The sequence below is a fragment of the Nocardia fodinahabitans genome (genome assembly GCF_052983615.1).
The window spans coordinates 2,799,159-2,856,056 of record NZ_JBRJJC010000001.1 but is presented as its reverse complement, the minus strand read 5'-3'; the positions used below and the strand labels follow the sequence as shown (position 1 = coordinate 2,856,056).

Genomic DNA, 56,898 nt, shown 5'->3' with positions numbered 1-56,898 from the left:
TAGTCCATCGAGGCGCCGAAGGCCAGGCTGAACATGAGGATCGGCATGGCCAGGTTGAGCGTGCCGGTGGCGGTGAAGCCGAGCAGCCCCGACAGGTGTCCCTCCTGGAAGATCCACACCATCGCGCCGAACGTCGCCGCCAGCGACAGGATGTTCAGCGCCAGCGCCTTCACCGGGAGCACCACGCTGCCGGTGAACAGGAACAGCAGCACCAGAGTGGTGATCGCGATCAGCGCGCCGGCCAGCGGCAGCTTGCCGGTGATCGCGGTGACGGAGTCCTGGTTCAGCGCGGCGGGCCCGGTGATCAGGGCATTCGACGGTGCCGGGACGGCCCGCAGCGCGTCGAGCTGGGTCCGGCCCGCATCGGAGTAGGGGTCGAGAGTGGTCGCGACCGAGAGATACGTGCCCGCCGCCGGGTCCGACATCTCCGGTACGCCCGCGGCCACTCGCCATCCATTGCGGTAGACGGCGGCGCTGCTGAGCACGGCGGGCACGTCCGGCACCTTGGACAGGGCGAGGGCGTAACCGTCCAGCTCGGCGGGGGTGCCACGGAACTCCGGCAGCACGATGGTCGCGCTCGAGGCCATATCGGCGTCGAACTCGGTGCGCAGCACATCGCCGACCTCGCGACTGGCCACCCCGGTGGGCAGCGAGCGGTCGTCGGGGTAGCCGAACTGGACGCCGAGGAACGGCGACCCGAGCAGCAGCAGGAACGCGGTGGTCGCGAGCGCGATCGGCAGTGGCCGTTTCATCACCGCGGTGACCAGGCGGTACCAGAACGTGTGCTGGGGCTGCTTGTCCGCGCGCGGCGCCCGCCGGAACATTCTGCGCAGCGGTGCGCGCAGGTCGACGGCGTCGATCCGGGTGCCGACCAGGATGAGCAGCGCGGGCAGCACGATCACCGCGGCGGCGGTGGCCGCGGCGACCACCGCGATACCGGCGTAGGCGAACGACTTGAAGAAGTACTGCGGGAACACCAGCAGCGCCGACAGCGACAGCGCGACGACCAGCGCCGAGTAGACCACCGTGCGGCCCGCGGTCTGGATCGACCGGAGCACCGCGGCGGCCGGTGTCGCGCCCGCCGTCAGCTCCTCGCGGTACCGGCTGACGATGAACAGGCTGTAGTCGATCGCCAGCGCCAGCCCGAGCGCGGTGGTCATGTTCAGCGCGAAGATCGACACGTCGGTGACCGCGGTCAGCACCCGCAGGATGCCCAGCGCCGCCGCGATGGCGAACAGGCCGATCGCGATGGGCAGCGCCGCGGCGACGACACTGCCGAACACCAGCGCCAGCAGCAGGCCTGTCACCGGGATGGCGATGGCCTCGGCGATCACCAGATCCTCGCTGATCTGGGTGTTGATATCGGAGAACGACGCGGCCAGACCGCCTGCCTCGATCGTCACCGGCCCGCCCTCGACCTGTACTTCCTCGCTGAGCTTGCCCGCGCGGATCGGCAGCTCGGCGTCGTCGCCCTCGATGCTGGCCAGGATCAGCGCCCGCTTGCCGTCCTTGCTGCGCAGGGCTTGCTTCAGGTCGGGGCGCGAGGTCCAGTACGACTGCACACCGCTGACGATGCCGGGATCTTTCCGCAGCTGGGCGATCGCGGTATCGGCGGCGGCGCGCGCGGCCGCCGAATCCGCGCCGTCCTCGGCGGTGACCAGCAGGACGTAGTTCGGCTCGGAGCCGGGGAAGTGCTCGCTCAGGTACTGGCTCGCCTGCACCGAGTCGAGATCTTCGGTGACGAATCCGCCCGATTTCATGTGCGAATGCACGGTGGCGCCGATCGCGCCGCTCAGAATCATCAACAGCAACGCGACCGCGACCACCAGTCGGGGCCTACCCACGGCGGCGCGGGCGATTCTCGTCAACATCGTCGGGGGGCTCTCTCTCGGGAACGTCGACCGTCACCGTAGCCCGCTAGGAATTCTGGTCGATACCACCCCAAGGTGGAAGTTGTACCACTATCATCTCCGCCCCTGGGTGGTTGCCGCCGGTGCTACCGCTACCGATCTACTGCGTAGCCGATCCGCTGGTCGGGCGGGCGGCCAGGATTCGTCCACTGACCTGGCCGAGGCCGATGCGGCGGCCCGCGGTGCCGGGGGCGGTGGCGGTGATCGTCACCTCGTCACCGTCGGTCAGGAAGGTACGGGATTCGCCGCGCACGGTGACGGGTTGCGTTCCGCCCCAGGACAGTTCGATGAACGAACCGCGCTGGTCGGTGTCGGGGCCGGAGATCGTGCCGGAGGCGTAGAGGTCGCCGGGCCGGACCGAGGCACCGTTGGCGGTGAGGTGGGCGAGCATCTGCGCGGGCGACCAGTACATCCGCGAATAGGGCGGGCGCGCGACCACTTCGCCGTTCCAGCTGACGGTCAGGTCGATATCGAGGCCGTAGTCGTCGGTGCCGCGCAGGTAGGGGAGCGGTTCCGGCGACTGCGCGGCCAGGGGGATCCGGGCGTCGGCCAGCGCGGCGAGCGGCGTGATCCACGCCGAGAGCGACGTGCTGAACGACTTGCCGAGGAACGGCCCGAGCGGCTGGTACTCCCAGGCCTGGATATCGCGGGCCGACCAGTCGTTGACCAGGGCCACGCCGAAGACGTGCTCGGCGAATTCGTCGACGCTCACCGGGACACCGAGCGGCGACCCGGTGCCGACCACGAAACCCAGCTCGGCCTCGATATCCAGCCGCCGCGACGGCCCGAAATCCGGTGTGGTCGAATCGGTCCGGCGCTGACCCTGCGGGCGGATGATCGGGGTTCCCGACACGACGACAGTCCCGGCCCGGCCGTGGTAGCCCACCGGCAGATGCCGCCAGTTCGGCAGCAGCGGTTCACTGTCCGGCCGGAACAGCCTGCCGAGGTTGGTGGCGTGGTCGATGCTCGCGTAGAAGTCGACGTAGTCGCCGATCCGCACCGGCAGCGCCAGCTCCACACCATTGACCGGGTGCACCGCCTCGATCGGCAGCTCGGTGTCCGCCAGCTCCCGCAGCCGGTCACGGACTGTTCGCCAGTGGTCGGGCCCGGAGGCCAGGAAGGCGTTCAGCGACGGCTGGGCGAAGACCGGGTCACCGAGCAGCGCGACGAGATCGAGCACGGTATCGCCCAGCCGGGCACCGACCCGGAAGCCGCCACCGGGCGGCGCGAAGACGCCGTAGGGCAGGTTCTCCGGTCCGAACAGCGAGTCCGGCCCCACCTCGACCCGCAGCAGGCGCCCGCTCATCGCAGCCCCGGTCCGCGGCCCGACCAGGTCCAGGCGTAGGCCGGATCCTCGCAGGCCAGCGCCCCTTCGCCGAGCTGCAACGGCCGGAAGGTATCGACCATCACCGCCAGTTCGTCGAAGAACTCGGCGCCGATACTGCGTTCGTAGGCACCGGGCTGCGGGCCGTGCGCGTAGCCGCCGGGATGCACCGAGACCGAACCCTGGGTGATCCCGGAACCCTTGCGCGCCTCGTAGTTTCCGCCGCAATAGAACATGATCTCGTCGGAGTCGACATTGGAGTGGTAGTACGGCACCGGAATCGACAGTGGGTGATAGTCCACCTTGCGCGGCACGAAATTGCAGACCACGAAGTTGATTCCCTCGAACACCTGGTGCACCGGCGGCGGTTGATGCACCCGGCCGGTGATCGGTTCGAAGTCGGAGATGTTGAAGGTGTACGGGTACAGGCAGCCGTCCCAGCCGACAACGTCGAACGGGTGCGTCGCGTAGATCATCCTGGTGCCGACCACCTCCGCGCCCGGCCGATGCTTGACCAGCACCTCCACCTCCTCGCCCGTGGCGAGCAGCGGTTCGGTGGGGCCGTGCAGGTCGCGCTCGCAGTACGGCGAATTCTCCAGTAGCTGACCGAATTTCGACAGATACCGCTTGGGCGGGGTGAGGTGGCTGGACGCTTCGATCACATACGCGCGCACTGGTTCCTCGCCCGTGGGCAGCCAGCGATGGGTGGTCGCGCGCGGCATGATCAGCTGATCGCCCTGCCGGACCGAGATCGCGCCGAACACGCTCTCCACCACGGCCGCACCGGATTCCACGTACACCAGCTCGTCGCCGATGGCATTGCGGTACAGCGGGGACGCGCCCTTGGCGACTACGTACGAGATGCGCACATCGGCATTGGCCAGCAGCAGCCTGCGGCCGGTCACCGGGTCGGTCCTGGCCGGGGTGTCGCCGGGGAACAGGTCCGGCAGGCGTAGATGCCGATGGCGCAATGGGTGATTCGGGGTCAGCGACTGGTCGGGGAGTTTCCAGACGGCCGCGTCGACGATCGCGGGCGGTAGGCCGCGGTGATAGAGCAGCGAGGAGTCACCGGAGAAGCCCTCCTCGCCCATCAGCTCCTCGTAGTAGAGGTTGCCCCGCTCGTCCCGATGCTGCGTATGCCGCTTCGGGGGAACATCGCCCAGCTGCCGATAGAACGCCACCAGTGCTCGCCCGCCTCTCCGAGACTCTTGGCCAGACCTAGCAGCGGTGCCAGTCGCGACGCGGCCGCCGGTAGGCAGCACTCATTTTAGCCCGTTCCCGGCGAGTTACCCATGTTCTCGCTCGTGTCGCGGTGTCAGTCGCTCCCGAACTCCGCGATGACCGGGGCGTGGTCGCTGGCGCCCTTGCCCTTGCGCTCCTCCCGGTCGACCGAGGCCTCCTTCACCTGGTCGGCGAGGGCGGCGGAGGCCAGGATGAAGTCGATGCGCATGCCCTCCTTGCGGGGGAAACGCAGCTGGGTGTAGTCCCAGTAGGTGTAGACGCCGGGGCCGGGGGCGAACGGGCGCATGACATCGCGGAAGCCGCTGTCGAGCATGGACTGGAAGGCGGCGCGCTCGGGTGCGGAGGTGTGGGTCTTGCCCTCGAAGAGCTCCGGGGCCCAGACATCATCGTCGGTGGGGGCGATGTTCCAGTCGCCGACCAGCGCGATCTTCGCCGCCGGGTCCTCGGCCAGCCAGTCGGTGGCCCGCTCGCGCAGGGTCGACAGCCAGTTCAGTTTGTACTGGTAGTGCGGGTCGGCGAGGGCGCGGCCGTTGGGCACGTACAGGCTCCACACCCGGACCCCGCCGCAGGTCGCGCCGATCGCCCTGGCCTCCACCACCGGCGACTCGAGCAGCGAGTCACCGGCGTTCTTGTCGAAACCGGGCTGGCCGGAGAACGCGGTCTCGACGTCGGTGAGCCCGACCCTGGACACGATCGCGACACCGTTCCACTGGTTCAGCCCGACATGGGCGACCTCGTAGCCCGCCTGGTCGAACTGCTCGTAGGGGAACTGGTCGTCGCGGCACTTGGTCTCCTGGATCGCCAGCACATCGATGTCGTGGCGGTCCAGGAAGGCCGTCACCCGATCGACGCGGGAGCGGATCGAGTTGACGTTCCAGGTGGCGAGGCGCACGGGTCGCGGTCCTTTCCTACGGCGCACTCGGCGGCGCGGCGTAGCGGTAGCTGTGGTGTTCCAGGAAACCGAGCTCGCGGTAGAGCGCGAGCCCGGCAGCGTTGCCTACCTCCACCTGCACGTAGGCGTGGGTGGCGCCGTGCTCGGCGCCCCAGCGGATCAGCTCGGCGCACAGCAGCGAGGCCAGGCCGTTGCGGCGGTGCGCGGTCGCCACCGCGACGCAGGTCAGACCGACCCAGCGCCTGCCGTCGGGCGCGGTGGTCACCGCGCCGCGGCCGATCGCCAGCGCCTCCGGCAGGCCGAGCGAGGCGAAGCCGAGGGTGCCGTCGATGACCGAGGTGAGTACCGCGCGGTCCGGTTCCCGGACGGCGGGGTCGAGCGGGATCTCGCCGCGGTAGCGGTGTGTCGTCAGCCAGCCCTCGTCCGGCGCGTCGGTGATCTTGACCATCGACGGGCCTTGCGGCAGCACGAAATTCGCGATGTCGAGCCCGAGGACGACGGTCTCGCTCCAGGTGTTCCAGCCCGGCGGCACCGGGGCCAGCCGATCGGGCAGCTGCAACAGCAGCGGCAGTCCCTGCGTGGTGTACCAGTCCGCGATCTTGTGCATCGTGTCGATCGACAGCACCGCAGGCACGCCGGACTCACCCAGCGGCACAGCGGAATTCGCGCGCCCGGTGTAGCCGTTGCCCGCCCGCGCGAGCCAGCCGTCGATCCACAGATGACCGCTGCCCGGCCAGGCGGCGGCCGCGGCGGTCTCCAGCGAGCGAATCTCCTTGGTGCGAATCGGCCTCGGCCCCAAGGCTTTCAGCGCCACGACCCGATCGGGCGCCACCGAGACCAGCTCGCCCTCGGCGGTCCGCACCGACGGCGGACTCAGCGACACCAGCTCGCCGATCACATCGGTGAGCGGCTGCGGATATCCCTCGGGCAGCTGGTACCGCATGACGACGCGGCGACCGAGCGGGATCACAGTTCTCGGCCGCCTCGATCTGGACTGACCAGAGGGCGCGACGAAGGAGTGCCCGGCGGGAGGGAAGATCGAGGGCACAGGCCGAGAACTCGCGGCGCCAGCCGCTGTGTTTCAGTCGTCATGGCCGAACGGGTCGGGCACGGTGCCCGGGATCCAGCTCAGACCCGGTGTGCCCCAGCCGTTGCGCTTGATCGCCTTCTTCGCCGCGCGGGCGTTGCGGCCGATCAGTACGTCGACGTAGAGGAAGCCGTCGAGGTGGCCCACCTCGTGCTGGAGCATCCTGGCGAAGAAGCCGGTGCCCTCGATGTCGACCGGCTCGCCCTTCTCGTCGGTGCCGGTGACCCGGGCCCAGTCGGCGCGGCCGGTGGGGAACTGCTCGCCCGGCACGGACAGGCAGCCCTCCTCGTCGTCGTCGGGATCGGGCATGGTCTCCGGGATCTCGGAGGTCTCCAGCACCGGGTTGACCACCACGCCCTTGCGGCGGATCGGCTGGCCCGCGGCGTCGAAGTCGGGGCAGTCGTAGACGAACAGCCGCTTGCCGACCCCGACCTGGTTGGCCGCCAGGCCGACACCCTTGGACTCCTCCAGGGTGTCGTACATGTCCGCGATCAGGTCGGCCAGCTCGGCCGGCGTCTCCGTCACCGGTGCGGTGGGGTTGTGGAGGACGGGGTCACCGACGATCACGATCGGGAGAATTGCCATGAGCGCCATTATCGCGGGTCGGGCGCGGTGGTGAGCGGCGACCCCTGTGGGGTGCGCCACCCCTACTGGCCCGTAGTCAACACGCCGGGACATCGGTCGAAGGATCCGGCTCCTGCGTGGTTGAATGATCCGCGACGTGCAAGCGTCATTTTCATCTCGTGATACTCGGCGAGGGAGCAAGATGGACGGCGCAGCGGCTCGCAACATCGAGGCTGGAACCACACAGGACACGGCCCCCGACGAAGGCAGCGGGCTGAGTCGCCGTGAGCTCGACATCCTCGACTTCGAACGCAAATGGTGGAAGTACGCGGGCGCCAAGGAGGACGCGATCCGCGAGCTGTTCGCCATGTCGGCCACCAGGTATTACCAGGTGCTCAACGCGGTCGTCGACAAGGACGAAGCGCTGGCGGCGGACCCGATGCTGGTCAAGCGCCTGCGCAGGCTGCGGGCCAGCAGGCAGAAAGCGCGAGCAGCGCGCCGACTCGGTTTCCAGGTCTGACATGACGACAGCCACACAGCACTCGTTGCGACTAGGGTTGCGCGGGTGAGCAACCCGAATCCCACCCCCGGCGGCCCACCGCTGCGCGCGCTGGCGATGGTGTTGATCGCCCTGGCCATCGTCTTCGCCGGTCTGGGTGCGATGTCGCTATCGAACTCCGGGGCCGACTCCGCCGATTCGGCCGAGCAAACCGAGACGACGACGTCGAGCGTGGTCGCGCAGGCGCCGGCCACCACGGCCGCCGCGACGACCACCAGCGCGGCCGCCGCCCCGACCACCGCCAAGACCACCACCACGACGGTCGCGCCGACCACCACGGCTCCGCCGACCACCGCGCCCGCGGCCACGGTCGATCAGAGTGTGCCCGTGCGGGTGCTGAACAACAGCCTGGTCGCCGGTCTGGCCGCGCGCACCGCGGGCGAGCTGACCTCGTCGGGCTGGAGCAATGTCAGCACCGGCAACTACAGCGGCGAGAACCTCACCACCACCACGGTCTTCTACGGCGGGGGCGCGGGCGACAAGGCCGCGGCCGCCGAGATCGCCGCGGAAATCGGCGGGACCGTCGCGCCGAAGACCGGCGACACGTCGCCGGGTGTGATCGTCGTACTGACCGGTCGCTGAACGAGGCTCGGCACGCGGTGCCGAGTGGGGTACTTGCGCTGTGGCATCATCTTGAGCGGTACAGCCCCTGTCCACCCAGCTTTACTCGTTAAACTCGGTACTCGTAAAGGAGTTCCCTGATGGTCACGTCGACAACTCGTCGCCCGTCCTGGCGCATTGTGACCCCGGTGCTGGCGGTTGCCGCGTTCGGGCTCGCTGCTTGCACCAACAGCCAGGAGTCGAGTGACGTCAAGGGGACCACGCCGCCGGTGTGGACCAGCTCGCCCGCGCCCGCGGGTTCCGGCACCGAACACGGCGCGCCGACCACCGCGAACCAGGGTGGCGACGATCACGGCACCCCCGCCGCGGGCGGTCTGAAGACCGAGCTCAAGTCCGGTTCCGGCGCGAGCGTCGGCACCGCGACCTTCGTCACCGAGGGCAACCACCTGGTGGTCACCGTCGAGGCGCAGGGGCTCACCCCGGGTTTCCACGGCCTGCACTTCCACCAGAACGGCACCTGTGAGGGCGACTTCACCTCGGCGGGCGGTCATCTGCAGGTCGGCGCGGCCAACGCGCACCCGGCCAGCGGCGACCTGACCTCGCTGCAGGTCGGCGCCGACGGCTCGGCGAAGCTGGTCACCCGCACCGACACCGTCACCATGGACAACATCAAGGGCAAGGCGCTGATCGTGCACTCCGGCGCCGACAACTTCGGCAACATCCCGTCCCGGTACACCCGCGAGGGTGGCACGGGCCCCGACGAGACCACACTGTCCACCGGTGATGCGGGCTCCCGGGTCGCCTGCGGCGTGGTCGGTTAGCGAGACGCAGATGGCCGGGGCAGTCCAGTCGGTACCTTTCCCTGGTTCGCCCCGGCCGACCATCGGCATCGAATGGGAGATCGCGCTCGTCGACAAGATGACGCGCGATCTGTCCAACACCGCCTCGGCGGTGTTCGATGCCGTCGGTGACCGGCGTGCTCACGACGGCACACCCCAGGTCACCAAGGAATTGCTGCGCAACACCGTCGAATTGGTGACCGGCGTGCACGACACGGTCGGCAGCGCGGTCGAGGACCTGCGCGGCACCATGGACGCGGTGCGCCGCGCGGCCGATCCGCTCGGTGTCGACCTGTTCTGCGCGGGAACTCATCCGTTCGCCCAGTGGTCGGCCCAGCAGCTCACCCGCTCACCGCATTACGACGAGCTGATCGAGCGCACCCAGTGGTGGGGGCGCCAGATGCTGATCTGGGGCGTGCACGTGCATGTGGGAGTCTCGCACCGGGACAAGGTCTTTCCGATCCTGAACTCGCTGCTGCTGTCCTACCCGCACCTGCTCGCGCTCTCGGCGTCCTCGCCGATGTGGTCCGGGGACGACACCGGCTACGCCAGCAACCGCGCGCTGATGTTCCAGCAGCTGCCGACCGCCGGACTGCCGTTCCAGTTCGAGAACTGGCTGCAGTTCGAGCGTTTCGTGCACGACCAGCTCAAAACCGGTGTGTTCGAACAGCTCGGCGGCATGCACTGGGACATCCGGCCCGCGCCCAAGTGGGGCACCATCGAGATCCGGGTGTGTGACGGGCTGTCCAGCAGGGCCGAACTGGCCTCGGTGGCCGCGCTGATCCACTGCCTCGTCGTCGATCTGGAGCGCAGGCTCGACGACGGCGAGGACCTGCCGACGCTGCCGCCGTGGCACGTGCAGGAGAACAAGTGGCGCGCCGCGCGGTACGGGCTCGACGCGATCGTGATCGTCGACGACGCCAGCAATGAGCGTTTGGTCACAGACGATCTGATGGATCTGCTGGACAAACTCGAGCCGACCGCCAAGCGGCTCGGCTGCTCCGACGAGCTGGCCGCGGTCGCCGACATTCCCCGTCACGGTGCCTCCTACCAGCGGCAACGCCGAGTCGCGGCGCAGTCGCAGGGTGATCTTGTCGCCGTCGTGGATTCGCTGGTGCGAGAGCTGGATCAGTAGCGTTCAGCTACACGGCGGGGTGGCGTTAACCCGCCGTTTACGATGTTTGGATGCTTGTCGAACATCCGCGCACCGATGCGGGGGGTGCCACCCTTCGGAACCGTCTGCGTGAGCCACGTACCCTCGCTGTCGTCGCGGTGTCGGCGGTGCTCGCGCTGCTGGTCGGATTGCAGATCGCCGCCTGGGTCAGTGGGTTCGACGGCCCGCTCGCGAGCCTGGCCCGCGACTACCTCGGGACGCCGAAATCGATGTCGGTGCCGTGGGCCGGGCTGCTGCTCGCCCTCGTCGGGGTGAACGCGCGCAGGCGGTTGTCCGCGGTGTGCGCCGCGATCGGGATCGACGCGATCTACGCCGCGCTGCGACTGCTCGACGGCAAACCGTTCACGGTCGGTAATGGGCCGACCATCGTGCTGACCGGGCTGGCGATCGTGGCGGCCGTGCGCTGGCGCGGCCGGGAACGCACCGACGCGCTGAAGGCGGCGGCCCTCGGCGCGCTGCTGGTGCTCGCCACCAAGGTGGGTGACGTGTGGTTGCACGTCACCTCGGCGGTGCGGCCATCGGTGCTCGACGAATATCTGGTCCTCGCCGATCACGCGCTCGGTGATCCGTCCTGGGTCCTCGGCCGGGTGCTCGAGGTGCTCGGGCCCGAGGTGTACGGCGTGCTGCACTGGGTCTACATCGAGCTGCCGGTCGCGGCGATCGTCGTCGCGGTGTGGCAGTTGCGCCGGGTGGTCCCGACGGGGGAGTGGCCGACGCACTATCTGGTCCGGACGTTCCTGGTGCTCGGGCTGGTCGGGCCGGTGTTCTACGTGCTGTTCCCGGTCGTGGGGCCGATGTTCGCGTTCGGCGTGGACGGGCACGGCTTCCAGGTGGGCAACTTCTGGCCCTCGATGCTGCCGCCGATCGATCACAACCCGGCCGCGCTGCCGTTCGACGCGTTCACCCCGCGCAACTGCATGCCCTCGATGCACACCGCCTGGGCGCTGTCGCTGTTCATCCACACCCGCCGCGATGTCGACGGCTCGCGGGCGCCGGCCTGGCTGCGCTGGGGCGGCGCGTTCTGGCTGACCGCGACCGTGGCCGCCACGCTCGGGTTCGGGTACCACTACGGCGTGGACCTGGTGGCGGGCGTGGTGCTGTGCCTGACCGTCGAGTCGGCACTGCGGGCGCCCGAACGCGGCTGGGGTGCGTTCCGGGTGCGGATGGTCGGCTTCGGCGCGGTGGTGTTCGCCGGGTTGCTGGTGTCCTTCCGGTATCTCGCGGTGCCGATGGCCGAGTACCCGGTGCTCGCGGGCGCCGTGGTCCTCGGGCTGCTGGCCGCGGTGGCCGCCGCGTTCCACGCGACCTGGTTCGCGGCGGCGCCGCGGCGGGAGCTCGTGCCGGTGGGTTAGTCGTCGGCGTCGCGGCCGAGCTCGTTGATCCGCAGCAGGCCGTCGCGGTGCCGCTGTTCGCGGTAGGCGGTGCGGCCGAGCAGGTGGGCGATGACGGGCGCGGTGAGGATGGTGAACAGGCCGGTCAGCACCAGCATCCAGACGTTGGCGTCGCCCCTGATGTCGATGCCGGTGCCGGTCAGTACCAGGACCAGCCCGACCACCTGCGGTTTGGTCGCCGCGTGCATGCGGGTGAGGGTGTCGGGGAAGCGCACGATGCCGATGGCCGCGGTGAACGCGAGCGTGCAGCCGGTCAGGATCAGCACGGCCGAGACCCACTCCCACGCCGTCATCGGTCGTCCCTGACGCGGAAACGCGTGACCGCGGCCGAGCCGAGGAAGCCGACCAGGGCCAGCGCGACGATCGCGGGGATCGCCGTGGTGTTGTCGCTGTAGGCGGCCCAGACCGCCAGCCCGGAGGCGGCGATCGCCATCAGGGAGTCGATCCCGACGACCCGGTCCAGGGTGCTCGGCCCGGCCAGCACCCGGTAACTGGTGATCACCGCGGCGGCGGTGAGCAGGATGCCCGCGAGCACGGCGACGACCATCATGACGGCACCTGGGAGCCGGGATCGATCCGGCGGCGTTCGCTCGGTCGTTCGAAGGCGTTGATCAGCAGATGCTCCAATCGCCGGGTGGTGCGGTAGAACTTCACCACCGATTTCTCGCTGCCCACGTCGAGCACGTGGACGTAGACAACGCACCGTGGCCGGTCCAGCTCGAGCACCATGGTGCCGGGGATCAGGTTGAGCAGGTCGGTGGCCATCACCAGGACCAGATCGGACTGGATGCCCAGGTGCACGCGCAGCACGCCCGAGACCGGCGGTCCGGCGGGCCGGATCGCGAACCAGGCGACCTGGAGGCTCGACTCGAGCGCGTAGTAGGCGCTGACCACGATCAATTCGACGAACGACAGCGGATGGAACCGGCCGGTCACCGGAACCAGCGGCAGCGGCAGCGCGAAGACCACGATCAGTGCGACGACGAAGCCGGCCGCGACGTTGGCCGCGCTCAGATCACCCCAGAGCGCGACCCAGACCGCGGTCAGCCACACCAGCACCCCGATCCGCAGCACGTTGTCACGGTTGACCAGCCGCCGCAGCGTCATCGCGGCTCCGATCCGAGCACCGAGCCGATGTAGACCGACGGATCGTCCAGATCGGCGGCCGCGCGTTCGGCGATGCCGAGGACCGGCCCGGCGAGCACGGTCAGCGCCAGTCCGGCGGTGACCAGGCCCGCGGTCGCCAGCACCATCAGCACCGGCATCCGGCCGGGGTCGGTGCGGTCCTCGTAGTACACATCGGTCGAATCCTCCACCAGGGTGGGCGGTTTCGCCGCCGTGAGGTGGCCTTCCGGAGCTTCCTCGCGTGGCCGCCAGAACGCCTTGCTCCACACCCGCGCCACCGCGTAAAGCGTCAGCAGGCTGGTGACGACCGAGCCGGCCACCAGCACCCAGGCCAGCACGCTGCCGTCGGCCGCACCCGCTTCCAGCAGCGCGACCTTGCCGATGAACCCCGAGAACGGCGGAATACCGCCGAGATTCAGCGCGGGTATCAGGAACAGCACGGCCAGCAGCGGGCTCGCGGTGGCCAGTCCGCCGATCCGGCGCAGCGAGACCGACCCCGCCTGCCGTTCGATCAGACCGACGGCCAGGAACAGCGCGGTCTGCACCAGGATGTGGTGGGCGACGTAGAAGACCGCGCCGGTCAGGCCCGCCCTGGTAGCCAGGCCGATGCCGAAGACCATGTAGCCGATGTGGCTGACCAGGGTGAACGAGAGCAGTCGCCGGATATCGGTCTGCGCGATGGCGCCGAGGATGCCGACCAGCATCGTCGCCAGTCCGCACACCAGCAGGATGTCGTCGAACGCGCCGTCGGGGAACCACAGGGTGTGAGTGCGGATGATCGCGTACACACCGACTTTGGTGAGCAGACCGGCGAAGACGGCGGTCACCGGCGCGGGCGCGGTGGGGTAGGAGTCGGGCAGCCAGCTCGACAGCGGGAACACCGCCGCCTTGATCCCGAACGCCACCAGCAGCACCGCGTAGCAGGCGGTCCGCACCCCGCTCGGGATGGCTTCCAGGCGCACGGCCAGCTGCGCGAGATTCAGTGTGCCCGTGGCGGCGTAGGTGATACCGATGCCGATCAGGAAGATCAGCGACGACACCATCGACACCATCACATAGGCGATGCCGGTACGGATGCGCTCCTCGGTCGCGCCGACGGTGAGCAGCACGAACGAGGCGACGAGCAGGACCTCGAAGCCGACGAACAGGTTGAACAGGTCACCGGCGAGGAACGCGGTCGACACCCCCGCGGTCAGCACCAGGTAGGTGGGCCGGTAGATCGAGGTCGGCTGGTGCTCGTCGCCGTCGGAGATGTTCTGCCCCGCACCGTAGATCGACACCACCAGCAGCACGAACGACGACACCAGCAGCATCGCCGCCGAGAGCCGGTCCACCACCAGCGTGATCCCGATCGGTGTGGCCCAGCCGCCCACCTGGACGGCGGTGGTGCCGTCGCGGTCGGCCAGGTACAGCAGCAGCGCGCTGATCACCAGCACACACGACAGCGCGCTCAGCGAGATCATCGCCTGGAGCCGCGGGCGACGGCCGAACACCAGCGTCGCCGCGGCGCCGAGCAGCGGGACGAGCACCGGCAGCGCGGCGAGGGTGGGGAGCAGATCCGGGGCCAGGGTCACTGTTCGGGATCCTCCCGTTCCCGCCGGGCGGCGATCTGGGCGTCCTCGGGGTCGTTGTCGACGTCCTCGGTGGTGGTCAGCATGTAGGCGCGGTAGGCCAGGGCGAGCACGAACGCGGCCAGCCCCATGGTGATGACGATGGCGGTGAGCACCATGGCCTGGGCCAGCGGGTCGGCCATGCCGTCGTGCGCGGTGTCGGAACTGCCCAGGACCGGTGGCCGCCCGTCGGGGCCGCCCATGGTGAGGATCAGCAGGTTCACCGCGTTGCCGAGCAGGATCATCCCGAGCAGCATCTTCGAGACCACCCGCTCGAGCAGCAGGTACACCCCGCACGCGGTGAGCGCGCCGATGGTGATCAGCAGAACGAGATTGGCGCTCATGCCAGTTCCTTGTCCAGGCGGGCGCCCAGGCTGCGCAGCACGTCGAGGACCAGCCCGACCACGACCAGGTAGACGCCGAGGTCGAAGAACATCGCGGTGACCAGCTTGACGTGGCCGAGCACCGGCAGCGTCACCTCGACGATCGCCGACGACAGCGGCGGCGCGCCGAGCAGCAGCGAGGCGGTCGCGGTGCCCGCGGCCAGGGTGAGCCCGGCGCCGAGCAGGTGCCCGGCGTCGACCGGCAGCGCCTCGCCCAGTTCGTAGCGCCCGCCCGCCAGGTAGCGCAGCGTCAGCGCGAGCCCGGCGACCAGGCCGCCCGCGAAGCCGCCGCCCGGCGCGTTGTGCCCGGAGAAGAAGAAGTACACCGACAGCACCATGATGGTGGGGAAGATCAGCCGGGTGGTGATCTGCAGGACCATCGAGCGGTCGCGCCGGTCGACCAGCCGGGCGGCGGACAGCCAGCTCACCGCGTCGGGATCGTAGTTGGGTGAGTCCGCCGCACGCGGCGCGCTGCCGAAACGGCGGCTGCGGAACACCAGCGACGCGACGCCGGTCGCGGCGACGACGAGCACCGAGATCTCGCCCAGGGTGTCCCAGGCGCGGATGTCGACGAGTAGCACGTTCACCGCGTTCTTACCGCCGCCGATCCGGTAGGCCGCGTCCGGGATGGCCTGCCAGATCGGTTCGGCGCGCCGGGCGGCGGTGGCGAACGCGGCCAGCACCGCGACGGTGAGGCCGACGCCGATCGCCAGCAGTGCCCGGCGGACCTTGAAGGCCGTCTCCTGGTCCTCGGCGATCTCGGCGGGGAACGCGCGCAACACCAGCACGAAGATCACCAGTGTCAGTGTCTCGACCAGGAATTGGGTCAGCGCCAGGTCGGGCGCGCCGTGCAGGGCGAAGATCACGCCGCAGCCGTATCCGGTGACCCCGACGACGAGCACGCTGGCCAACCGGTTGCGCAGCACCGTCGCCGCCAGCGCCATCGCGATCATGATCGCCCCGATCGCGGCCTGCAGCGGCGAATCCCACAGCCGCAGTTCCACTCCCGTGCGGGTGCCGAGGGCGAGCAGCACCGTCGGCAGCACGATCAGGGTGCCGAGGATGGTGGCTTGGCTGGCGGGCAGCGAGCCGGACTGCACGGTGCCGGTGATCTTCAACGACAGCCGGTCCATCGCCCGCAGGGCCGCGTCGTAGGCGCGGTCGGCGTTGCCGAGGCGCGGATGGATCGGTTCGGCGATCCGGCCACGGCTCAGGAACAGCGCGACACCGGCGGCGATGATGAACAGCGTGAGTACCAGCGGCCAGGTGACGTCGTGCCAGAGCGCGAGATGGGCATCCAGATCGCCGGGCAAGGTCTGGGCGTAGGGGCTCAGCCAGCGGTCGACGTCGGTCGTGTCCAGACCGCCCGCGACGCCTGCCACGGCGAGCACCGCGGGCGGCACGAGCAGCAGCGGACCCGGTGCGTGCCAGGTCATCGGGCGAGCCGGATCCGCGGTCCGGCCGAAGGCGCCCCAGATGAATCGGGTGCTGTAGGCCACGGTGAACGCCGATCCGATCGCGATGCCCGCCAGCTCGGCCAGCTTGACCGGTGTCGTCAGTACCTGCGCCGACCACACCGAGCTCAGCGCCGACTCCTTGCCGACGAAGCCGAGCAGCGGCGCGATCCCGGCCATGCTCAGTGCGGCGATCACCGCGATGGCGCACAGCCACGGCGCGCGCCGCCCGAGCCCGGACAGCTCGCGCAGGTCACGCGTGCCCGCGCCGTGATCGATGATGCCGACCACCATGAACAGGCAGGCCTTGAACAGCGCGTGCGCCACCAGCAGCGTGATCCCGGCCAGGGCCGCGTCCGGCGTGCCGATCGCCATCATCGTCATCAGCAGGCCCAGCTGGCTGACGGTGCCGAAGGCCAGCACCAGTTTGAGGTCGTACACCTGCATCGCCCGCCAGCCCGCCAGCAGAATCGAGACGAGGCCGAGCGGCAGCAGCATGACGTGCCAGGGCGGTGTCTGGGCGAAGGCGGGCGCGAGCCGGGCCACCAGATAGACGCCCGCCTTCACCATCGCGGCCGCGTGCAGATAGGCGCTGACCGGGGTCGGCGCGGCCATCGCGCCGGGGAGCCAGAAGTGCAGCGGGACGATCGCCGATTTACTGATCGCACCGATCAGCACCAGCCCGATGCCGACCGAGACCGCGGTCCCGCCGGGTGGCTCGGTCGCGAGCAGATCGGAGAGCAGGTAGCTGCCGTAGCGGTTCCCGAGGACGATGATCCCGACCAGCATCGCCAGCCCGCCCGCGCCGGTCACCAGCAGCGCCTGGATCGCCGCCCGCCTGCTCACCGCCCGCTCGGCGTAATGGCCGACGAGCAGGAACGACAGCACGGTCGTGATTTCCCAGAACACGTAGAGCAGCAGCATGTTGTCGCTGGTGACCAGGCCGAACATGGCACCGGCGAAACCGGTCAGCTCGGCGGCGAAGACCCCGAGCCTGGTCTCGTCGCGCTCGAAGTAGCGTCCGCAATACGCGAGGATCAGCGCGCCGATGCCGAGTACCAGCGCGCACATCACCGCGGCGAGGGAATCGAAGCGCAGATCGATGTCCATCGAGATCTGCGGGGCCCATCGCACATGCGTGCGTACGGTCGTTCCCCAGTGCGCGATCACCCAGCCGAGACTGCCCAGCGGTACCAGCGCGAGCAGGTAGAAAGCGTTGCGGCCCAGCACTCGTACACACAGCGGGGCCACCAGTGCGGCCAGCGCGTGGGCGAGTAGAACGGCGAGCAACTCCTCCTCCGTCGGGTCGGTGGCGGTCGAGTAGTGCGCCCCGATCCTACGGGCGATCCGATCGCCTATCGCGGCACCGGCGATGTCGCGTCGGCCATGTCGTGCGGTGTTCGGCTATCACCTAGGCACGGATTCCGTTTCGGCGGGACGGATTCGGTAGAGCACGGCCAGCCCGGCCGCGGCGCCGATGGTGATGGTCAGCGCGACCCAGCCCGGGATGCTCTCGTCGACGGCGGTCGTGCCGGTCGGCCAGTGGCGTAGCCGGGTGGGGATGGACCACAGGATCGACGGCAGGTACAGCGCGCCGAGGCCGAGCACGGCGCTGGGCAGGTAGACGACCCGCAGCGAACCGGCGGCGAAGCCCGCGACGCCGGTCAGCGCGAGGACACCGGCCGTCCAGGCGAACGCCCACGGAAACCGCTCGGCCACGGTGGCGAACAGGCAGATCACGGCCGCGCCGAGCAGCACGATCCACGGTCTCGTCCAGCGCAGCCCGGCCAGGATGGCGGCGGTGGCGACGACCAGGACGAGGAGCAGATTCCAGCCGAGGCTCACCGCGTCGGCGAGCGAGTCGGCCGCGGCGCCCAGGCTGACCGCGATCAGCACGCCCGTGCCGTCGCGGCCGGGCAGCAGAGCGGCGGCGGCGTAGGCGGCCGCCAGCGTGGCCACCACGGCGAGGGTGATCTGCCAGGTGTTGCCGTGGCGGTCGTCGAACTCGCGATCGAGCCAGTCGGTGGCGATCAGCAGCGTCAGCGACAGCACGGTGGCGGCCACGATCGGGGTGATCGGCAGGTCGGCGGCCAGCCGGGGTAGGCCGGGCATCATGCCGTGCCGGTGGCGCAAGGTGCTCAGCGTCAGCAGGACGACGGCGGCGACGACCAGCCAGGCCGGCGTGTGTACCGACTTGCTGGCCGTGGCCGAGGTGTTCGAGCTGAACACGGCCACGACCTCGCCGTAGACGAACACCGTCACGACCCCGAGCAGGAATCCGACGGCGGGCCAGCGCAACCGCAGCGCGCAGATGCCGAGCGCGCCGAACAGCACACCGCCGCAGAGCGAATCGATGTAGTTCTGCGTGGTGAGCACGTCGGTCGAGGTCATCGCCCGCCCGACGAAGTAGTTGATCGCCAGCGCGAGCGCCCCGCACGTCGCGGCCAGCCAGATCAGCCCGGGGCGGGTGATCGGCCGGGCCAGCACGGCGACGACGACGGCGACGATGAGCCCCAGCGCCGCCGCGCGCGGCACGCTGTTGATCAGGCTGGTGACGCGGTAGGGCGAGTCGACCGCGGAATCTGCGCCGAAGGTGAACGGCAGGAACAGCGACATCCCCGCCGCCGCGGCCCCGGCGAACGCCGTCACCGCGTCCAGACCATCCCGGATCTTGGGCACCCCTTCGACGATACCTGGCGAAAACCGTCCTACCTGGGATGTCGCGATCGGATCAGCGGGCGGCGCGTTCGCCCGGCGGCGTGCGATCCGGTCGCGGCTACGGCGTCACCGCGGGCGTCGGCTCCGCGGGCCGGATCCGGTACAGCAGCAGCAGCGCCGCCGCGCCGCCGATCGTGATGGCCAGCGCGGCCCGGCCTGCCGTGGCTTCGGACACCTCGTCCGCGCCGGTCGGCCAATTCCGCAGACCGGTGGGAATCGACCACAGGATCGACGGCAGATACACCGCGCCGAGTCCGAGCACGGCACTCGGCCCGTAGCCGACCCGGATCGAACCGAACGCATACCCGGCGACCACGGCCAGCACCAGCGTGCCTGCCGTCCAGACCAGCGTCCACGGCAGGCGTTCGGCGAACGTGACGAACACGCAGATCGCGGCGGCACCGGACAGGACCGCCCACGGCGAGGCCCAGCGCAGACCGGCCAGGATGCCGGTGGCCGCCGCGCCGAGCACGAGCACGATCTTCCAGCCCAGGCTCGGGCCATCGATGACCGAGTCGCCCGCGGCGGCCAGGCTGACGGCGACCAGGACGGCTGTCCCGTCGCGGCCGGGCAGCAGGGTGGCCGCGACGAACGCGGCGACGACCGTGACCACCACCGCCAGCGCGATGGGCCAGAAGCCCGCGTGGCCCACGGTGAACTCGCGCTGGAGCCATTCGGTGGCCAGCAACACCGACAGCGCGACGACCGTCGCGGCCACGATCGGGACGATCGGCAGATCGGTGGTCAGCGGCGGCGCGACGGGCGAGTCGATGGTGTGCCGGTGTCGGACGGCGGTCACGGCGAGCAGCACGACAGCGACGATGATCAGCGCCGACGGACTGTGCACGGCCCGGTCCGTCGTCGTCAATGTGTGCTCGGTGACCAGCGCGATCACCTCGCCATAAACGAACACCACCACCGAGCCGAGGGCGAAACCGACTGCGGTCCACCGCATCCGCAGGGAACACAGGCACAGCGCGCCGAAGATCACGCCGCCGAACAGCGCGTTCGCGTAATTCTGGGTGGTGAGCACCTCGGCCGAGGCCATGGTGTGGCCGACGAAATAGTTGAGCCCCAGCGCCGTGGCGGCGCAGGCGGCGACGAACCAGTCCAGTCCCGGCCGGAGGAGCACGGCCACGACGACCGCGACGATCAGTCCGAGGGTGGTCGCGCGCGGGATGCTGTTGGTGAAGGTGGCCATCTGATACGGGGTGTCGATCACCGAGCTGGAGCGGGAGGTGAACGGCACGAACAGTGCGATTCCCGCGATCGCGGCGCCCGCGAACGCCGTGACCGCATCCACACCATCCCCGAACCTGGGCACAGCTTGACGATACTCGCCGAAATGCCCTTCTAGCTGCGGCGTCGTCGATGCGACGGGGTGCGCTGGTCAGGCCCGGCTCTCGGCGTACCGGCGCAGCGACTCGACCTGATCGTGGTCCAGCGACGGCCGCACACTCGCCCGCGCGGCGGCGACGTCCTCGGCGGTGACATCGGCCGCCGCCATGTCACGGCGCAGGGCCGACAGCGCCGCCTCGCGCAGCAGGGCGGCACAGTCGGCGGCCGAATAGCCGTCGAGGTCCTCGGCCAGGGCGGCCAGGTCGACGTCGGCCGCCAGCGGTACCGAGCGACCGGCGGTGCGCAGGATGTCGAGCCGGGCCGGGCCGTCGGGCGGTGGCACGAACACCAGCCGGTCCAGCCGCCCCGGCCGCAGCAGCGCCGGGTCGATCAGCTCGGGCCGGTTGGTCGCGCCGACGACCACCACATCGCGCAGCGGTTCGACGCCGTCGAGTTCGGTGAGCAGCGCCGCGACCACCCGATCGGAGACCCCGGAGTCGCTGCTCTGCCCGCGCCGCGGCGCCAGCGCGTCCACCTCGTCGAGGAAGATCAGCGACGGCGCCGAATCGCGGGCGCGCTGGAACAGTTCGCGCACGGCCCGCTCGGAGGAACCGACCCATTTGTCCATCAGCTCGGCGCCCTTCACCGCGTGCACGCTGAGCTGACCGGTGCCCGCCAGGGCCCGCACCAGGAAGGTCTTGCCGCAGCCGGGCGGACCGTAGAGCAGCACGCCGCGCGGCGGGTCGATGCCGAGCCGGGCGAACGAATCGGGGTGGCGCAGCGGCCACAGCACGGCCTCGGTCAGCGCCTGTTTGGTCTCCACCATGTCGCCGACATCGTCGAGATGGAGCGAGCCGATCGCCAATTCCTCGGTCCCCGAACGCGACAGCGGCCGGATGACGTCGAGCGCGCCGACGAGATCGTCCTGCGCGAGCTCGGGCTCGGTCTGCTCGCGGCTGGCCCGCCCGGCCGCGCGCACGGCGGCCTCCCGGCACAGCGCTGCCAGATCGGCCACGACGAAACCCGGTGTGCGCGAGGCGATCAGATCCAGGTCGAGGGCGCCCGAGGGCACCTTGCGCAACAGCTGCTCGAGCAGCGCACGGCGGACCACCGCGGTCGGCAGCGGCAGGGCGAGTTCGCGATCGCACAGATCCGGCGCGCGCAATCGCGAATCCACCTGTGCCGGATGGGCGGTGGTGGCCAGCAGGGCGACGGACGGCGCGCGCATCGCGGCGCGCAGCTGATCGAGGATGAGCGTGGCGACCGGCTCGGCCTCGGTGGGCAGCAGCGCGTCGATATCGGTGATCAGCAGGATCCCGCCCTGCCCGGCGGCGACGTCACCGACCGCCTCGGCGACCTCGCGCAGCCTGTTGCCGCTCTCCATCGCGCCGACGCTGGGCCCGTCGAGCTCCACCACCCGGCGCGGCGCGGCCACCGCCCTGGCCAGCGTCGCCTTGCCGACCCCGGCCGGGCCGGTGACGAGCACACCCAGATGTGCCGGTGCGCCCAGGGTTTTCAGCAGCTCGGGCTCGTCGAGCGCCAGGCTCAGCCACTCCGACAGTTTCGCCGCCTGCCCCTGCACCCCGGCCAGCTCCTCGACCTGGATCGGCGCGGTCCCCGAACTCACCGACACCACGTCCGGCGGCAGGCCGTTGAGGCCGGGGTCGGCGTCGCGTTCCATCGCGTGCAGGATCGCGGCCGGGCCACGACCCCAGCCGACGGCCGAATTGGGTTGCACGCTCACCGGTCCCGGCATCGGCTCGATCGCGGTGACGGTGAGCAGCTCGGTGGTCCAGGCGATGCCGAAGGCGCGCGAAAGCGCCTGGGTGGCCGCCGCCGAACTGATGTCGGGCCCGAGATCGCGCGGCAGTAGCGACACCGTGTCGCCGACCGTCACGACCTTGCCGAGCAGGGCCTGGCGCAGCGTGGCCGCGGGGATGCTGGCCGTGGCGTGCGCCGATCCGCTCAGCGAGATCTGCTTGGCGCCGTAGACCGTCACCGGCGCGACCGTCACCGCCGCGTTCTCCCGCAGCCCCACATTCGACAGCGTCACGTCGTCGAGCAGCGCCACGCCGGGCGGCGTGCCCGCCGGCGCCTTGGCCACCACCGCCGCCGTCCGGCGGGCGCCGGTCAGGGCGATGCCGTCCCATTCGCGCAGGCCGAGCGCGGTCAGCGTCTCGGGGTGCAGGCGCACCACCCCGCGCCGGGCATCGGCCGCCGAAGGGTTGAGCCGGGCGGTCAGCGAGAGTTCAGCCACCAGACCATCCTATGGAGAACCCGGGCCCTACCCATTGGCATCCGGGCGGACAAGGTGGCATCCTTACGACCCGGACGGGACCACGACGTTTTCTGCCGCCTCGCATCCGAGCGGCGAGACGGAACGCCGAAGGCGCAGAATCGCCGCTCGGATGCGAGGTCACGAGGCCGAAGACCCGCGGCGCCAGCCGCCAGGAAACACCGAAAGCTGCAGATGAATCGAATCTCCCTCGTCCTGGCTGCTGGGGCGTTGTGCTTGACGGTGGCCGGATGCGGTTCCGACGACGCCGCCGACGCGAGCGGGCTGCGCAAGGGCACACCGACCTCCAGCGTGAGCGCCAGTGCCACCACCACGACCAAAGCCGCACCCACCGCCGCCGCCACGGGCGCAAAGATCACCTGCGGTCAGTTCAAGGAACTCGACAGCGAGGGTGAGAAGCAGGCGATCGAGCAGATCCTTGCGGCCAACCCGGGCAGCCCCTTCGAGGGCAGCCCGAATGTGGCGCTCGGAACCGCGAAGCTGGTCTGCCTCGCGCCGGGCAACGCCGACAAGACCGTCGCCGAAGCCGCCGGGATCACGCCGTAACGCTGCTCAGTGGATCAGTGACTGCCAATTCGCAGGCACCCGGTCGGCCGGTCCCGGCACCGACTGGCCGACCGGATGACTGGTCGGCGCCGCGAGTTCGGGCCCGCCGCTGTACATCTCGCTGGTGGTGAAGTTGTAGAACCAGTCCTCGCCCGGCTCGTAGCTCTGCATGAACGGATGCCCGGTCGAGGCGAAGTGCTTCGACGCGTGCTGGCTGGGCGAGCTGTCACAACAGCCGACGTGCCCGCATTCGGCGCAGCGGCGCAGATGCACCCACCAGCCCTTGGCGGCGTCGCACTCCAGGCATCCGGCGCCGCTCGGCGGCACGCTGGTGTCGATTCCTTCGAACTCTTCAGCCATCACTGATCTCCTGTGTTCGACGGGGTGCTGTCGTTGTCCGCCTGGGGATCGAGCGGTAGGCGGACGATGAAACGGGTGTTGCCCGGTTCGGATTCGACCCGGATATCGCCGTTGTGCTTGTTGACCACGATCCGGAACGAGATGTCGAGGCCGAGGCCGGTGCCGTCACCGACCGGTTTGGTGGTGAAGAACGGCTCGAAGATCCGGCCCTTCGCCTCGGGCGCGATGCCGGGGCCGGTGTCGCCGATCTCGACGACGGCGCAGTCGTTCTCCTGGTAGGTGCGCACGGTCAGGGTGCCGGTGCCGTCCATCGCGTAGACCGCGTTGTCGATGAGGTTGGTCCACACCTGGTTGAGTTCGGCCGCGAAGCACGGGACCGGCGGCAGCGAGCGGTCGTAGTCCTTGACCACCCGCACGCCGTCGCCGAGCTTGCGATTGAGCATCACCAGTGTGGAGTCGAGCAGCTCGTGCAGGTCGACGACCTGGTAGGGCGCGCGGTCCATCTGCGAGTACTGCTTGGCCGCGCCGACCAGGGTGGAGATGCGGGCCGTCGAGTCGCCGATCTCGTTCATCAGCAGCTCGGTCTCGATGGTGTAGTTCAGCCAGCGGATCGCGCCCTCGAAGACCTGCGCCTGGCAGGCTTCCAGAGTCGCGTGCACGCCCTCGAGCCAGTCGATGTCCAGGCCCGCCTGCACGAAGGTGGGCGCCAGGTTCCAGCCGTCGGCGATGCCGTGGTCGTCGAACCAGTCGGCGAGCGCGTCCTCCCGATCGGCAGCTTCCAGCGGGGACAGGTCGGGCGCCTTGGCGACCCGCTCGGCCGCCTGCTCCTGGAGATCGACCAGATGTACCAGCGCCTCGGGCGGGAACTTGCCGGTGGCCATCATCTTGAGCTTGTGCCGCATGCCCGCGACGCGTTCCCGCAGGCCGGCGGTGGCCCGCACGGCCGCGGCGGCCGGATTGTTGAGCTCGTGGGTGAGCCCGGCCGACAGCGAACCGAGCGCGAGCAGGCGTTCCCGCTCGGCGATCCGCTGACTGGACCTCTGCCCGCCGAAGAACGCGCCCTCGAGCAGGTGCACCGCCATCGGGAACCAGTCCTTGACCATCCGCGCGAAGTCGGCGGCCGCCAGCACCAGGAACCGGGAGCGCCGCTCGACATACATCGAGCCCGCGTAGTCCTGGCTCACCTTGTCGCCGAGGTAGGCCATCCAGGCGCCCGCGTACACGCCGCGATGGTCGGTGCGGTTGATCTCGATCTCGATGCCGCCGGACAGCTTCGTCAGCCGCACCTCGCCGTCGATCAGCACGTAGAAGCACGTCGCGGGCTCGCCCTCGCGGTAGACCGGCCCCGGGTCGATGTACTCGATCCGGCCCGCCGCGCACAGCTGCGCGAGCTGGTCGTCGTCGAGCTTCTCGAACAGGAACAGCGTGCGCAGTTCGTTCGGATCGCAGATCAGCGTGCTGTCGGTCATCGCCGCTCCTGGGCAGTCTCGATGGGCATGATCGGGCGGCCCGCGTGGTCACGCTCCGTTGCCTCCAGCCGCTGACCGCTCATGCCAGATACCGGTGGACGAGCATGACCGCCATCGCGCCCTCGCCGACCGCGGAGGCGACCCGCTTGGCCGATTCGGCGTGCACGTCGCCGGCGACGAAGACGCCGGGGACGCTGGTCTCCAGATGATGCGGTGGCCGGGGCAGTTCCCAGCCCGGCGGTCGGGCGCCGTCGATCATGAGATCGGGGCCGGCCACCACGTAGCCCGCGTCGTCGCGGGTGACGACGCCGTCGAGCCAGCCGGTCTGCGGCGCGGCGCCGATGAACAGGAACAACCGTTGCGCGTCGACCTTGTCCTCGGTGCCGTTGCGGTTGTCGCGCAGCACGATCCGCTCCAGGTGATCGTCACCGTCGACGCCGACCACCTCGGTCTCGGTGTGCACCACGATGTTCGGGATCTGCGCGATCTGCTGGATCAGATAGTGCGACATCGACTTCTCCAACGCGTCGCCGCGGACCACGATGTGCACGCGACGGGCGTTGCGCGACAGGAACACCGCGGCCTGACCGGCCGAGTTGGCACCGCCGACGATGTAGACGTCCTGCTCGGCGCATTCGGCCGCTTCGGTCATCGCCGAGCCGTAATACACACCGCGACCGGTGAATTCGTCGACTCCGGGCGCCGGATGCCGCCGGTAGTCGACGCCGGTCGCGATCAGCACGGTGTGCGCGCACAGCGTGCCGCCGTCGGCGAAGCGCACCGTGCGCGCCGACCCGTTCACCTCCAGCCCGACGACATCGCGGGTGGTGATGATCTCCGCGCCGAACTTGGCGGCCTGCCGCCGTGCCCGGTCGGCCAGCTGCGCACCGGACAACCCGTCGGGAAAGCCCAGGTAGTTCTCGATCCGCGAACTCTGCCCGGCCTGCCCACCGGTCGCGGTGCGCTCCACCAGCACCGTGCGCAGTCCTTCGGACGCGCCGTACACGGCGGCGCCGAGCCCGGCCGGGCCACCGCCGACGACGATCAGGTCGTAGAAGTCGCCGCTGGGTTCCACGGTGAGGCCGACGTTCTCGGCGAGCTCGCTGTCGCTGGGCTGGACCAGCGCGGTGCCCGCGGCGGTGATCACCACCGGACAGGTCAGCGGATCGGCGCCCGCGGCCTCGAGCAGTCGCGCGCCCTCCGGCTCGTCGACGGGGTACCAGCGATACGGCAACTGGTTGCGCGCCAGGAACTCCCGCACCTGCGAGGACCGCGGCGACCAGCGATCGCCGACCACCTTCGTCTCGTACACCGGCCGCTGCTCGGCGCCGCGCCAGGCGTCGAGCAGGCCGTCGAGCACCGGGTAGAGCTTCTCCTCCGGCGGGTCCCACGGCTTGAGCAGGTAGTGGTCCAGATCGATGACGTTGATCGCGTCGATCGCGGCGTTGGTGTCGGCGTAGGCGGTCAGCAGGACGCGCCGCGCGTAGGGATGCAGGTCCATCGCCTGCTCCAGGAATTCGATGCCGTCCATGCCCGGCATCCGGTAATCGGCGATCAGCACCGCGACCGGCTGGCCGCGCAGTTTCATCTCCCGCAGCGCCTCGAGCGCCTGCGGTCCCGACTCGGCCCGCAGGATCCGGTAGTCCGCGCCATAGCGGCGGCGCAGATCACGCACCACCGCCCGGGAGACCCCGGGATCGTCGTCAACGCTCAGAATGGCCGGTTTGGTTACCGCTGGAGTGCTCACCAGAGAAGTATCCCCCTCGGCGGAGGCGGCCGCGCCGTCGCGCGTGGTCAGAGCTGGTTGTGCAGCACCAGATCCAGCTCGCTGGGGGTGAGCAGGCGTTCGAGGCGTTCGTCGCGTTTACGGCGGGTGAAGGCGGCGCGCAGCGCGGAGCCGTCCTCCGGCTCGATGGTCGGCAGCAGCGGGACGTCGTAGGTGTGCCTGCGTGGCAGGAAGGAGCGCATTTTCACGGCCGATCACCTCGGGTTGACGACGGGAACGCTGGGAGCTGAGCATCGTCGATCAGCAACGGCGATTAGCGAAGAGTTTGCCAGCCGGTCTGGGTTGGTGCAAGCGGGGCAGGGTGGACACGGCGAGCCCACCGCTCGGTGGCCTGCGCGAGGCACACCACCGTGGCGGTGGGCGGAGTTGCTGGCCGGTTATCGCCAGGCGGGCAGGGTGACAACCTGTGCGGCGTAGGACAGTCCGGCACCGAAGGCGATCAGCAGGGCGGTATCGCCCGGCTTCGACTCGCCCTTGCGTAGCAGCGCCTCCATGGCCAGCGGGATCGACGCTGCCGAGGTGTTGCCGGCGTCCTCGATGTCGTTGGCCAGCGCGCAGTTCTCCGGTAGCTTCAGCACCCTGGCCATGATCTCGATGATCCGGCCGTTGGCCTGGTGCGGGATCATCGCGTCCAGGTCGTCGGTGGTCAGCCCGGCCCGGTCGATCGCGTCCCGGCAGACCTTCTCCAGCGAGTGCGCCGCCCACCGGAACACCGCGGTGCCCTCCATCGCGAGATAGGGGCGCACCGCGTCGGTGCCCTTCTCCTCGATCTCGGCGAAGAACTCCATCCAGTCCTTGTTCTGCCGGATGGCGTGGTGCTGGGTGCCGTCCGAACCCCAGACGGTCGGGCCGATGCCCTGCTCCTCGGCCGGGCCGACGATCACGGCGCCCGCGCCGTCGGCGAACAGGAACGCCGTCGAGCGATCGGTGAAGTCGACGGTGTCGGTCAGCTTCTCGACGCCGATCACCAGCACGTTCTTCGAGGTGCCCGCGCGCACGAGATCCGAGGCCATCGCCAGGGCGTGGCAGAACCCGGCGCAGCCCGCCGAGATGTCGAAGGCGGCGGCGCCGGTCATCCCGAGGTCGGTGGCGATGCGTGGTCCGATGGCCGGGGTGAGCAGCAGATGGGTCGATGTCGCGACGATGACGCAGTCGACCTGATCGGCGGCTATGCCTGCCGCGGCCAAGGCGTCGCGGGACGCGGCGACGCTCATCGTCTGGATGGTTTCCTCGGCTGAGGCGAAGCGTCGGGTCTTGATGCCCGATCTGGTGCGGATCCACTCGTCGCTCGAGTCGATCGGCCCCGCGACCTCGTCGTTCGTGACCACCCGGGCCGGGCGGTAGACGCCCAAACCGAGAATCGCGGTGTGCTCAGTCCCAGTCGTCTGGGCGATTCGAGCAGCCATGTTGCGTCTCCTATGTACCTGTCAACCTGCGGTCGCACCGCTGGGTGTACCCGAAGCATCGAAATCCGTCGCTCATCGCCCATGACTCTCACGTGGACAACATGTGAACGCGCAGACATGAGGCTTCCTCATATTAGCCTGTCCGCTCGGTGATTCGTGTCTTATGTCACAACTGGCCCGGGGTATACCTTGGAGACAAGGCGATTGCTCGCCGACCCATCGAGGGATCGAGGACATCATGCTTGGACTCGGGATAATCAGTTGGATCATCATCGGCGGCCTCGCCGGTTGGATTGCGAGCAAGTTCATGAAGACCGACGCGCAGCAGGGGATCCTGCTCAACATCGTCGTCGGAATCGTCGGGGGTCTGCTCGGCGGATTCGTCCTCAGCCTGTTCGGCGTCGACGTCGAGGGCGCGGGCTGGATCTTCAGTTTCTTCACCTGTCTGGCGGGCGCCGTCGTCCTGCTGTACTTGGTGAAGCTGTTCACAGGGCGTAAAGCGGCACACTGACCACGGGTGGATGCGACAGGGTTCCCGTAAGGTGTGAACGCTTGCGTTGTCGTCACACCACGAAAGAGGGAGCCCGTGGCACGCCGCCCCACTCCGCCCGGCACGCCCGAAACCACCGGCATCGGCCATGTCGTCGACCTGGTGCGGGCCGCTGTACCGCCGCTTCACCCCGCCGGCCTGCCGTTCGTCGCGGCGCCGCTCGCGGTCGCGGTCGTCGGCGGACGGAACAAATGGGTGCGCCGGGCCGGTCTCGCCGCCGCCGCCGCCTGCGCCGCCTTCTTCCGGCACCCGCACCGGGTGCCGCCGAACCGGGCAGGCGTCGTCGTCGCGCCCGCCGACGGTGAGGTCGCCCTGGTCGACACCGCGGTGCCGCCCGCCGAACTCGGTCTCGGCGATCAGCCGCTGCCGCGCGTCAGCATCTTCCTGTCGGTCCTCGATGTGCACGTGCAGCGCGTCCCGGTGTCCGGGACCGTGCGTGAGGTGCTGCATCAGCCGGGCAAGTTCCTCTCGGCCGATCTGCCCGAGGCCAGCGACGCCAACGAGCGCAACAGCATGGTGATCGACACCGCCGACGGCAAGCAGGTCGTCGTCGTGCAGATCGCCGGTCTGCTGGCGCGGCGCATCGTCTGCGACGCGCTCGCCGGCGATGTCCTCACCATCGGTGACACCTACGGTCTGATCCGGTTCGGCTCTCGCGTCGACACGTACTTCCCGGTGGGCACCGAATTGCTGGTTGCCCCCGGCCAGCGCACGATCGGGGCCGAAACAGTCCTGGCTGTGCTGGGATGATCGAACAGGCCGCCCGCCGGAAGCGGCCGCGCTCGGTGCGGTTGCTGCCGAGCGTCGTCACCATCCTCGCGCTGTGCGCCGGTCTGTCCGCGGTGAAGTTCGGGCTCGACGGCGAGCTGGACGTGGCGCTGGCCATGGTCGGCGCCGCCGCCGTGCTCGACACCCTCGACGGCCGCCTGGCCCGGATGCTCGACGCGACCAGCAAGATGGGCGCCGAACTGGACTCGCTCTCGGACGCGATCTCCTTCGGTGTCGCGCCCGCGCTGGTCCTCTACGTCACCCTGCTCGACGGCTACAGCGCGGGCTGGATCGTCGCCCTGCTGTACGCGGTGAGCCTGGTGCTGCGCCTGGCCCGCTTCAACACCCTGCTCGACGACGACTCCCGCCCGAACTGGGCGCGCGAGTACTTCGTCGGCGTGCCCGCGCCGGCGGGCGCGTTGATCGCGCTGGTCCCGATCGCGCTCGAGGTGCAGTTCGGTGACGGCTGGTGGAACGGCTTCGCCTTCGTCGCCGCGTGGACGATCTTCGCCGCGCTGCTGTGCGTGAGCACCATCCCGACGCTGGCGATGAAGTCGGTCTCGGTCGCTCCCCAGGCGGCCGCGGGCCTGCTGGTGCTGGTGGCGCTGGCCGCCGCGCTCCTGGTGACCTACCCGATCGTGCTGCTGCTCATCCTGGTCGGCCTCTACCTGGCACACATCCCGTTCGCCTGGCGCTCGGCGCGCTGGGTCGCGGCGCGCCCGGAGACCTGGCAGCACAAGCCGGCCGAGCGGCGGGCCCAGCGGCGGGCGCAGAGCCGGATCCCGCAGATCCGTCGCCCGGCGATCCGTGGTTCGGCCCGGCTGCGGTTGCGTCGTCCACGGGACTGAGTTTCGGCTGTATTTTTGGCGGCTGGTGCCGCGGGGTTTCGGCCTCGTGACCTCGCCGCCGAGGGGCGATACTGCGCCTGCGGCGTTCCGTCTCGCCCCTCGGCGGCGAGGCGGCCGAAACCGTGATGGGAGGGGAGTGGGCGTGGTGGGGGATGATGGTCTGGAGCAGTTCCTCGGGTATCGGGCGCGGTTGTTCGCGCTCGCGTATCGGATGTTCGGTGCCGCCGGTGAGGCCGAGGACGTGGTGCAGGAGGTGTATCTGCGCTGGGCCGCTGCCGACCGCGCCGAGATCGTCAATTCCGAAGCCTGGCTGACCACCGTCACGGTCAACCTCTGCCGCACCGCGCTGGTCTCCGCGCGTGCCCGCCGCGAGACCTACGTGGGCCCCTGGTTGCCCGAGCCGGTGCCGACCGGGGGCGGCGCCCTCGGCCCGCTGGAGACGGTCGAGGTTCGCGAGTCGATCTCGCTGGCCCTGCTCACCGCGATGGAACGGCTCAGCCCGATCGAGCGCGCGGTCTTCGTACTGCGCGAGGCGTTCGGGTACCCGCACGCCGAGATCGCCGCGATGCTCGACCTCACCGAGGCCAACTCCCAGCAGATCCTGCATCGCGCGAGCGAGCGGGTGCGCACCGGCAGGCAGCGCTTCGTCGTGCCCGCCGCGCATGCCCGCACGCTGATCGACCGGTTCCTGCTCGCCGCGTCGACCGGCGACGTCACCGCCCTGCGCGCGCTGCTCGCCGACGACGTGGTCTCCACGGCCGACGGCGGCGGCAAGATCACCGCGGCCCGTCGCCCGGTGCACGGCGGCGATCTGGTGGCGCGCTACCTCGTCGGCCTGAACAAGTTCCTCACCCCGGTGAGTTCGTTCTCGGTCGACGAGATCAACGGCGAACTCGCGCTGGTGGTGCGGGCGGACGGGGTCGTCGCGAGTTCGGTCATGTTCTTCGAGCTCGACGCCGACGACCGGGTCGACGCGATCCGCATCGTCGTCAACCCCGACAAGCTGGGCTTTCTGGTCGCCGGCGAGGCGTGACCCGGATCACCGCGCCGAGCTGTCAGGGAATCGGGGGCTGTCGGGTCTGGAGGGTGTCGGCATTGTCGAGAGGAGCCACACCATGACCGGTCAGCAGCGAATCGTCGTCCTCGGCGCGGGATACGCGGGACTCAGCGCGGCGCGCCGCTTGGCGAGCAAGGCGCGCGGCAGCACGATCACGGTGGTCGATGCGCGCGCGGAGTTCGTCGAACGGGTGCGCCTGCACCAGGCCGCCGCGGGCCGGCCGATCGGGCGCTGGGACCTGCGGGAGTTGCTCGAGCGCAAGGGCGTCGAATTCGTCCGGGCACAGGTCACCGGGCTGGACCCGAACGCGAAGCAGGTGTATCTCGACGGCGAGCCGACGATCGGCTACGACACCCTCGTCTACGCCCTCGGCAGCGCCGCGGACCGCACGAGTGTGCCGGGCGTCGCCGAATACGCGCACTCCGTCGCCACCCCCGAGGACGTGCGGACCCTGGCGGCCGGTCCGGTCGTCGTGGTCGGCGCGGGCTCGACCGGCATCGAACTCGCGGCGGAACTGGCGGAGTCGCACCAGGATTCGCCGGTCACGCTGCTGGGTTCGGAGGAGCCGGGCAGCTGGCTGTCCGCCCGCGCCGTCGCGCACATCCGCACCGCCCTGACCGCGCTCGGAGTCGAGATCCGTTCCGGCGTCAAGGTCGCCGCGGTGCTGCCCGACGGTGTCCGCCTGGTCGACGGCACCGTGCTGCCGGCGGCGGCCGTGGTCTGGACCGCCGGTTTCACCGTCCCCGACCTGGCCCGCCGCGCCGGGCTCGCCGTCGACGAACAGGGCCGCATCCGCACCGACGACACCCTGCGCTCGATCTCCCACCCCGACATCTACGCCGCGGGCGACGCCGCGCGGATCGACGGCCCCGGCGACCGCCCCCTCCGAATGGCCTGCGCGACAGCCCTCCCCACCGGCTCCTACGTCGCCAGGGCCATCGTGTCCCGGGCCAACGGCACCGAACCGAAGCCGATGACCTTCCGCTACCAACTGCAGTGCATCAGCCTGGGCCGCCGCGACGCCGTCATCCAGTTCCTCGACGCCGACGACAGCCCGGCCACCCGGGTCGTCCGTGGGCGAGCTGGTGCCTGGGTGAAAGAGCGGATTGTGCGCATCGCAGGCCGGGCCGCCGGACTGCGCTGAGCCGCCCGGGGGTGAGCCGGGAATTCGCCCCGCCCACAGTGGCCGAGTGCATTCTCGCCATAGCATCGGCCGGGGCAGTGTGGGTCCGCTACAACGCTGTGAGGTGATCCGCACCTTCGCTTCCCGGATGGCCGCCCGGGCCTCCGGGTACGACACGGTTCCTCCTGAGTGCGCCGGCGAGCATCCCCGCCCAGGGCGCGCAAGCGATCACGCCGAGCACGATCACCCACGGCACCCGCCACCACCAGCGCAGATTCCCTTCGCCCGCAGCTGGTTCCGTGGTGAGCAGCCGAGCTGTCGACGACCACACCACGAACGCGTCGCCGATCGGCACCGCGCCGAACGCGTACCGCTTGGAGCCGGGCAGATCCATCGGCAGCCCGAGCAATTCACCTTCGGAACCGATCGCGGCGGCCAGCTCGCGATCACCGTTCACCCGGGCGGCCCCGAGTCCGACCACCGTGGCGGAGAGGCTGATCCCGGCGACCAGCGGCCCCGAATCGACATCGCCCGCCTTGTCCACCCCGCGCGGGTACTCGCGGAGCGCGGGCCCGAAACCGCCGGGGTAGGAAAGGAACTGGTCGCGGAACAATCGGTATTGGCTCCGGGCGAAGTCCGCGTCCAGTTCCGGCAGGAAACGCAGGATCACCGTCTGCGAGGTCGCCCGCGCACCGTCGAGCTGGGTGCCGTCCGGTGCGACCTCGTGCGGCAGCAGGCCGGTGGCCGGATCTAGGTGCGCCCGTGCCGAGGCGAGCCAGCGGGTGGTCACCGCGCCGAATCGCTCGCCGAACAGCCTGTCGTGCAACCGCAGCGAGGCGATCGCCACGGTGGAGTCCACCGGCCAGGCCTGCCCGTGATAGGCCTGCAGGAACGGTGTCTCCGACGCGGCGAACGCCTGCGCGATCTCCTCGCTGCGCGCGGCGAATCGCCGCACCTCGGCGGGATCACCGGCATCGAGCGACAGGATCGCCCCGCGTAACCAGTTGGTCCACCCCGCCCAGAACACCCCATATGCGGGCCGCAGTGCCGGGCTGAACACCGCCCGCCCGTCGGCGGACTCCAATCGCTCCAGCGCCCAGCGGGATTCGCGCAGCGCCGCCTCGCGCAGGTCCGGGTCGGTGCGCGCCGCCTGCACCCAGGACAGGCCGTAGAGCGCGTTCAGGAAGAAGTGCCCCTCCGGAAACTGGCTCTGCGCAGCGAAATCCGCACCGCCGTCGAGGGCGTCCCGAACGAACGCGAGCTGCCGCTCGGTCGATCCTGGGTGGGCGTCGATGCCCGGCTGCGGCCAGAGGAACCGGCCGAGGCCGACCACGCAGGCCAATGTCACGACAATCCCCGCGATGCGCAGCGCCCACCGGGCCGTGCGCCGAAATCTCCCCATGGGGACACTCTGCCATCGAAGGATCGTCAACCAATGGTTGACGATCGAGGGTCGTCAACTTAAAGTTGACGCATGAGCACTCCGAACATTCGCCTCGACGATCTGATCGACGGCATCAAGAAGGCCCGTCCCGACAACGTTCTCGACCAGCTCTCCGACGCCGTGGTGGCCGCGGGCCATCTCGGCGAGGTGGCCGACCACCTCATCGGCCACTTCGTCGACCAGGCTCGCCGCTCCGGCGCCTCCTGGACCGATATCGGCGTGAGCATGGGCGTCAGCAAGCAGGCCGCCCAGAAGCGCTTCGTCCCCAAGCAGCCCGGCGACGCCGCGGCCATGGACCCGCAGGCCGGGTTCGCCAAGTTCACCGACCGGGCGCGGCAGGTCGTGGTGGGTTCCCAGGAGTCGGCCAGGGCCGCGAGCAACAATCAGATCACCCTCGGTCACCTCATCCTCGGGCTGATCGACCAGTCCGAGGGCTTGGCGGCCAAGGAGATCGTCGCCCGTGGGGTCGGCCTGGAGGCGGTCCGGGCCGCGGCCGTCGCCTCGCTGCCGCCCGCCACCGACGACATCCCCGCGCTCATCCCGTTCGACGGCGACTCAAAAAAGGCTCTGGAGCTGACGTTTCGCGAAGCGCTGCGCCTCGGCCACAACTACATCGGCACCGAGCACATCCTGCTCGCGCTGCTCGAGCAGGAGAACGGCACGGGCGTGCTCAGCGGCCTGGGCCTGGACAAGGCTGTGGTAGAAGCCGAACTCGTCGAGCTGCTCGACCAGTTCCTGGCCGCGTCGCAGCACGTGGACTGAACCGCCGGACGCGCCCGGCGCGGTCCTCGTCGGGCGCGACCTTGCACTCTCACTACCCGAGTGCTAAAAATGGCTTTGGCACTCGCGTCTGTTGAGTGCCAGGTCGGGACGGTGAGATCGGGTTCCATCGACACCCTCGGTCGTCCGTCGCGGGCACCGCACCTGGCCAGCGTACTTTGGGGCGATCCAACCTGTGGTCGTCTCGTGTGTCAGCCATAGACATGTGGAGGATCTCAACGCAATGGCCAAGACAATTGCGTACGACGAAGAGGCCCGTCGCGGTCTCGAGCGGGGTCTGAACGCCCTCGCCGACGCTGTCAAGGTGACGCTGGGCCCGAAGGGTCGCAACGTCGTGCTCGAGAAGAAGTGGGGCGCCCCCACGATCACCAACGATGGTGTGTCCATCGCCAAGGAGATCGACCTCGAGGACCCGTACGAGAAGATCGGCGCCGAGCTGGTCAAGGAAGTCGCCAAGAAGACCGACGACGTCGCGGGCGACGGCACCACCACCGCCACCGTGCTCGCCCAGGCGCTCGTGCGTGAGGGCCTGCGCAACGTCGCGGCCGGCGCCAACCCGCTGGGCCTGAAGCGCGGCATCGAGAAGGCCGTCGAGGCCGTCACCGCCAAGCTGCTCGACACCGCCAAGGAGGTCGAGACCAAGGAGCAGATCGCTGCCACCGCCGGTATCTCGGCCGGCGACGCGTCCATCGGTGAGCTCATCGCCGAGGCCATGGACAAGGTCGGCAAGGAAGGCGTCATCACCGTCGAGGAGAGCAACACCTTCGGTCTCCAGCTGGAGCTCACCGAGGGCATGCGCTTCGACAAGGGCTACATCTCCGGTTACTTCGTGACCGACCCCGAGCGTCAGGAAGCGGTCCTCGAGGATCCGTACATCCTGCTGGTCTCGTCCAAGATCTCGACGGTCAAGGACCTGCTGCCGCTGCTGGAGAAGGTCATCCAGGCCGGCAAGCCGCTGCTGATCATCGCCGAGGACGTCGAGGGCGAGGCCCTGTCGACCCTGGTCGTGAACAAGATCCGTGGCACCTTCAAGTCTGTCGCCGTCAAGGCGCCCGGCTTCGGTGACCGTCGCAAGGCCCAGCTGGCCGACATTGCCATCCTCACCGGTGGCGAGGTCATCAGCGAAGAGGTCGGCCTCTCCCTGGAGACCGCCGGTATCGAGCTGCTCGGCACCGCGCGCAAGGTCGTCATCACCAAGGACGAGACCACCATCGTCGAGGGCGCGGGCGACGCGGAGGCCATCAAGGGCCGCGTGGCGCAGATCCGCACCGAGATCGAGAACTCGGACTCGGACTACGACCGTGAGAAGCTGCAGGAGCGCCTGGCCAAGCTGGCCGGCGGCGTCGCGGTGATCAAGGCCGGTGCCGCCACCGAGGTCGAGCTCAAGGAGCGCAAGCACCGCATCGAAGATGCCGTGCGCAACGCCAAGGCTGCCGTCGAAGAGGGCATCGTCGCCGGTGGTGGCGTGGCCCTGCTGCAGGCCGCCCCCGCGCTGGACGGCTTCAGCGGCCTGTCGGCCGACGAGGCCACCGGTGTCAACATCGTGCGTGTCGCGCTGTCGGCCCCGCTGAAGCAGATCGCCTTCAACGCCGGCCTCGAGCCCGGCGTCGTCGCCGAGAAGGTCTCCAACCTCCCCGAGGGCGAAGGCCTGAACGCCGACTCCGGCGTCTACGAGAACCTGCTGGCCGCCGGCGTTGCCGACCCGGTCAAGGTCACCCGTTCGGCCCTGCAGAACGCGGCCTCCATCGCGGCCCTGTTCCTCACCACCGAGGCCGTCGTCGCCGACAAGCCGGAGAAGGCCGCCCCCGCGGGCGACCCGACCGGTGGCATGGGCGGCATGGACTTCTGATCCCTCCGGATCAATAGTTCCCGCAAGTCACGAAGGCCGGTCCACTCCCGAGTGGGCCGGCCTTCGGTGCTGTTGCCGACCCGCTTGACCCGTAAGCCCTGTCGATTCACACTGGGTGTATGACATCTGTAAGACAAGCTGCCGAAGTGGCGGCGACCCGCAAACGGATGGCCGAGAAGAAGAAGGGGGCCACCCGCCGGGAAACGGCGAGTTCGCTCGGCCCCAGCCGTCTGGCGCAGGTCCGACTTCGAAATGACGAGGTCATCGCCTTGCAGGAGGTTATGCGGACACTGCACATCGGCTCGACCTCGGATGCGCTGCGGGAAGGTCTGCGGCTTCTTGCGCGGGAGGCCGCGGAGGTCGGCGCGGCCGAAGAAATTCGCGCCTTCTACACGGGCGGGCCTGCCCCGCTACCCGTGGGCGTCGTGGAGCCGGATGCGGAGGAGTTGGCCGCGGTAGACGAGATGCAGTGGTAGCCGCCGCGGGAACCGCGCTCAGGGGCGAGGTCTGGTCCTGCGCGCTGCCTTCGCCGGTAGGCCCCCACCCTGTTGTCGTCTTGACTGTCAACCGGATCGCCGAACCGCTGGCTGCCGTGACAGTCGTCCTGATCACCGGAACTTCCGGCCCCGGGGTTACCCACGTTCCGGTCGGCTCGGATTCCGGATTGACCAAATATGAAGAGTCATACGTGAATTGCGCAGACTTGCACACGGTGGCGAAGCCGCGACTGCGGCGCAAACTCGGGGTACTCGCGCCGGCGGAACTACGTCGAGTGGAGAGTTCGGTCCGCCTGATTCTCGGGCTGCAACCCTGATCCGATCCGTTCGGCCGCCGCTCGACCGCACCGAGTCGGCCGGCGAGCAGTCGGCAGTGCAAAGACCGATCCGCGTAGGTGGGTGCTGTGTGCGGGCGCGGCAAACCTAGCCCACCGGCGTCAGCCGCAACCGCTCCGCCAGCTCGTTGAAGATGTAGAAGTTCGGGATGGTGCTCACGGGGGTGAGGGAGATCCACATGCCGGCGAGTTTGATCCGGATGTGACCGCTGCGGGCGTCGATGAGCTGGATGTTCTCCCAGGGGAAGGACTCGCCGTTGAAGGTGAGGGCGTCGAGGGAGAGGGCCAGGTCGCCGAAGGCCACGGTGTCGCCGTTGTCGATGGCGGTGACGGCGCCGGGGAGCTGGGTCGCGGTGACGGCGGATTGGATGGCGCGGGCCCAATCGCGGGCGCGGGCGAAGCCTTCCTCGTCGATGATGGCCTCGACGCTGCCGGGGCCGGTGAGCTCGAGGTAGTAGGAGACCGGCGTGGTGTCGTGGAACGGGATCATCTGCTGGCGGACTTCGGTGCTGTCCCAGCGGAACCCGGCGACACGCTGGCCGGAGCGGTAGACGGTGACGCCGTGGTCGAACAGGTCGATGCGGGCGGCGCGGTTCTGCCGGTTGAGGATTCCGCGGCGGAACGCCAGCAGCACCGGGACCGCGGCGATCGAGAGCAGCGCGACGCCACCCTGCCAGGCGCCGACGGCGGTGCAGATGACGCCGATGGTGGCGATGCTCCCCGCGACGATGCCGCAGCCGCGCACGAACGTGTCGTCGGCCGGGGTCGCGAGGAAGGTGTCACGGTGCGCGCCGAGGTGCTGATACTCCGCCATCAGGTGTATCAGCTGGGTCAACGGCACGGTATGCCGGGCTTCGGCTACGTCCTCCGCCCTGTTCGGAGTGATCACTCGTCCCTCCATGAGGCGCTTTCATCCGCGGCGAAGCGTATTCGACGAGGCCGATTACCGCCACTGGTGCACCGACAATGATCGCCCCGGATCCGAAATCGGCTGCTACGACTGGTGAGTGCGCTGTCAATGCGGCTGTTCAGCGCTCCGGATCGAGTAGCCGGAGCAACACGGCGTCGACCAGTTCGTCGGTGGCAGGCAGCGTCCGCGGCGCGATCCTGGCCAGCTGATTGAACCCGTGATAGATGCTGACGGCGACCGCCGCGCGGGTGTGCGCCTGCGGATCGGGCACCCCGAGCAGCCGAAATTGCGTGGCGACGTAGGCGATCCGGCGCTCGGCGACCCGGCTCATCGCGGCGGCGACGGCGGGCTGATCCACCGACGCGAGCAGCGCGAGGTCTTCCCTGCCCTGCGCGGCGTAGTCGATGACGTGGGTGAACAGCTGCTGCAATCGTTCGGCCGGGCCGGGCAGCTGGTCGAGCTCGTCGATGACGTCCTGGGTGCCGCGCCGCTCCCAGCGCGCGAGCACGGCGTCGACCAGTGCGGCCCGGTCCTTGAAATGCCAGTAGAAGCTGCCCTTGGTCGCGCCGAGCCGTTTCGCCAGCGGTTCGACGGCGACTGCGGCCAGTCCGCCCTCGCCGAGGGCGTCGAGCGCGGCTTGGGCCCAGTCGTCGGCGGTGAGCCTGCGTCCCGCCGACTTGGCGTTCTCCTCTTGCGGCATCCACATACGCTACCGTATGGTCATTCCATACGGGACAGTATGGAGGTGTGACCGTGCCGATCGTCTCCGCGGCGCCCATCGCCGGTTGGTGCCGCGCATGATGGCCCGCGCCGAGCTGCGGATGCGCGATGCCGGGTGAGCTGCCGCCGGGTCGGCGACCCGCACCCCACGAACCGTTCGGCCTGCCCCAATTCGGCGGTGTCCGAGCGCGTTCCGGGCCAGGCCATCGGGTATCGGTCGGCGGCACGGCCGGGTCGATCGGGAGGAGCGGGGCCGGGTGCTGCCGGGACGGTTCTGGCGCGCGGTGTGGCCGGGACAGGTCGAGCGCGTGCGCGCGCTGTTCCGTGCCGAGCTGGACGAGACGCCGCGCTGATCGAACAGGGTGGGGATCGAACCGATCGGTCTCGATAGGCTGGACGAGTGCTGTTTCTGGACGAAGGCCCACGCACCGGCCCAGCGATCGTGTTCTTGCACGGCATCCCCGGCTCGGTCGACTGGTTCGCGGCGGTCGCCGAGCGGCTGTCGAGCCGGTACCGGGTGATCCGGGTGGACGTGCGCGATCAGGGCGCGGACTCCGGTGATTTCACCGCCGCCGTCCGATCCGTGCCGATCGTCGAACTCCTCGACGGGCTCGACCTCTCGCGCGTGACCGTGGTCGGGCATTCGTTCGGCGCCGAGATCGCGCTGGAACTCGCCGCGGTCTCACCCCGGGTGGCCCGGGTGGTGGTGGTCGGGCAGGCGCCGGACTATCGCGTAGCCGCGATTCCGTCGGTCGCGACCTGGGTGGTCCGCCCGTGGACGGTCCGGCTGGCGCAACGCTGGACCCCGGCCGTGGTGGTCCGGCTGGCGAACCGCACCGCGTTCGCGCCGCGCTTCCGCTACGACTCCGCGCCCGGTCTGGCCGCCGCGGTGGTGCGCGACTTCCGCAGGGCCGTCCCCGCCGGCCTGGCCTATGCCGCCGGTCCCCGCGGTGACGATCTCGCCGCGCGTCCGCTCGACGAGCGGGCCGCCGCGCTCGACCTGCCGGTCCTGGTGATCCACGGCCGCCACGACCACCTCTACGACAGCACCGCCACCCTGGACCGCTATGCCGCGGCGGGCGCGCGCACCCACCTCGTCGAACACGCCGGTCACTCCCCGCAGGTCGAGCAGCCGGACGAATTCGTCGCGGTACTCAGGGAATTCGTCGCCGAGACCTGACTCAGAACCCGTCGACCGCGGTCACCACGAACGTCCCCGGCGTCCCCGTATCGCCCATCGGCCCACCCTTGTCGAACTGTGACGACACGATCAGTGCCCGGTCGCCGGCGTGTGCCATCGTGGTGGGGATATTCAGTGCGGGATCGTGGAATTCGGCGTCCCGCGTCGCGACGGTACCGCGATCGGTGACGGTCCAGCGGCTGATGGTGTTCTCGGTGTTGTGGACGACCCACAGGGTGCTGTCCCGCAATTCCAGGCCGTCGCCGTGGCGCACATCGCCACCCGACAGCGCCACCGTGCGAATCGGCGTGCCGCCGGTCAGGTCGATCCGGTACAACTCGCCCGCCGACATCGCGACGACCAGCAGATACGTGCCCGTCGGATCGGCGACGATGCCGTTCAGCTCGAAGGTCTGCGGATCGCGCGGGCCGAGCACCGGGCCCAGGTCGTAGCCGACCGCCAATTCCCCACGGCCCTCGGCGACTCGGTCCGGGGTGACGCGGTAGACGACATTGCGCACGCTGTCGGTCAGATAGGCGCTGCCGTCGGCGCCGAAGTCGAGATCGTTGACGAATCGCGGTGCGCTGCCCGGCACTACGAACGACGCGAGCAGCGCGCGCGACCCGGTGTCGTACACGGCGACGCCCACGCCCGAGTCGATCACCCACAGTCTGCCGTTCCGGTCGACCCGCAGGCCGTTGGTGGTGTTGCGGCCGTCGGCGCCCGCGGGCAGGAACATCTCGGCTCGGGTCGCGCCCGCGACGGCCCGGTAGACGGCACCGTCGGCGAACGAGCCGACATAGCTGTCACCGGAGCGCGCGTCCACCGCGATGCCCTCGGGGTAGACGGCGGTGCCGGGCAGCTCGTAAGCGGTGCTCAGCCGGGGTGGGGTGGGTGCGGTGTCGGTGCCACACGAGGTGACGGACAGGCAGGCGACGGCCAGGGCGATCGTGGCGCTGGTCCTGATCATGATAAAGCCTCTCAGTGATGTAATGCCAGACATCAAGCGATAGGCAGGAATGTAGATTAGAGGTCTAATGATCGTCAAGGTTATTACGTGATGATGGGCGGATAGCATGCACCCATGACGTCCATGCCCGCCGCCGAGAGGCTCGGCACGTATATCAAGCGCGCCGAGCAGGCCCTGATCGCGGCGAAGACCGCCGCGCTGAAGCCGGCCGGGCTGACCGTTCCGCAGTACAGCGCGCTACTGCACCTGGCCGAGAACCCCGGTATCTCCGCCGCGGCGCTGGCCCGGCTGTCAGGGGTGACACCGCCGACGATGAACACCGTCCTGACGAACCTGCAAGACCGGGGCCTGGTCGAGCGGACGCCGCATGAATGGCACAAGAACGTGCTGGAGACCCGGTTGACCGACGCGGGCCGGGAGGTGACCGCGGCCGCCGACGTCCGCGCCATCGCGGTGGAACGCGACCTCGCCGCCCGCTTCACCGCCGAGGAACTGGCCACGGTGACGGCGCTGCTCACGCGCACAGCGGAGGCGCTCGACGAGATCCGCGCCGACCTCTGACCCCGCCCGCAACGACGAGAGCCCGCCGGATCATCCGGCGGGCTCTCGTGGTGTGTGCGGGTCAGCGCTCTGCGGCGGCCTTGACCCTGCTCAGTGTCTCCTGCATGCCCGCGACCAGGTCGGCCTCGAACTTCTGCTCGCCACCCATCGCCACCTTGATGGCCCCGCGCAGCCACCCGGGCAGGCCCTTGGCGTCGACGGTGCGGGTCTCCACCACCCGGGTTCCGGTGGTGGTCGGCTCGAGGTCGTAGCGCCACACCGTGCGGTTCTCGTTCATCCGGAACGCGAAGGACTTGTTCGGCTCGAAGGTCACGATGCGCGAGGTGGTCGGGTAGATCTTCCAGCCGACCTTGTTGACATTGACAGTGAACGCGCCGTCGCGGACGCCACCGAAGGGGATCATCTTGAGCGTCGTCGGGCTGAGCTCGGAGACGCGGCGCAGGTCGGCCAGGATCGACCACACTTTCTCCGGCGCTGCGGCGATGTCGATGCTGGCTTCGAGATTGTTCGGCAACGGTGCCTCCGGGATGGGTGTGACGGACTGTCACGCTCAGCATAGGCACCGTCGACCTGGAGCTCCTCCGCCCCTGGTCGGATTTCTTGCAGCCTGGTGATGGCCGCGGTGGTGTCCGCGTCCCCACCTGCTTCGACGCACGCGGTGATCGCGGCCGGGTAGTCGTCGAGGAAACTCGCCGCCGCCCACAGTGTGAACGGCACCGTGTCCTGCGCGCTCACCTGCGCGCCGTTGCCCAGCTCGTACGCGGCCTCGGCGACCGTGCGTCCGAGCAGTTTCCTGGCGCGCCACACTCCGCTCGTTGTCCGCCCCGGCACCAGATACGGCTCCACCGCATCGAGGAGTTCCTCTGGTGCGTAATCCTTTCCACGACTGAATGCCGCCCAGCTCGCGGCCACCGCGACAGCCTCGCCCCCACGATCGCCTCCGGGTGCCGATGCGTCACCTCGGCCGCCGATGCCGCCTCCACCGCGGCCCGATCGAGGTCGCCGGCGAAGTGCGCCCCGAGCGGGCCCACTCGCATCGCCGCGCCGTTCCCCCACGACCCACACCCGTCGAACAATGCCCCGGCGGCCTCCGCCCACGGCCTACCGTCCCGAATCTGATGCAGCACAACAACCGTCCCGCCGCTGTACCCCCGATACGGTTCACACCGATCGGCGAAGGTCGCCGCCAGCGCGTCCCGATCGATCCGGCCCCGCTCCCGGATCTCGGTGAACACCGAACACGCCATCTCGGTGTCATCGGTCCACTCCCACGGCCCCGCGGGCGGCCGCCCACTTGCCAGTTCCGCCACCGACCGACCGGGCACGAAGAACTGTGCCCCCAACGCATCCCCCACCGACAGCCCATCCAGGCTGTCCCGGGCAGTATCGATTTCCCTCACCATGTGCCGGCCATCCTGCCACCGGGTAGTGGTCATTGCAACCATAACGATGGGTGCTCACCCGGCGGCAGCGGGCGGACACGGGCATCGACATACCCAAGCGGCAGTACAACCGCCGCTTCCGGGCGGACGCCGGTTCGAGCCCGGTCGGCGAGACTTCGCCGCTATTCGGAGTCGGGGTCTTCGTCGGCGTAGGTGAAGTCCTCGATGGTCCAGGGGTCGGTGGGCTGGTCACGCCAGGCGAGAGTGCCGGCGGGCAGGGTGGCCAGTTCGATGATCGAGGAGTCGGCGTCGGTGACGTGCTGGATGTGCAGGAGGGTGGCGGTGTCGGCGCCGAGGGGGTCGCCGGAGCCGTCGCCGATGATCCACTCGCCGTCGGGATCGCGGACGACGACCAGGGCGGGGCGTTCGCCGGTGGCGACGGTGTTGTAGACGAAGGCCGTGAGGTCGGCGGGGAAGGTCAGGCCGTAGGGCGGCGGGGGCGGGTCGCTCGGGTTGTGGTCGGCGAGTGCCGGTGTGGCGGTGCGCCATTGGTCGGTGACGGCGCCGATGTCGTAGAACCACAGGCCGTCGGCGTGGCCTTGGGCGAGTGTGGCCTTGGTTTCCTCGAGGTCGCTGCCGGCGGGCACGTTCAGGGCGACCAAGCCGGTGCCGCTGCCCTCACCTTCGACACCGAGCGGTTCGAAGGCGTCGAGCACGGCTTGACGGACCTCGGCTCGCAGACAGCCCTCGGCCGGGATGACCCGGATCGTGCAGTTCCCGGACGGTTCGAGCACCTCCCCGGCCCACAGCACGCCCTCGTCGTCCGCCTCGACCGCGATCACATCGCCCAGAGCGACGGCACCGGCGTGAAAAGGGATGTTGTCCAGCCGAACCCGCTTGTCGTCGAGCCGTACCGCCCACATCCGCTCCGTGGTGAACGCGTGCCAGCCCGAGGGGTCGTCCGGCAGCCGGAACACCACCCGCACGTAGTCGGTGTCGTCGTCCTCGTTCGCGGTCATGCGGGAGAGCATGCCAGGGCGAGGCTCCTATTTCCGGAGGAGGTCGGCGCGCTGGCCAGCCCGGCCGGCGAAGCCCGCTGGCGCCGCGCACGCGCGTCGAGACGAAAGCTGCTGCCACACTATCGAAGCCGATCACGCCGGCCGAACGTGAACGCGCCGCGACGGTTACTCCGGTTCAACGGATGCCGGTACTGCGCGTCGGTACACTCTCGTTTCACATCCCGGTGTCCAAGCGCGTCGACGGCGTCGTTCTCGTTGGCGAACCGGCTCAGGTCGAGCTGGGTGAGCCGGAAGTTCCTGGGGCTTGTGCCAAGTGACAAAAAATTCTAGGAAATTCCTCTAAAACACTCCCTGTTCAGATTTGCCTCGGTATCGTCCGAGACGGCAAATGGCCAGTGACAACGTAGTCACAAAGCATCAACTTGGAGTGACACATGCTTTACAACATCACCGATGACGGCTCCGACGGCAACATCCTGACCCTGCTGCTCGGCCTGCTCACCAGCTCGCTCAGCACCGGTTCTGCGCAGGCCTCGGGCAACTGAGCGGACTGTAGCCAACTTTCGGCTAACGCGCGGTAAGCCGGAAGGGCAGCCGAAGGGCCCGATCCATGACGAGGGGATCGGGCCCTTCGGTATTGTCAGCGACAATGTCACAGGATGCGAATACGGGACGAATGTATGCCGGGCAACCCGTAGAGGACCGGCAACGCCAGCGGCGTGCGCGTTTTCTGGAGTCAGGCCTGACGGTCTTCGCGCGCGACGGGTACGCCAACAGTTCGGTCGGTGCCATCTGTAAGGACGCGGGACTCTCGTCCCGTCAGTTCTACGAGGAGTTCACCGGCCGCGAGTCGCTGCTGTTGGAACTGTACGAGCAGATCGATCGGCAATCGCGTGAAGCGGTCGCCACTGCTCTCGAAGCGAAGACCGACGCGACGGTGCTCGAGCAGATCGATGCCGCCGTGCGCGCCTACGTCGAGGCGATCGGCGCCGATCCACGCAAAGCGCGGGTGGCGCTGGTGGAAGTGGTCGGCGCCGGCCCCAAGGTGGAGAAGTTCCGGCTGGAGCTGCGGCGCGTGTGGGGCTCGCTGCTGGCCAGCGCCGCCGAGGACGCCGCCATGCACGGTGAGATCCCGTCCGGTGACTACGAACTGCGCGTGCTGGCGATCATCGGCGCGGTCAACTACGTCGTCGACGGCTGGAGCGGCGCCGAGCCGCGGCCGCCGCTCGACGACGTGATCCAAGTGCTGAGCCGGGTGATCCTCGGTGCGGTAGGGGCCTGATGCCCCGGGTCGAGGTCGTCCCGATCCAGGTGCCCGACGGCACCACGCTGCCCGTGCGGCTCATCCCCGCCCGCTGCCCGCACCGGCATCCGGTGACCCCGGACGCGCCGCGGCCGGTCGTCGTCATCGTGCCCGGCCTCGCCGTGCCCGGCGAGTTCTACGAGTACTTCGGCGACCGGCTGGCCCAGCGCGGTTTCGATGTGGCCATCGGCGAGCTGCGCGGCAACGGTGACAGCACGCACCGCCCGGATGCCGACAGCGCCTACGGCTACCACGAACTGGCCGCCATCGACTTCCCGGCGATGCTGCAGGCCGTGCGCGACCGGTTCCCTGGCAGCACGCCGTACCTGCTCGGGCACAGCATGGGCGGGCAGCTCGCCGTTCTCTACGCGGCCAGGGCGCGCGGGCGGATCGCCGGGCTGATCCTGGTCGCCTCCGGCACACCGTATTTCCGCGGCTATCGCGGCGTGCTCGGCCCTGGCGTGCTGGTCGGCACGGCCGCGGTGGCGGTCGCCTCGAATCTGGCCGGGTTCTGGCCGGGCGACATGCTCGGCCGCCGCGCCTTCGGCAGGCAGTCCAAGGTGCTCATGTCGGATTGGGCGCGGCTGGCCCGTACCGGGCGCTTCGTTCCTGTCGGCGCCGATATCGACTACGAGGAACGGATCTCGCGGCTGAAGTTCCCGGTCCTGTCGATCACCGTGGCCGGCGACGACCTGGCTCCGCAGACCTCCGCCGACCATCTGCTGAGCAAACTGCCCGCGGCGCCGGTGACCCGGTGGTTCCAGCCGGAGGCCCTCGGGCACAACGGCTGGATCACCAATCCGGATTCCACGGTCGACGTCGTCGAGAAGTGGCTGCGCGACCGCTAGGCCCTACGCCGAGCGGCGGCCCTCCATCAGCATCTGCGTGAAGAACTCGTAGACCAGCGCGGACAGGTAGGCCGACTGCTTGTTGTCGGCCGCGCCGCCGTGCCCACCCTCGATGTTCTCGTAGTACCAGACGGTGCGGTCCTGGGATTCCAGCAGCGCCGCCATCTTTCGCGCGTGCCCGGGATGCACGCGGTCGTCGCGGGTGGAGGTGGCGAGCAGGATCGGCGGGTACTGCCTGCCGGTGTCGGTGTTCTGATACGGCGAGTACTCGCTGATGTAGGCCCATTCCTCGGGCTTGTCCGGGTCGCCGTACTCGGCCACCCAGGACGCGCCCGCCAGCAGCAGGTGGTAGCGCCGCATGTCCAGCAGCGGCACCTGGCACACGATCGCGCCGAACAGTTCCGGGTAGCGGGTGAGCATGACGCCCATCAGCAGGCCGCCGTTGCTGCCGCCGATGGCGCCCAGGCGATCCGGGGTGGTGATGCCGCGGGTCACCAGGTCGCGGGCGACGGCCGCGAAATCCTCGAAGGCCCGGTGCCGGTGCTCCTTCAGCGCCGCGGTGTGCCATTCGGGGCCGTACTCGCCGCCGCCGCGGATATTGGTCACCACATAGGTGCCGCCACGCTCCAGCCAGGCCATGCCCGCCGAGCCCAGATACTGCGGTGTCTTGGAGATCTCGAAGCCGCCGTAGCCGTTCATGATGGTCGGGCTCGGCGTGCCGCGACGGTCACGGTGACGAATCACGAAGTAGGGCACGGCCGTTCCGTCGTCGGAGGTCGCGAAGAACTGCTCGGTCTCGATGCCGGTGGCGTCGAAGTAGGCGGGGGCCTGCTTGAGCCGGGTCGCCGCCGCGCCGACGGATCCGCTCAGCAGCGTGGTCGGGGTGGTGAATCCGGTGGTGGTGAGCATGAATTCGTCACCGCCCTCGAGCGGGTCGAGGTTGTTCACCGAGGTCGACGACATGGCGGGGGAGTCGGCGAGTTCGGTTGCCGTCCAGCCGTCGGGGCCGGGCGTCAGCACCCGGAAGCCGGTCTGCACGTCCTGGAGGGTGGTCAGGATCAGGTGGTTCTCGGTCCAGCCCCAGCCGTCCAGCGAGGTGTGCGGGTCGGGGGTGAACAGCGCTTCGAATTCCCTTCCGCCGGAGAGGAATCCGGGCAGATCGGTGACGAGCAGGCTGCCCGGCTCGAAGGTTGCGCCGCCGACCTCCCAGGCGGTCTTCAGGCGGACCAGCAGCCAGTCGCGGTACCAGCTCACGTCGGCGTCGGTCGGGGTCTCCAGCAGGCGCCAGGTGCCGTCGGCGTCGAGCAGGGAGACTTCCTCGTTGAAGAAGTCCGTCGCCCGGCCCGCCCAGTGCCGTTCGTAGCCGGGGTGGCGGTCGTAGCCCGCGCTGATCGAGACATCGCTCGGCTTGCCCTCGAAGACGGTCTCGGCCTCGGTCAGGGCCGTGCCCCGGCGCCAGCGCTTGGCGATGCGGGGGTAGCCCGAATCGGTGAGCGAGCCGGGACCGAAATCGGTGCCGACGTAGACGGTGTCGATGTCGATCCAGCGCAGCTGCGACTTCGCCTCGGGCAGGAAGAACCCGCCATCCTCCGGTGCGATGAATTCCCTTGTCGTCAGATCGAATTCACGCTGTACCTTCGCGTCGGCGCCGCCCCGCGAGAGCTGGATGAAGGCGCGCTCCTGCGACGGGCGCAGCACGGTGGCGCCTGCCCAGACCCAGTTCTCGCCGTCGGCCTCGGCGAGCGCGTCGACGTCGATCAGCACATCCCACTCGGGGTTCTCGGTCGCGTAGGACGCGAAGGTGGTCCGCCGCCACAGTCCGCGCTGGTGCTCGGCGTCGCGCCAGAAGTTGTACAGCCACGGACCGCGCCGGCCGGGGTAGGCGATCTTGGTGTCGTCGTCGAGCATGGCGAGCACGCGCTGCTCGAGCGCGGCGAAGCGCTCGGTGTCCGCGAACCGCTGCCGCACCACCTCGTTGCGGGCCCGCGCCCAGTCCAGCGCGGCCTCGTCGGTCACCTGCTCGAGCCAGAGATAGGGATCCGTCACGTCCTGCTCAACGCCGCTCATCCCCCCATTGTTGCCGATGTGGCCGATCGCATCCTCGCCCGCTCACGGCCGGGGGTTTGCTGAATCCGCACATGGGTGTGCAGATGGCCGGGAGTTCGACCGAAATGCGCGCTAGCAGAAATTCCCGGCGAGTTGCCGGATCGTTGCGTGTTCAATCATTCCGGGTGCTGCTCCTATGGTCTCCTGGTCAGGTGACCTCGCTACAGACAGCGGTACGCACCGGGTCTCCGACCCTCAACCTCGCCCTGTCCACCTGGGTTTCGGCCATCAATTTCTGGGCGTGGAATCTCATCGGCCCCCTCTCGCCGAACTACGCCGACAAGATGGCGCTCAGTTCCATGGCGGCCTCGATTATGGTGGCCATGCCGATCCTGGTCGGCTCACTGGGGCGGATCGTGTCCGGCGCGCTCACCGACCGGATCGGTGGCCGGACGATGTTCATCGGGGTCTCGACGTCCTCGATCGTCCCCGTTGTGCTGGTCGGGATCGCGGGCAGCATCGAGTCGTATCCGATGATGCTGGCCTCGGCGTTCCTGCTGGGCATCCCCGGCACGATCTTCGCTGTCGGCATCCCGTTCGCGAACTCCTGGTACGTGCCCGCCCGGCGGGGCTTCGCGACCGGTGTCTTCGGCGCGGGCATGGTCGGTACCGCGGTGTCGGCGTTCTTCACGCCGCGCCTCGTCCGCTGGTTCGGGCTGTTGCCCACGCACCTGATCGTGGCGGCCGCCCTCGCGGTGACCGCCGTGCTGTGCGTCGTATTCATGCGGAACTCGCCGGAATTCACCCCGAACACCAATCCGGTGCTGCCGAAACTGCGCGCCGCGATGAAACTCGGGGTCACCTGGGAGATGTCTTTCCTCTACGCCGTGGTGTTCGGCGGGTTCGTCGCCTTCAGTTCGTACCTCCCGACCTACATCAAGAACGTCTACGGTTTCTCCGCTGTCGACGCGGGCACCCGCACCGCGGCCTTCGCGCTCGCCGCGGTGATCGCCCGGCCCGTCGGCGGCGCGCTCTCGGACCGGATCGCGCCCAAGTACATCGTGGTCACCTCACTGGCGGGTACCGCGGTGATGGCGGTGGTCGCCTCGTTCAAGCCGCCCGCCGATGTCGCCTCGGCCTGCACGTTCATCGCGATGGCGCTGTTCCTCGGGATCGGCACCGGTGGGGTGTTCGCCTGGGTGGCGCGGCGCGCGCCCGCCGCCGATGTCGGCAGTGTGACCGGAATCGTTTCCGCCGCAGGCGGTCTCGGCGGCTACTTCCCGCCGCTGATCATGGGCGTCACCTACGACGAGCAGGGCCACGACTACACGGTGGGTCTGCTGTTGCTCGCCGCGGCCGCGCTCGCCGCCCTGCTCTACACGTCGCTGAAACTGCACGCCCACGAATAGTTCGCCCGCACGCCTGATCCGACCGCACAGAGGAGAGAGCACGTGGCATCCCAGGAGCGCATCGGCGGACCCATCGAGGACCTGTTCGTGCGCAGCGGGCGGTTCTTCACCCCCGGCACCGAATCCGCCGACCTGCGTACTGTCACCAGGAAGGGCGGGCGCGAGGGCGACATCTTCTACCGCAACCGCTGGAGCCACGACAAGGTGGTGCGCTCGACGCACGGCGTGAACTGCACCGGCTCGTGCTCGTGGAAGATCTACGTCAAGGACGACATCATCACCTGGGAGACCCAGGAGACCGACTACCCCTCGGTCGGCCCCGACCGCCCCGAATACGAACCGCGCGGCTGTCCCCGTGGCGCGGCCTTCTCCTGGTACACCTACTCGCCCACCCGCGTCCGGTATCCGTACGCGCGCGGGGTCCTGGTCGAGATGTACCGCGCGGCCAAGGACCGCCTCGGCGATCCGGTCATGGCCTGGGCCGACATCCAGGCCGACCCCGAACGCCGCCGCACCTACCAACAGGCCAGGGGCAAGGGCGGATTGGTGCGGGTGAGCTGGGACGAGGCGGTGGAGATGGTCGCCGCCGCGCACGTGCACACCATCAAGAACTACGGCCCGGACCGGGTGGCCGGGTTCTCCCCGATTCCCGCGATGTCGATGATCTCGTTCGCGGCGGGCTCGCGCTTCATCGAGCTCATCGGCGGTGCGATGACCTCGTTCTACGACTGGTACGCCGACCTTCCGGTGGCCTCGCCGCAGGTATTCGGCGACCAGACCGACGTGCCGGAATCCGGGGACTGGTGGGACGCGTCGTACCTGCTGATGTGGGGTTCCAACGTCCCGGTCACCCGGACGCCGGACGCGCACTGGATGGCCGAGGTCCGCTATCGCGGCACCAAGATCGTCACGGTCAGCCCCGACTACGCCGACAACACCAAGTTCGCCGACGAGTGGATGCCGTGCGCGGCGGGCACCGACGGCGCGCTGGCGATGGCCATGGGGCACGTGATCGCGAGCGAGTACTACGTGCGCAGGCGGGAACCGTTCTTCGTCGACTACGTCCGCCAGTTCACCGACCTGCCGTTCCTGATCACGCTGGAGGAACGCGACGGGCGCCTGGTGCCGGGAAAGAACCTCACCGCGGCCGACCTCGGCAGCACCGAGGAGAACGCGGCGTTCAAGCCGGTGTTCATCGACGGTGTCACCGGCGCTGTGGTCGTCCCGCACGGGTCGCTCGGCTTCCGCTATGGACCCGACGGCGTCGGTAAATGGAACCTGGACTTGGGCGAGCTCGCGCCGACGCTGACCGTCGCCGAGGCGGGGGAGGAGCAGGTCGACGGCGCGGTCATCACGCTGCCGCGGTTCGACACCGTCGACGGGCACGGCGAGACCATGGAGCGGGGTGTGCCGGTCCGGGTGGTCGCGGGCAGGCGGGTGTGCACGGTCTTCGATCTGATGCTCGCCCAGTACGGCGTGGCCCGCCCGGGATTACCGGGGACATGGCCGCGCGACTACGACGACGCCGACACCCCGTACACCCCTGCTTGGCAGGAACCGATCACGGGAGTGTCCGCGGCGCAGGTCATCCGGATCGCCAGGGAGTTCGCGACCAACGCGGTGGAATCCGGCGGCCGGACCATGGTCATCATGGGCGCCGGCATCTGCCAGTGGTTCCACGGCGACGCCACCTACCGCGCGATCCTGTCGCTGCTGCTGCTCACCGGGTCGATGGGGCGCAACGGCGGCGGCTGGGCCCACTACGTCGGGCAGGAGAAGTGCAGGCCGGTGACCGGTTGGGCGACGGTGGCGATGGGCACCGACTGGTCGCGCCCGCCGCGCCAGATGGCGGGCACCTCCTACTGGTACGCGCACACCGACCAGTGGCGATACGACGGCTACCGCGCCGACGCCCTCGCCGCGCCGACCGGCCGGGGGCGGTTCAAGGGCAAGCACACGATGGACGTGCTGAGCTCCGCCGTCGCCATGGGCTGGACTCCGTTCTTCCCCCAGTTCGACCGCTCCAGCCTCGACCTCGCCGACGCGGCGGCCGCGGCGGGCGTCGACCCGGTGCAGTACACGGTCGACCAATTGGCCAGTGGCGAGCTGCGATTCGCGGTCCAGGACCCGGACGACCCGAAGAACTGGCCGCGCGTGCTGAGCGTGTGGCGGGCCAATCTGCTCGGCTCCTCGTCCAAGGGCAACGAGTACTTCCTGAAGCACCTGCTCGGCACCACCTCGAACCTGCAAGCCGAGCCGACCGCGCCCGAGGCCCGCCCGGTGAGCGTCATCTGGCCCGAGGAACTGCCCGAGGGCAAGCTCGACCTGCTGATGTCGATCGACTTCCGGATGACCTCGACGACACTGTTCTCCGATGTCGTGCTGCCCGCGGCGACCTGGTACGAGAAGGCCGACCTGTCCAGCACGGACATGCACCCCTACCTCCACGCCTTCACCGCCGCGATCGATCCGCCCTGGGAAACCCGTTCGGACTTCGACGCTTTCGGCGCCATCGCCCGCAGCTTCTCGACCCTGGCCGCCGAGCATCTCGGGACGCGCACCGACATCGTGATGGGCACCTTGCAGCACGACACTCCCGGGGCGATGGCCTATCCCGCCGGCGTGGAATCGGATTGGCGGCAGACCGGCGAGAAACCGGTGCCCGGCAAGACGATGGGGCCGCTGGTGGTCGTCGAACGCGACTACGCGGCGATCGCCGAGAAATGGACCGCGCTCGGACCGCTGGTGGAGCAGGCGGGACTGACTACCAAGGGCGTCACCGTGATTCCCGATCAGGAGGTCGCCGAACTGGCGCGACTGCACGGCGTGATGAACGCCGGGGTGGCGGCCGGCCGGCCGGCGCTGGACACCGCGGAGAAGATGGCCGAGACGGTCCTGCGCCTGTCCGGTACCTCGAACGGCAGACTCTCGGTGGCGGGCTTCCGGGAACTGGAGAAACGCACCGGTCGCGACCTGGTGCACCTCGCCGAGGGCAGCGAGGAGAAGCGGATCACCTTCGCCGACACCCAGGCCAGGCCGGTGCCGGTGATCACCAGTCCCGAATGGTCGGGCAGCGAGACCGGCGGCCGCAGGTACGCGCCGTTCACGGTGAACATCGAGCAGCTCAAGCCCTTTCACACGCTCACCGGCCGCATGCACTTCTACGTCGACCACGACTGGATCGAGGAACTGGGCGAGGCGCTGCCGATCTACCGGCCGCCGCTGGACTTGGCCAGGCTCTTCGACGAACCACGCATCGGCACCCAGCGTGCCGGCATCGGCATCACCGTGCGCTACCTGACGCCGCACTCGAAATGGTCGATCCACTCCGAGTACCAGGACAACCTGCTGATGCTCTCGCTCTCGCGCGGCGGTCCGACCATGTGGATGAGCCCGGCGGACGCCGCGAAGATCGGTGTCGCCGACAACGACTGGGTGGAGGCCGACAACCGCAACGGCGTGCTGGTGTGCCGCGCGATCGTCTCGCACCGGATGCCCGAGGGCGTCGTCTATGTCCACCACGCCCAGGAACGCACCATCGATGTCCCGCTGACAGAGCAGACGGGAACCCGTGGCGGCATCCACAATTCGCTGACCCGGCTGCTGGTCAAACCCTCGCATCTGGCGGGCGGGTACGCCCAGACCGCCTTCGCGTTCAACTATCTCGGCCCCACCGGAAACCAGCGCGACGAGGTCACGGTGGTCCGACGCCGTGGCCAGGAGGTGACGTACTGATGAAGGTCATGGCGCAATTGGCGATGGTGATGAACCTCGACAAATGCATCGGCTGCCACACCTGCTCGGTGACCTGCAAGCAGGCCTGGACCAACCGCTCCGGCACCGAGTACGTGTGGTTCAACAATGTGGAGACCCGGCCGGGACAGGGCTATCCACGCACCTACGAGGACCAGGAGAAATGGCGTGGCGGCTGGGTCCGCGAGCGCAACGGCAGGCTGAACCTGCGCGACGGCGGCCGATTCGCCAAGCTCGCGCGGATCTTCGCCAATCCGAAGATGCCGGCCATGGCGGACTACTACGAGCCGTGGACCTACGACTACGAGAACCTCACCAACGCCCCGCTGGGTGCGCAGATCCCGGTCGCCCCGCCGCGCAGCCTGATCAGCGGCAAGCCGATGAAGATCAGCTGGTCGGCCAACTGGGACGACAATCTGGCCGGGTCGCCGGAGATCGTGCCCGGCGATCCGGTGCTGGCGCGGGTGAGCGAGAAGGTCAAGCTCGACCTGGAGCAGACGTTCATGTTCTATCTGCCGCGCATCTGCGAGCACTGCCTCAATCCGGCGTGCGTGGCGTCGTGCCCGTCGGGCGCGATGTACAAGCGCACCGAGGACGGGATCGTGCTCGTCGATCAGGACAAGTGCCGGGGCTGGCGGATGTGTGTGTCCGGATGTCCTTACAAGAAGGTGTATTTCAACCACAGAACCGGCAAGGCCGAGAAGTGCACGTTCTGCTATCCGCGCGTCGAGGTGGGGCTGCCGACCGTCTGCGCGGAGACCTGCGTCGGCCGGTTGCGCTACATCGGTCTGATCTTCTACGACGTGGACCGGGTGCTGGACGCGGCGACCGTGGCCGACGACAAGGACCTGTACGAGGCCCAACTGGACGTGCTGCTCGATCCGAACGACCCCCAGGTCGTCGCGGGCGCGCGGGCCGCGGGCATCCCCGACGCCTGGATCGAGGCGGCGCAGCGCTCACCGATCCACGCCCTGCTGAAGGACTTCCGCGTCGCTCTCCCGCTGCATCCGGAGTACCGGACCATGCCGATGGTCTGGTACATCCCGCCGCTGTCGCCGGTGGTCGACGCGGTCAGCCGCGACGGCCACGACGGCGAGGACGTCGGCAATCTGTTCGGCGCCCTCGAATCACTGCGCATCCCACTGGAATACCTCGCCGGGCTGTTCACCGCAGGCGACACCGCGCCGGTGGCCGCCGTCCTGCGCAAGCTCGCGGCCATGCGGTCGTACATGCGCGACATCAATCTCGGACGAGAACCTCAGGAACACATTCCGGCCGCCGTCGGCATGACCGAGGAACAGATCTATCGCATGTACCGCCTGCTCGCGCTCGCGAAATACGAGGACAGGTACGTGATTCCGTCGGCGTACGCCGAACTCGGGCATCAGCTCGAGGAGACGGTGAGCGATTGCGCGCTCGACTTCGACGGCGGTCCCGGCATGTACGAGCAGGCCTCGGGCCCGTTCGGTGAGACCAGCGGCGTGCCGGTGCCGGTGGCCGTCGAGACCTTCCACGCGCTCAAACAGCGCCAGACCAGCGAGTCCATCGGCACAGGCACCGGCGCCCGGGTGAACCTGCTCAACTGGGACGGCAAGGGCAGGCCGGCGGGAATGTTCCCCGGCGGGGGTGGGCGGTGATGGCGCTGTCGCGCCGATCGGCCCGGCGCGCCGAGCGCCACCGTGTCATCTGGCAGGCGGCCTCGCTGCTGCTGGCCTATCCCGACGCGGGGCACCGGGCGCGGCTGGATCTCGTCGACGAGTTGTGCGCCCACTTGCCCGCCGACCAGGCCACGCCGCTGCGCACCGCCTCGGCGCGCCTGCGCGCCCTGCCGGAAACCCTGGCGGCCCAAGACTATGTCGACACCTTCGATCTGCGCAGACACTCGACGCTGCTGCTCACCTATTGGACCGACGGCGATACCCGCAACCGAGGCATGGCCATGCTCGCGTTCGCCGACGCCTATCGTGCCGCGGGCGTCCGGCCGCCCACCGGCGAGGTGCCCGATCATCTCACCGTGCTGCTCGAGTTCGCCGCCACCGTCGATCCCGTCGCGGGGGCCGCGCTGCTGACCGCGCATCGCAGGGCGATCGACGCGATCGGGCTGGCCCTGGCCGGGGAGGACTCGCCCTACGCCCCGGTGCTCGGCGCGGTCGCGGGCACCCTGCCCGCCGCGACCGCACAGGACCTCGGCCGCGCCCGGCGGCTCGTCGAGGCGGGACCGCCCGCCGAGTCGGTCGGCCTCACGCCGTTCACGCTCACCGTGCCGCCGCGTCGCGCCGCGTCCGAACAGGCACCCGCCGTCGCGAAAGGACACCGCTGATATGGATTCCGTTTCCGCGGGCGAGATCTATTGGGACATCGTCCCGTACGTGAGCTTGGCGATGATCATCGTCGGCACCTGGTGGCGCTACCGGTACGACAAGTTCGGCTGGACCACCCGCTCCTCGCAGCTCTACGAGAGCAGACTGTTGCGGATCGGCAGCCCGATGTTCCACTTCGGCATGCTGGTGGTGATCGTCGGGCACATCATCGGGCTGGTGATACCCGAATCCTGGACCGCTGCGATCGGGGTCAGCCAGCACGTCTATCACATCCAGGCGATCGCGCTCGGATCCATCGCCGGCATCGCGACGCTGACCGGCATCGTGCTGCTGGTGTACCGGCGGCGGGTCAACGGTCCGGTGTTCAGCGCCACCACCTGGAACGACAAGATCATGTACCTGGTGCTCATCGCGGCCCTGGTGACGGGCCTGGCGACCACCCTGATCGGTTCCGGCGCCATCGGTCCCGAGCACAACTATCGCGAGACGGTGTCGCCGTGGTTCCGCTCGATCTGGATCCTGCGGCCGCGCGGTGACCTGATGGCGCAGGCGCCGCTGTCGTTCCACATCCACGTGACGATCGCACTGGTGCTGTTCGCGATCTGGCCGTTCACCCGGCTCGTGCACGCGTTCAGTGCGCCGTTCGGGTACCTGTTCCGGCCCTACATCGTCTACCGGACGCGCGGGAGTGCGAAGCCGGGCGAGCTGGTCGGTTCGCGGCCGCAGCGGCGGGGCTGGTGAGGCGTCACCAAGCGTGGGCGACGTCGATCACCACGCGGGCGGGGTCGTCGAGGGTGAGGACCCGGAACGGCAGGCGGGCGCGGACGCCGAGGCCGAGGGTGGTCTGGCCCTCGAACGAGCCCGCCCAGGATGCCTGGCGGAAGGTCGGGTAGCCGCGCACGTCGACGAGTTCGGTGCGGTCGGCCGGGTGGTAGGTGCTGTTGCCCGCGGCGTCGTAGGCCGGGGCCTGCACCATCACCTGGAGATAGGCGCCGCCGCGCAGCGGGACGGTGGCGCCGGAGCCGTCCATGGTGACCGTGTCGACGTAGCCGACGCGGTAGCCGGCGAGCGGGCCGGACAGGTCGACGACGAGGCGGTCGAAGCAGTCGTGGCGGCCGGACCTGACATCGCCGACGGTCGCGGTGGAGTAGTTCGGGCTCGTTTTGTCGAGTGAGCCCCAGGTGATTCCGC

Annotated in this window: 52 protein-coding genes and 1 pseudogene (2 of these 53 running past the window's edge); 24 read left to right on the top strand and 29 right to left on the bottom strand. The window is 69.4% G+C overall.

Annotation, left to right across the window (positions count from 1 at the left end):
* From NV348_RS13340 to NV348_RS13315, 6 genes are all read right to left on the bottom strand, one after another.
* A protein-coding gene (locus tag NV348_RS13340; protein ID WP_447147220.1) for an MMPL family transporter crosses the window boundary here: on the bottom strand, window positions 1–1,871 show its 5' portion. Its footprint begins 394 nt before the window's first position; the window shows 1,871 of its 2,265 coding nt (coding positions 1–1,871); its start codon is at window positions 1,869–1,871; the stop codon falls past the left edge of the window.
* A 139-nt stretch (window positions 1,872–2,010) separates the two neighbouring features.
* On the bottom strand, window positions 2,011–3,216 hold the full coding sequence (gene fahA / locus NV348_RS13335) for a fumarylacetoacetase (protein WP_447147219.1): 1,206 nt from the start codon (window positions 3,214–3,216) through the stop codon (window positions 2,011–2,013).
* Complete coding sequence (locus tag NV348_RS13330) at window positions 3,213–4,415, bottom strand: homogentisate 1,2-dioxygenase (RefSeq protein WP_447147218.1); 1,203 nt, start codon at window positions 4,413–4,415, stop codon at window positions 3,213–3,215. Before NV348_RS13330 ends, fahA begins: the two co-directional genes overlap by 4 nt.
* Window positions 4,416–4,549: 134 nt before the next feature.
* Window positions 4,550–5,368 (bottom strand): exodeoxyribonuclease III, encoded by an 819-nt coding sequence (locus NV348_RS13325; RefSeq protein ID WP_447147217.1) that lies wholly within the window; start codon window positions 5,366–5,368, stop codon window positions 4,550–4,552.
* Between the two features lie 16 nt (window positions 5,369–5,384).
* On the bottom strand, window positions 5,385–6,311 hold the full coding sequence (locus tag NV348_RS13320) for an N-acetylglutamate synthase, CG3035 family (RefSeq protein WP_447151022.1): 927 nt from the start codon (window positions 6,309–6,311) through the stop codon (window positions 5,385–5,387).
* Between the two features lie 138 nt (window positions 6,312–6,449).
* On the bottom strand, window positions 6,450–7,040 hold the full coding sequence (locus NV348_RS13315; RefSeq protein WP_447147216.1) for a peptide deformylase: 591 nt from the start codon (window positions 7,038–7,040) through the stop codon (window positions 6,450–6,452).
* 181 nt (window positions 7,041–7,221) lie between these two features.
* Here NV348_RS13315 and napA point away from each other — a divergent pair, with 181 nt between their 5' ends.
* The 5 genes from napA (at window position 7,222) to NV348_RS13290 (ending at window position 11,504) form a co-directional block, all read left to right on the top strand.
* Entirely contained in the window at window positions 7,222–7,539 is a 318-nt protein-coding gene (napA, locus tag NV348_RS13310) for a nucleoid-associated protein NapA (RefSeq protein ID WP_355274395.1), read from the top strand.
* 45 nt (window positions 7,540–7,584) lie between these two features.
* Window positions 7,585–8,160 carry a LytR C-terminal domain-containing protein gene (locus NV348_RS13305; RefSeq protein ID WP_447147215.1) on the top strand — a complete coding sequence of 192 codons (576 nt, stop codon included), beginning with the start codon at window positions 7,585–7,587 and terminating at the stop codon, window positions 8,158–8,160.
* Window positions 8,161–8,279: 119 nt separating this feature from the next.
* Window positions 8,280–8,960 carry a superoxide dismutase[Cu-Zn] gene (sodC, locus tag NV348_RS13300; RefSeq protein ID WP_447147214.1) on the top strand — a complete coding sequence of 227 codons (681 nt, stop codon included), beginning with the start codon at window positions 8,280–8,282 and terminating at the stop codon, window positions 8,958–8,960.
* Window positions 8,961–8,970: 10 nt separating this feature from the next.
* Window positions 8,971–10,113 (top strand): glutamate--cysteine ligase, encoded by a 1,143-nt coding sequence (locus tag NV348_RS13295; RefSeq protein ID WP_447147213.1) that lies wholly within the window; start codon window positions 8,971–8,973, stop codon window positions 10,111–10,113.
* Between the two features lie 50 nt (window positions 10,114–10,163).
* Window positions 10,164–11,504, top strand: coding sequence for a phosphatase PAP2 family protein (locus tag NV348_RS13290; protein ID WP_447147212.1), 1,341 nt, complete (start codon window positions 10,164–10,166; stop codon window positions 11,502–11,504).
* Here the strand turns inward: NV348_RS13290 and mnhG are convergent.
* From mnhG to NV348_RS13245, 9 genes are all read right to left on the bottom strand, one after another.
* Complete coding sequence (gene mnhG, locus NV348_RS13285) at window positions 11,501–11,836, bottom strand: monovalent cation/H(+) antiporter subunit G (protein ID WP_447147211.1); 336 nt, start codon at window positions 11,834–11,836, stop codon at window positions 11,501–11,503. The genes NV348_RS13290 and mnhG overlap by 4 nt on opposite strands.
* Window positions 11,833–12,093 carry a monovalent cation/H+ antiporter complex subunit F gene (locus NV348_RS13280; RefSeq protein ID WP_447147210.1) on the bottom strand — a complete coding sequence of 87 codons (261 nt, stop codon included), beginning with the start codon at window positions 12,091–12,093 and terminating at the stop codon, window positions 11,833–11,835. The genes mnhG and NV348_RS13280 overlap by 4 nt, the downstream gene beginning before the upstream one ends.
* Window positions 12,090–12,650 (bottom strand): Na+/H+ antiporter subunit E, encoded by a 561-nt coding sequence (locus NV348_RS13275; protein ID WP_447147209.1) that lies wholly within the window; start codon window positions 12,648–12,650, stop codon window positions 12,090–12,092. The genes NV348_RS13280 and NV348_RS13275 overlap by 4 nt, the downstream gene beginning before the upstream one ends.
* Complete coding sequence (locus NV348_RS13270; RefSeq protein ID WP_447147208.1) at window positions 12,647–14,242, bottom strand: Na+/H+ antiporter subunit D; 1,596 nt, start codon at window positions 14,240–14,242, stop codon at window positions 12,647–12,649. The genes NV348_RS13275 and NV348_RS13270 overlap by 4 nt, the downstream gene beginning before the upstream one ends.
* On the bottom strand, window positions 14,239–14,622 hold the full coding sequence (locus tag NV348_RS13265; protein ID WP_447147207.1) for a Na(+)/H(+) antiporter subunit C: 384 nt from the start codon (window positions 14,620–14,622) through the stop codon (window positions 14,239–14,241). The genes NV348_RS13270 and NV348_RS13265 overlap by 4 nt, the downstream gene beginning before the upstream one ends.
* Window positions 14,619–17,405 carry a Na+/H+ antiporter subunit A gene (locus tag NV348_RS13260; RefSeq protein ID WP_447147206.1) on the bottom strand — a complete coding sequence of 929 codons (2,787 nt, stop codon included), beginning with the start codon at window positions 17,403–17,405 and terminating at the stop codon, window positions 14,619–14,621. The genes NV348_RS13265 and NV348_RS13260 overlap by 4 nt, the downstream gene beginning before the upstream one ends.
* Window positions 17,406–17,522: 117 nt before the next feature.
* Window positions 17,523–18,794 carry a hypothetical protein gene (locus NV348_RS13255; RefSeq protein WP_447147205.1) on the bottom strand — a complete coding sequence of 424 codons (1,272 nt, stop codon included), beginning with the start codon at window positions 18,792–18,794 and terminating at the stop codon, window positions 17,523–17,525.
* A gap of 97 nt (window positions 18,795–18,891) precedes the next feature.
* A complete protein-coding gene (locus NV348_RS13250; protein WP_447147204.1) occupies window positions 18,892–20,157 on the bottom strand; it encodes a hypothetical protein in 1,266 nt (421 codons plus the stop codon).
* 66 nt (window positions 20,158–20,223) lie between these two features.
* The gene (locus NV348_RS13245; protein ID WP_447147203.1) at window positions 20,224–22,428 is read right to left on the bottom strand and encodes an AAA family ATPase; all 2,205 of its coding nucleotides are present in this window, start codon (window positions 22,426–22,428) and stop codon (window positions 20,224–20,226) included.
* A 213-nt stretch (window positions 22,429–22,641) separates the two neighbouring features.
* Between NV348_RS13245 and NV348_RS13240 the strand changes: the two genes are divergently transcribed.
* Window positions 22,642–23,013, top strand: coding sequence for a hypothetical protein (locus tag NV348_RS13240; protein WP_447147202.1), 372 nt, complete (start codon window positions 22,642–22,644; stop codon window positions 23,011–23,013).
* Window positions 23,014–23,019: 6 nt separating this feature from the next.
* On the opposite strand, the gene NV348_RS13235 is transcribed toward NV348_RS13240, so the two are convergent.
* From NV348_RS13235 to NV348_RS13215, 5 genes are all read right to left on the bottom strand, one after another.
* Window positions 23,020–23,373, bottom strand: coding sequence for a UBP-type zinc finger domain-containing protein (locus NV348_RS13235; protein ID WP_447147201.1), 354 nt, complete (start codon window positions 23,371–23,373; stop codon window positions 23,020–23,022).
* A complete protein-coding gene (locus tag NV348_RS13230; protein WP_447147200.1) occupies window positions 23,373–24,842 on the bottom strand; it encodes an ATP-binding protein in 1,470 nt (489 codons plus the stop codon). The genes NV348_RS13235 and NV348_RS13230 overlap by 1 nt, the downstream gene beginning before the upstream one ends.
* A gap of 79 nt (window positions 24,843–24,921) precedes the next feature.
* The gene (locus tag NV348_RS13225; RefSeq protein ID WP_447147199.1) at window positions 24,922–26,589 is read right to left on the bottom strand and encodes an NAD(P)/FAD-dependent oxidoreductase; all 1,668 of its coding nucleotides are present in this window, start codon (window positions 26,587–26,589) and stop codon (window positions 24,922–24,924) included.
* Between the two features lie 47 nt (window positions 26,590–26,636).
* Window positions 26,637–26,816 (bottom strand): hypothetical protein, encoded by a 180-nt coding sequence (locus NV348_RS13220; RefSeq protein WP_447147198.1) that lies wholly within the window; start codon window positions 26,814–26,816, stop codon window positions 26,637–26,639.
* Window positions 26,817–27,005: 189 nt separating this feature from the next.
* The gene (locus NV348_RS13215) at window positions 27,006–28,034 is read right to left on the bottom strand and encodes a beta-ketoacyl-ACP synthase III (protein WP_447147197.1); all 1,029 of its coding nucleotides are present in this window, start codon (window positions 28,032–28,034) and stop codon (window positions 27,006–27,008) included.
* 238 nt (window positions 28,035–28,272) lie between these two features.
* On the opposite strand from NV348_RS13215, the gene NV348_RS13210 reads away from it, so the two are divergent.
* The 5 genes from NV348_RS13210 to NV348_RS13190 all read left to right on the top strand — a co-directional run bounded on the left by NV348_RS13210 (window position 28,273) and on the right by NV348_RS13190 (window position 32,401).
* Window positions 28,273–28,545, top strand: a complete 273-nt coding sequence (locus tag NV348_RS13210; RefSeq protein WP_447147196.1) for a GlsB/YeaQ/YmgE family stress response membrane protein — start codon at window positions 28,273–28,275, stop codon at window positions 28,543–28,545.
* 75 nt (window positions 28,546–28,620) lie between these two features.
* Window positions 28,621–29,334, top strand: coding sequence for a phosphatidylserine decarboxylase (locus NV348_RS13205; protein ID WP_447147195.1), 714 nt, complete (start codon window positions 28,621–28,623; stop codon window positions 29,332–29,334).
* Window positions 29,331–30,200, top strand: coding sequence for a CDP-alcohol phosphatidyltransferase family protein (locus NV348_RS13200; protein ID WP_447147194.1), 870 nt, complete (start codon window positions 29,331–29,333; stop codon window positions 30,198–30,200). Before NV348_RS13205 ends, NV348_RS13200 begins: the two co-directional genes overlap by 4 nt.
* A 145-nt stretch (window positions 30,201–30,345) precedes the next feature.
* Window positions 30,346–31,233 (top strand): RNA polymerase sigma-70 factor, encoded by an 888-nt coding sequence (locus NV348_RS13195; protein WP_447151021.1) that lies wholly within the window; start codon window positions 30,346–30,348, stop codon window positions 31,231–31,233.
* A gap of 82 nt (window positions 31,234–31,315) precedes the next feature.
* The gene (locus NV348_RS13190; RefSeq protein ID WP_447147193.1) at window positions 31,316–32,401 is read left to right on the top strand and encodes an NAD(P)/FAD-dependent oxidoreductase; all 1,086 of its coding nucleotides are present in this window, start codon (window positions 31,316–31,318) and stop codon (window positions 32,399–32,401) included.
* A gap of 88 nt (window positions 32,402–32,489) precedes the next feature.
* Here NV348_RS13190 and NV348_RS13185 read toward each other — a convergent pair whose 3' ends face one another.
* On the bottom strand, window positions 32,490–33,782 hold the full coding sequence (locus NV348_RS13185) for a hypothetical protein (protein ID WP_447147192.1): 1,293 nt from the start codon (window positions 33,780–33,782) through the stop codon (window positions 32,490–32,492).
* A gap of 72 nt (window positions 33,783–33,854) precedes the next feature.
* Here NV348_RS13185 and NV348_RS13180 point away from each other — a divergent pair, with 72 nt between their 5' ends.
* The 4 genes from NV348_RS13180 (at window position 33,855) to NV348_RS13165 (ending at window position 37,267) form a co-directional block, all read left to right on the top strand.
* Window positions 33,855–34,586, top strand: coding sequence for a Clp protease N-terminal domain-containing protein (locus tag NV348_RS13180; RefSeq protein WP_447147191.1), 732 nt, complete (start codon window positions 33,855–33,857; stop codon window positions 34,584–34,586).
* 241 nt (window positions 34,587–34,827) lie between these two features.
* Window positions 34,828–36,453, top strand: coding sequence for a chaperonin GroEL (gene groL / locus NV348_RS13175; RefSeq protein WP_447147190.1), 1,626 nt, complete (start codon window positions 34,828–34,830; stop codon window positions 36,451–36,453).
* A 167-nt stretch (window positions 36,454–36,620) separates the two neighbouring features.
* The gene (locus tag NV348_RS13170; RefSeq protein ID WP_447147189.1) at window positions 36,621–36,929 is read left to right on the top strand and encodes a hypothetical protein; all 309 of its coding nucleotides are present in this window, start codon (window positions 36,621–36,623) and stop codon (window positions 36,927–36,929) included.
* Entirely contained in the window at window positions 36,923–37,267 is a 345-nt protein-coding gene (locus tag NV348_RS13165; protein ID WP_447147188.1) for a type II toxin-antitoxin system PemK/MazF family toxin, read from the top strand. The genes NV348_RS13170 and NV348_RS13165 overlap by 7 nt, the downstream gene beginning before the upstream one ends.
* Window positions 37,268–37,373: 106 nt before the next feature.
* On the opposite strand, the gene NV348_RS13160 is transcribed toward NV348_RS13165, so the two are convergent.
* Both NV348_RS13160 and NV348_RS13155 read right to left on the bottom strand, forming a co-directional pair.
* Complete coding sequence (locus NV348_RS13160) at window positions 37,374–38,174, bottom strand: DUF6585 family protein (protein WP_447147187.1); 801 nt, start codon at window positions 38,172–38,174, stop codon at window positions 37,374–37,376.
* A gap of 139 nt (window positions 38,175–38,313) precedes the next feature.
* Complete coding sequence (locus tag NV348_RS13155; protein WP_447147186.1) at window positions 38,314–38,895, bottom strand: TetR/AcrR family transcriptional regulator; 582 nt, start codon at window positions 38,893–38,895, stop codon at window positions 38,314–38,316.
* Window positions 38,896–39,315: 420 nt separating this feature from the next.
* On the opposite strand from NV348_RS13155, the gene NV348_RS13150 reads away from it, so the two are divergent.
* Window positions 39,316–40,095, top strand: coding sequence for an alpha/beta fold hydrolase (locus tag NV348_RS13150; protein WP_447147185.1), 780 nt, complete (start codon window positions 39,316–39,318; stop codon window positions 40,093–40,095).
* Between the two features lies 1 nt (window position 40,096).
* On the opposite strand, the gene NV348_RS13145 is transcribed toward NV348_RS13150, so the two are convergent.
* On the bottom strand, window positions 40,097–41,065 hold the full coding sequence (locus NV348_RS13145; RefSeq protein WP_447147184.1) for an SMP-30/gluconolactonase/LRE family protein: 969 nt from the start codon (window positions 41,063–41,065) through the stop codon (window positions 40,097–40,099).
* Window positions 41,066–41,179: 114 nt separating this feature from the next.
* On the opposite strand from NV348_RS13145, the gene NV348_RS13140 reads away from it, so the two are divergent.
* Window positions 41,180–41,626, top strand: coding sequence for a MarR family winged helix-turn-helix transcriptional regulator (locus NV348_RS13140; RefSeq protein ID WP_447147183.1), 447 nt, complete (start codon window positions 41,180–41,182; stop codon window positions 41,624–41,626).
* A 61-nt stretch (window positions 41,627–41,687) separates the two neighbouring features.
* On the opposite strand, the gene NV348_RS13135 is transcribed toward NV348_RS13140, so the two are convergent.
* The 3 genes and pseudogenes from NV348_RS13135 to NV348_RS13125 form a co-directional block, all read right to left on the bottom strand.
* Complete coding sequence (locus tag NV348_RS13135) at window positions 41,688–42,140, bottom strand: SRPBCC family protein (RefSeq protein WP_447147182.1); 453 nt, start codon at window positions 42,138–42,140, stop codon at window positions 41,688–41,690.
* Window positions 42,026–43,029 (bottom strand): annotated as a pseudogene (locus NV348_RS13130) (ADP-ribosylglycohydrolase family protein). The gene NV348_RS13135 and the pseudogene NV348_RS13130 overlap by 115 nt, the downstream one beginning before the upstream one ends.
* A 161-nt stretch (window positions 43,030–43,190) precedes the next feature.
* Window positions 43,191–44,027: a DUF4265 domain-containing protein gene (locus NV348_RS13125; protein ID WP_447147181.1), complete on the bottom strand. Its 837-nt coding sequence runs from the start codon at window positions 44,025–44,027 to the stop codon at window positions 43,191–43,193.
* A gap of 649 nt (window positions 44,028–44,676) precedes the next feature.
* Between NV348_RS13125 and NV348_RS13120 the strand changes: the two genes are divergently transcribed.
* A complete protein-coding gene (locus tag NV348_RS13120) occupies window positions 44,677–45,309 on the top strand; it encodes a TetR/AcrR family transcriptional regulator (protein ID WP_447147180.1) in 633 nt (210 codons plus the stop codon).
* Window positions 45,309–46,178 (top strand): alpha/beta hydrolase family protein, encoded by an 870-nt coding sequence (locus NV348_RS13115; RefSeq protein ID WP_447147179.1) that lies wholly within the window; start codon window positions 45,309–45,311, stop codon window positions 46,176–46,178. Before NV348_RS13120 ends, NV348_RS13115 begins: the two co-directional genes overlap by 1 nt.
* Window positions 46,179–46,181: 3 nt before the next feature.
* On the opposite strand, the gene NV348_RS13110 is transcribed toward NV348_RS13115, so the two are convergent.
* Window positions 46,182–48,245: a prolyl oligopeptidase family serine peptidase gene (locus tag NV348_RS13110; RefSeq protein ID WP_447147178.1), complete on the bottom strand. Its 2,064-nt coding sequence runs from the start codon at window positions 48,243–48,245 to the stop codon at window positions 46,182–46,184.
* Window positions 48,246–48,436: 191 nt separating this feature from the next.
* On the opposite strand from NV348_RS13110, the gene NV348_RS13105 reads away from it, so the two are divergent.
* The 5 genes from NV348_RS13105 to narI are packed head-to-tail and all read left to right on the top strand — an operon-like array spanning window position 48,437 to window position 56,448.
* Window positions 48,437–49,633 (top strand): nitrate/nitrite transporter, encoded by a 1,197-nt coding sequence (locus NV348_RS13105; protein WP_447147177.1) that lies wholly within the window; start codon window positions 48,437–48,439, stop codon window positions 49,631–49,633.
* 42 nt (window positions 49,634–49,675) lie between these two features.
* Window positions 49,676–53,368, top strand: a complete 3,693-nt coding sequence (locus NV348_RS13100; RefSeq protein ID WP_447147176.1) for a nitrate reductase subunit alpha — start codon at window positions 49,676–49,678, stop codon at window positions 53,366–53,368.
* Window positions 53,368–55,023 (top strand): nitrate reductase subunit beta, encoded by a 1,656-nt coding sequence (narH, locus tag NV348_RS13095; RefSeq protein ID WP_447147175.1) that lies wholly within the window; start codon window positions 53,368–53,370, stop codon window positions 55,021–55,023. The genes NV348_RS13100 and narH overlap by 1 nt, the downstream gene beginning before the upstream one ends.
* On the top strand, window positions 55,023–55,706 hold the full coding sequence (narJ, locus tag NV348_RS13090; RefSeq protein ID WP_447147174.1) for a nitrate reductase molybdenum cofactor assembly chaperone: 684 nt from the start codon (window positions 55,023–55,025) through the stop codon (window positions 55,704–55,706). Before narH ends, narJ begins: the two co-directional genes overlap by 1 nt.
* A gap of 1 nt (window position 55,707) precedes the next feature.
* Window positions 55,708–56,448 carry a respiratory nitrate reductase subunit gamma gene (narI, locus tag NV348_RS13085; protein ID WP_447147173.1) on the top strand — a complete coding sequence of 247 codons (741 nt, stop codon included), beginning with the start codon at window positions 55,708–55,710 and terminating at the stop codon, window positions 56,446–56,448.
* 4 nt (window positions 56,449–56,452) lie between these two features.
* On the opposite strand, the gene NV348_RS13080 is transcribed toward narI, so the two are convergent.
* Window positions 56,453–56,898: the 3' portion of an AMIN-like domain-containing (lipo)protein gene (locus NV348_RS13080; protein ID WP_447147172.1), read on the bottom strand. Its footprint extends 85 nt past the window's final position; only the last 446 of its 531 coding nucleotides appear in the window; its start codon lies beyond the right edge, outside the window; its stop codon occupies window positions 56,453–56,455.

What these genes read in the sequence shown, in the direction of transcription:
- NV348_RS13120 (WP_447147180.1), top strand. Translation starts at nt 44,677, where the DNA reads ATGTCACAGGATGCGAATACGGGACGAATGTATGCCGGGCAACCCGTA.
- NV348_RS13125 (WP_447147181.1), bottom strand. Translation starts at nt 44,027, where the DNA reads ATGACCGCGAACGAGGACGACGACACCGACTACGTGCGGGTGGTGTTC.
- NV348_RS13290 (WP_447147212.1), top strand. Translation starts at nt 10,164, where the DNA reads ATGCTTGTCGAACATCCGCGCACCGATGCGGGGGGTGCCACCCTTCGG.
- sodC (WP_447147214.1), top strand. Translation starts at nt 8,280, where the DNA reads ATGGTCACGTCGACAACTCGTCGCCCGTCCTGGCGCATTGTGACCCCG.
- NV348_RS13235 (WP_447147201.1), bottom strand. Translation starts at nt 23,373, where the DNA reads ATGGCTGAAGAGTTCGAAGGAATCGACACCAGCGTGCCGCCGAGCGGC.
- narH (WP_447147175.1), top strand. Translation starts at nt 53,368, where the DNA reads ATGAAGGTCATGGCGCAATTGGCGATGGTGATGAACCTCGACAAATGC.
- NV348_RS13320 (WP_447151022.1), bottom strand. Translation starts at nt 6,311, where the DNA reads ATGCGGTACCAGCTGCCCGAGGGATATCCGCAGCCGCTCACCGATGTG.
- NV348_RS13110 (WP_447147178.1), bottom strand. Translation starts at nt 48,245, where the DNA reads ATGAGCGGCGTTGAGCAGGACGTGACGGATCCCTATCTCTGGCTCGAG.
- narI (WP_447147173.1), top strand. Translation starts at nt 55,708, where the DNA reads ATGGATTCCGTTTCCGCGGGCGAGATCTATTGGGACATCGTCCCGTAC.
- NV348_RS13210 (WP_447147196.1), top strand. Translation starts at nt 28,273, where the DNA reads ATGCTTGGACTCGGGATAATCAGTTGGATCATCATCGGCGGCCTCGCC.
- NV348_RS13240 (WP_447147202.1), top strand. Translation starts at nt 22,642, where the DNA reads ATGAATCGAATCTCCCTCGTCCTGGCTGCTGGGGCGTTGTGCTTGACG.
- NV348_RS13140 (WP_447147183.1), top strand. Translation starts at nt 41,180, where the DNA reads ATGACGTCCATGCCCGCCGCCGAGAGGCTCGGCACGTATATCAAGCGC.
- napA (WP_355274395.1), top strand. Translation starts at nt 7,222, where the DNA reads ATGGACGGCGCAGCGGCTCGCAACATCGAGGCTGGAACCACACAGGAC.
- NV348_RS13170 (WP_447147189.1), top strand. Translation starts at nt 36,621, where the DNA reads ATGGCCGAGAAGAAGAAGGGGGCCACCCGCCGGGAAACGGCGAGTTCG.
- NV348_RS13215 (WP_447147197.1), bottom strand. Translation starts at nt 28,034, where the DNA reads ATGGCTGCTCGAATCGCCCAGACGACTGGGACTGAGCACACCGCGATT.
- NV348_RS13155 (WP_447147186.1), bottom strand. Translation starts at nt 38,895, where the DNA reads ATGCCGCAAGAGGAGAACGCCAAGTCGGCGGGACGCAGGCTCACCGCC.
- groL (WP_447147190.1), top strand. Translation starts at nt 34,828, where the DNA reads ATGGCCAAGACAATTGCGTACGACGAAGAGGCCCGTCGCGGTCTCGAG.
- NV348_RS13275 (WP_447147209.1), bottom strand. Translation starts at nt 12,650, where the DNA reads ATGACGCTGCGGCGGCTGGTCAACCGTGACAACGTGCTGCGGATCGGG.
- NV348_RS13265 (WP_447147207.1), bottom strand. Translation starts at nt 14,622, where the DNA reads ATGAGCGCCAATCTCGTTCTGCTGATCACCATCGGCGCGCTCACCGCG.
- NV348_RS13280 (WP_447147210.1), bottom strand. Translation starts at nt 12,093, where the DNA reads ATGATGGTCGTCGCCGTGCTCGCGGGCATCCTGCTCACCGCCGCCGCG.
- NV348_RS13200 (WP_447147194.1), top strand. Translation starts at nt 29,331, where the DNA reads ATGATCGAACAGGCCGCCCGCCGGAAGCGGCCGCGCTCGGTGCGGTTG.
- narJ (WP_447147174.1), top strand. Translation starts at nt 55,023, where the DNA reads ATGGCGCTGTCGCGCCGATCGGCCCGGCGCGCCGAGCGCCACCGTGTC.
- fahA (WP_447147219.1), bottom strand. Translation starts at nt 3,216, where the DNA reads ATGAGCGGGCGCCTGCTGCGGGTCGAGGTGGGGCCGGACTCGCTGTTC.
- NV348_RS13145 (WP_447147184.1), bottom strand. Translation starts at nt 41,065, where the DNA reads ATGATCAGGACCAGCGCCACGATCGCCCTGGCCGTCGCCTGCCTGTCC.
- mnhG (WP_447147211.1), bottom strand. Translation starts at nt 11,836, where the DNA reads ATGACGGCGTGGGAGTGGGTCTCGGCCGTGCTGATCCTGACCGGCTGC.
- NV348_RS13295 (WP_447147213.1), top strand. Translation starts at nt 8,971, where the DNA reads ATGGCCGGGGCAGTCCAGTCGGTACCTTTCCCTGGTTCGCCCCGGCCG.
- NV348_RS13185 (WP_447147192.1), bottom strand. Translation starts at nt 33,782, where the DNA reads ATGGGGAGATTTCGGCGCACGGCCCGGTGGGCGCTGCGCATCGCGGGG.
- NV348_RS13190 (WP_447147193.1), top strand. Translation starts at nt 31,316, where the DNA reads ATGACCGGTCAGCAGCGAATCGTCGTCCTCGGCGCGGGATACGCGGGA.
- NV348_RS13315 (WP_447147216.1), bottom strand. Translation starts at nt 7,040, where the DNA reads ATGGCAATTCTCCCGATCGTGATCGTCGGTGACCCCGTCCTCCACAAC.
- NV348_RS13180 (WP_447147191.1), top strand. Translation starts at nt 33,855, where the DNA reads ATGAGCACTCCGAACATTCGCCTCGACGATCTGATCGACGGCATCAAG.
- NV348_RS13115 (WP_447147179.1), top strand. Translation starts at nt 45,309, where the DNA reads ATGCCCCGGGTCGAGGTCGTCCCGATCCAGGTGCCCGACGGCACCACG.
- NV348_RS13230 (WP_447147200.1), bottom strand. Translation starts at nt 24,842, where the DNA reads ATGACCGACAGCACGCTGATCTGCGATCCGAACGAACTGCGCACGCTG.